Origin of the sequence: Pseudomonas brassicacearum (assembly GCF_003732225.1) — a bacterium.
Classification (GTDB): Bacteria; Pseudomonadota; Gammaproteobacteria; order Pseudomonadales; family Pseudomonadaceae; genus Aquipseudomonas; species Aquipseudomonas brassicacearum_E.
This window is the reverse complement of record NZ_MOBJ01000007.1, coordinates 382750-440420: the sequence shown is the minus strand read 5'-3', so window position 1 is coordinate 440420 and position 57671 is coordinate 382750. Positions and strand designations below refer to the sequence as shown.

Below are 57671 nucleotides of genomic sequence, written 5' to 3'. Positions count from 1 at the left end.
CTCCACTCCAATACCTGACCACGCAACAACTCTCGCAAATTGCCGCTGTGGTCAAACCCGTCGCCTATTTCCGGTTCTCCTGGCTGCTCATCCTCGTAAACGGCCAGGCTGCGATTACTGTGAACCGATGTGAACATTCTCCGGGTGTAATGGTTGCCGCCGACATGCACCAGCGTGCGTAAATTACCGGCGTCGTCATAGTCATAATCTTCACGATAATTGGCGACCTGTCCGGGGTCATGGAGCGGAGTAAACAGCGCTTGGGGATCGCCTGTGCCCTTGGTTCTGATTGCTTCGAAACCTGTACTCCGAATCAACTGATAGAGCGAGTCATAGCTGTAGGTGCAGCGGTGTTCGACCCTTTGATTTCGAAAGTAAACCGGTTCGGCTGCCTCGTCGTTGATTGCGACCACATTACCAACCGGATCGTACTCATAACGCAGACTTTGCAAAGGCCGTTGGCCGCCATCCGCACAATGTAGGCCAGCAAGCCGCCCATCCCTGTCATCGTATTCGAAGCTGGATATGACTCCATTGCCCGCTTCTTCTCGTTCGATCCGGTTCAACACGTTGTAGGTAATATCCCGAATTACGGTTTTTTCATCTGCGCCTTTGACCTGCAGATAAGCTCGCTTCAGATTGCCTGCCACGTCATAAACACTGCGCTGAGTATTTTTTCGGGCGTCGACTTGTCGGAGGGTTTCGCCTAAGGCGCTGAAGTCCCAACAAGTAGTGGCTTGCTGCTGTTCAAGCAACGTATCCCGTGAGTCCTCATCCAAGGGCCAGTCCGATACGGCCAAAGCTTTGGTGAAGCGCCGTGCTTGCTCAAGTGGTGAGCCAAGCAGTCCATAGCCTGAGGTGAAAACGGTACCCACGGTGTCGTCATGCCGGATCAGTCGCCCGGATTGATTATGCGCGGCCATCTCGGTGTCCGAAGCGCCGTAATGCAAGCGCTCGACAACCGCAGCAGGTTGATCTGGAGTGTTTTCGATCACAGCGACAAGCCTGTTCAGCGCATCATATTGCTGCTGTCGAAATTGCCCTCGACCGTCCCAGGAACACACCGAATTCCCGGTTTGTGCCAACAGACTCAAGCGCCACCCCGAATCAACGCTGTTAGAAAAAAGCGTTGCTCCGGACAAACTGAACGTGTTCGAAAGATTATCCGGTACCGCTGGATCCGACTCGGCCAACGAGCCCAGCCTCGGATCTATCGACGCGCTCAATCGTCCGTGCAAATCATACTTCTGGCGAGTGACTCTCGCTCGTGCGGGCGTATCCACCTGGGCTCGATGGTAGTTGATCACTCTAACCGCCAAGCCGCGAGGATCTACCGCAGTCACGGCTGGAGTGAAGGCATCGAGCGAGGTACGTGCGGTATCCAACATGAGCGATTTCAATCCATGAACAAGTGTAGAAATGCATCACAAGCAAAGAACGCCACCTCGCGTTTGATTACGCCAAAGGACAAAGGAGAACTACTGTCAGAGTTGACAGTAGTGACGGACGGTCATCGCATCCTTGCCCTCCTTGCCACCTGAGCAAGTCAGCCAGGCCGCGATCGACGAGTTGCTCAAACTCGGTGTGGTCGAGAAAGGCGACTGGGTCATCCTGACCAAGGGCGACAGCTACCACACCATCGGTGGCACCAACGGCATGAAGATCCTGCACGTTGGCGACAAAATGGTCTGAGTGATCGGTTGCTGACAAACGAAAGCCCCGCCATGTGAATGGCGGGGCTTTTTGGTTTCTGACCCTAAACATGTGTCGCCCGCTCTGCCGCCATCGCGAGCAAGCTCGCTCCCACATTGGCCAGAGGTGTTCACACATTATGTGTCCACCACAATACCCTGTGGGAGCGAGCTTGCTCGCGATGAGGCCCAAGCATTCACTACAGACTCAGTGTTTTCGGACAAATGCCGACAACGCCGCAATCGCTTCCGGCGAGCGCAGCCGTTGAGTAAACAGGTTGCCCTCCTCCTCGATCACTTTGCGCAGCTGTTCACGGTCAGGAGTTTTCATCAGCTGTTTGCTGATGCGCACCGCTTCCGGCGCCAGTGTTTCGAAGCGCAGCGCCATCTCTCGCGCCTTGGCCAACGCGGCCTCGCCAGTGGGCAACGCGGCGGTGGCGATGCCCCAGGCGGCGGCTTGTTCACCATTGAAACCTGCACCCAGCAGCAACAGTTCGGCGGCTTTGGCCTGCCCGAGCAAGCGCGGCAGGATCAGGCTCGAACCAAACTCCGGGCACAGCCCGAGGTTAACGAACGGCATGCGCAACTTCGCATCCGCGCTGATGTACACCAGATCGCAATGCAGCAGCAGGGTCGTGCCGATGCCCACAGCAGCGCCGGCCACGCCGGCGATCACCGGTTTGCGGCATTCAAGCAGGCTGCGCATGAACTGGAACACCGGACTTGCGAGGTCACTCGGCGGCTCTTCGAGAAAATCGGCGATGTCGTTGCCGGCGGTGAAGCAATCGCTACTGCCAGTGATCAATATGGCGTTGATCTCTGGGTCAGTGTCGGCCTGTTGCAAGGCGTCCGCCAGCTGGCTGTACATGGCGCGGGTCAGGGCGTTTTTCTTGTCCGGGCGGTTCAGGCGCAAGGTCAGCAGCCCGCGCTCACGTTCCAGCAGGATGGCGTTCGTCATGGTGAGTCTCGTGAAAGTGATTTCGCGTTCAACCGCGAGGCACGAAGACATCGGCCAACAGTTGATTGCGCGGCAGCCCCGCCAGGTACAGGCGTCGGGCAAAGGCGTCGACACTGTCGGGGTGCCCGCAGAGTAAAGCCAGGGTTTGCCGGGAAACAAGGCGCAATTGCGCCAAAGCCGCTGTCAGCTCTGCCGCCGTCAGCAACTCGATACTCAGGTTGGGACGGTTCGCCGCCAGCGCCGCCAAGGGTTTGGCCAGGTAATGCTCGCTGGCATCATGGGCCAGGTGAATGACGCGGATCTCACCCTGATGATCCTGACGCAGCGCTTCACGCAACACGCCGAACAATGGCCCCAAGCCGGTGCCGGCCGCCAGCAGCCACAGCGGCCGGGTTTGCCAATCGGGGTCGTAATGCAATGCGCCGCCACGCAATTCGCCCAGGCGGATTGGGTCGCCGATGTTCAACTGGCGCGCCGCATCGCTGAATTCGCCGGGCAAGCGGCAGTCGAGGTGAAACTCCAGAAAACGATCTTCCTGCGGCAGGCTGGCCAGTGAGTACGGCCGCGCCACGTTGCCGGCCCACAGCACCAGATGCTGACCGGCCTGATAGCGCAAGGGGCGTTCAGGCCGCAAACGCAGGCGTAAGACACTGGGGCTCAACCAATCGGCAGCCTCGACAGTGGCCGGTAAACCGTCGCGCAGTGGATCGAACACCGCCACTTGCAGGTCGTCGACGACTTCACACTGACAGGCCAGGCGCCAACCTTGTTGACGCTGTTCGGCGCTGAGCGCATCGGGGCGTCGGTCGCTGACTTCGCCTTTAAGGCAATGCACCAGGCACGCATGGCAACTGCCGGCGCGACAGCTGTAGGGCACGTGCATACCGTTCTGGTTCAAGGCATCGAGCAGGTTGCTGCCCTCCGCCACCGACCACTGACGATCGCCAACGCGTAATTCAGGCATCGGCGTTTTCCCAGGCCGCGGCGCAGCGATTGCGACCGTCACGCTTGGCGCGGTAAAGCGCCTGATCGGCACGCTGCAAGGCGTCATCCAGATTGTCACCCGGTTCCAGCAAGGTCATGCCCGCGGACAAACTCAGGTCGCGCACATTCAGGCCGATCAGTTCGACATCGGTAAAGGCAATGCGCAGCCGCTCGCAACAGGAGGTCAGGCGCTCGGGATCGCAATCGGGTAGCAACAACACAAATTCCTCGCCGCCGTAGCGCGCCAGTACATCGTCTTCGCGCAGGCAGGCCGTGGCGACGGCGGCGAACGCTTGCAAAACCTGGTCGCCGGCTGCGTGGCCATGCCGATCATTGATGCGTTTGAAATGGTCGAGGTCAACCAGCGCCAGGCCATGCACCACGCCCTCTTCCATGCTGCGCAGTTCGCGCGAGGCCAGGCGTAGAAAATGCCGGCGGTTGAACAGCCCGGTGAGCTCGTCGGTGGCCACCAGGTCTTCGAGCTGGCGCATCATCCCGCGCAACGTTACCTGGTGCGCCTGCAAGGCAAACCGTCGCTGGCGCATGCGTTGCCGCGAGGTCTGAACGTAGTTGGCATACAGCGCCAGCCAGACCAGCACGATGAACAACACGCAGACTTGCAGCGCCGCCAGCGCCGGATCAGCCAGTTCGAAGTGATAGCCTTCCCAAAGGTTGAGGCTCGCAAAGCTGATAAAAACCAATACCGCACATCGGACAAAGCCCCGGCGCGGTAGATGGAACAGGCCGAATAACAGAATCAACAGGTAAAACACCAGAAAGGCGCCACGGGCCGAGTCCAGGTGAGCGATCAGCCAGGTCTGCCAGCCAAGCCCCAGCAGCACCTGAACTTCGGTCAGGCTGGGGTCGGCAAAACGCAGATTGCGCCCGGTGAAAAACACCGCGAACAACACCGACTGGCTGAGCATCACCAGCACTGTACCGATCAGCGCGCCGCGCACCGGCCCTTGGTAATGTCCACTGAGTATCGCCAGCCACAGCAGCAATAACGCCAGCGCATAGGTGCCCGCCGCCAGAATAAAGCGCTTGAGCAACAGACTCTGGAGAGCGTTATGGGCCAATCGTTGACTCACCGTACAGAGGGGGCTGACAAGAGTGTCCTGCCCTGAAATTCCAGATGTAACTTTAGTGTTGCACCTCAAGAATGACCATTCAATTTTTGGGCAATAGATCGTACACCAGCGCCCCGTAGGAGCTGCCGAAGGCTGCGATCTTTTCGTTCGCCGCGCGAGAAGCAAGAGACGCAAGAGACGCAAGTGTGGCAAGAGAGATAGACGACCTTCGTTTGATCGCCAACGGATGTGCCGCAACCCGAGGCGCGTTATACTGCCGCGCCTTTTTAGCGTCGCGCCAGCAACCCCGGCGTGCCTTGAAAGGTGTTTGCAGCCGACCGATGCACCCCAACTGCAAGCACCTTATTGAATGTTCCCGTCTTTTAGAGGAGCGCGACTCATGACCGTGATCAAGCAAGACGACCTGATTCAGAGCGTTGCCGACGCCCTGCAGTTCATTTCCTACTACCACCCCGTGGATTTCATCCAGGCGATGCACGAGGCCTACCTGCGTGAAGAGTCGCCGGCAGCCCGCGACTCGATGGCGCAGATCCTGATCAACTCGCGCATGTGCGCCACCGGCCACCGTCCGATCTGCCAGGACACCGGCATCGTCACCGTGTTCGTCCGCGTGGGCATGGACGTGCGCTGGGATGGCGCGACCATGGGCCTGGACGACATGATCAACGAAGGCGTGCGTCGCGCCTACAACCTGCCGGAAAACGTCCTGCGGGCTTCGATCCTCGCCGACCCGGCGGGCGCTCGCAAGAACACCAAGGACAACACCCCGGCGGTGATCCACTATTCGATCGTTCCGGGTAACACCGTCGAAGTCGACGTGGCAGCCAAGGGCGGCGGTTCCGAGAACAAGTCGAAAATGGCCATGCTCAACCCGTCCGACTCGATCGTTGACTGGGTGCTGAAAACCGTTCCGGAAATGGGCGCTGGCTGGTGCCCACCGGGCATGCTCGGCATCGGCATCGGCGGCACCGCCGAGAAAGCCGCAGTGATGGCCAAGGAAGTGTTGATGGAATCCATCGACATCCACGAGCTGAAAAAGCGCGGCCCGTCCAACCGTATCGAAGAGATGCGCCTGGAGCTGTTCGAGAAGGTCAACCAACTGGGCATCGGCGCCCAGGGCCTGGGTGGCCTGACCACCGTGCTCGACGTGAAGATCATGGATTACCCGACCCACGCCGCTTCGTTGCCGGTGTGCATGATCCCCAACTGCGCCGCCACCCGTCACGCGCACTTCGTGCTCGACGGTTCCGGCCCGGCGTCGCTGGAAGCGCCACCGCTGGACGCCTACCCGGAAATCGTCTGGGAAGCCGGCCCATCGGCTCGCCGTGTCAACCTCGACACCCTGACGCCTGAAGACGTGCAGAGCTGGAAGCCGGGCGAAACCGTCCTGCTGAACGGCAAGATGCTCACCGGTCGCGACGCCGCGCACAAGCGCATGGTCGAGATGCTGAACAAGGGTGAAACCCTGCCGGTGGACCTCAAGGGTCGCTTCATCTACTACGTCGGCCCGGTTGATCCGGTGCGCGAAGAAGTGGTTGGCCCGGCTGGCCCGACCACGGCCACGCGGATGGACAAGTTCACGCGCCAGATTCTTGAGCAAACCGGCCTGTTGGGCATGATCGGCAAATCCGAACGCGGCCCGACCGCGATCGAGGCGATCAAGGACCACAAGGCGGTTTACCTGATGGCAGTGGGCGGCGCGGCTTATCTGGTGGCGCAAGCGATCAAGAAGTCTCGCGTGGTGGCTTTCGCCGAGCTGGGCATGGAAGCGATCTACGAGTTCGACGTCAAGGACATGCCGGTGACCGTTGCGGTCGACAGCAAGGGCGAGTCGGTGCACATCACCGGCCCGGCCATCTGGCAGAAGAAGATCAGTGAAAGCCTGGCGGTAGAAGTGCAGTAAGCCTTTAACCGCTGGAACAGAAAGCCGCACTGTTTGCAAAAACAGCGCGGCTTTTTTTCGCCTGTCATCCGCCCGAGGCGATACGCACGGATGGCAATAAAAAGCTCCATGGTTAAGCTTATTTGTTCTAGAAAAACCCTGCCTACCTGTCAGGTATGACAGGTTACGTCGCGGGCCCAACTTGGTAGCGTGAGTCATCCGTATCCCCGCTCGCCAGGCTGGAACAGAATCAAACCATGGAAGATCAAGCCTCCCAAAGCATCACACCGCCTTCCATTGCCAAGAGTGCCGCGATTACCACCATTGGCAAAAGCTTGGGTGCCATTGGCGCCAGCGGCAAGGCTTTCTTCGAGCTGCCCTTGCCGATCTCACCGGGACGCGGCTTTGATCCGGCACTGGGGTTGAGTTACGACAGCCAGGCAGGCAACGGCCCGTTCGGCTTCGGCTGGCGCCTGACCATCAATGCCATCACTCGCCAGACCAGCAAAGGCGTACCGCGCTACCACAAAGACGACGTCATCGTTGGCCCCAGTGGTGATGAATGGATGCCCGAGCGCGATAAGGATGGGCACATCCAGTCCCGTCTCGAAGATCACTACAACGGCGAGCCCGTCGGCAAGCATTTGGTGGTCCGTTACTGGCCTCGGGTCGAAGGCGCCTTCGATCTGATCGAGCTCTGGCAAACGAGCACCCGGCTTAACGAGCCACCTTTTTGGCTGGTGCACGGGGCCGACGGCAGTCTGCACATTTACGGCAAGACCGAGGCTTCGCGATGCGCCGATCCGCACGACGGGTTACGGGTCGGGGTCTGGCTATTGCTCGAAAGCATGAACGCCCATGGCGAACACATCGTCTACGAGTACAAACCTGAAGACCCGCTCGATGATCAACCCCACGATTATCGTGCCCAGCGTTATCTGCGGCGGGTGTGTTACGGCAACTTCAGCGCCAGCGAACATTTATACGCCTGGACCGTGGACAACCCGGCCACGCTGGATTGGCACTTTCATCTGCTGTTCGACTACGGTGAACGCACGCTCGACTGGAGTGAAAAACCCGTTTATGGGGAACCGTTTCCAGAACAGGACGACAACATCGGCGAATGGCTGACTCGCCGCGATCCGTTCTTTTCCTACGGTTACGGCTTCGAATTGAGCACCCGGCGCCTGTGCCGACAGGTTTTGATGTTTCACCACTTCCCCGCTGAACTGGGACCAAACCCTGCGCTGGTCAAACGTCTGCTGCTGGAGTATCACCCGCACCCGGCGTTCTACAGCCAACTGCGCGCCGCGCACTATCAGGCCTACGACGCCAGTGGTGCGGTGGAAAACATGCCGCCCATGGAGTTCGACTATTCGCCGTTCGAGATCAACCCACAGTCGACAGCGTTCTTCCCCTTTGAACACATGCCCGGTATCCAGGACGGGCAACAGCATCATTGCCTCGACCTGTATGGCGAGGGTGTACCGGGCTTCCTCTGCCAATACGACCAGAGCTGGTATTACCGTGAGCCACTGCGAGGGCTGAACTACCCCGATGAAATAAGCTACGGCCCGTGGCAAGTATTGCCGACCATCCCGGTCGCCGATGGCAGCAAGCCGGTGAAGCAGTCGCTCAACGACCTGACCGGTGATGGCCGTTTCGACTGGATTTTTGCACAACCGGCCTTCAGTGGTTTCTATGCGCTCAAGCCTGACCGTAGCTGGTCGCCGTTCAGCCTCTTCAGCGCCTTCCCTCTGGAGTTTTTCAACACACTGGCGCAGTTCGGCGACCTGACAGGAAACGGTCTCAGTTCACTGGCGCTGATTGGCCCCAAAAGCGTGCGGCTGTACGCCAACCTTCGCGAAGACGGTTTTGCACCCGGGCAGGATGTACCTCACGAGCCCGACGACGACAGCCTGCCGCTGTTCAGCTCATTACGCAGCGAACTGGTGTTTCTGGGCCATATGCTCGGCAGCGATCTGCCAGATCTGTGTCGCATTCGCCACGACGAGATCAAATGCTGGCCGAACCTGGGTCATGGACGCTTTGGCAAAGGCTTCGTCATGGGGGCGCTGCCCTTTGAGTACGGGCAGTTCGATGCGGCGCGGATGCGCATCGCCGACCTCGACGGCAGCGGTGCACCGTCGTTGATCTATCTGAATTCGGATCACTTCGATATCTACCTCAATCGCGGTGGAAACCGGCTTGAACAGACACCGATCAGCGTGGCCTGGCCCGAGGGCGTGCGCTACGACACCCTGAGCCAGGTCAACTTCGCCGACCTGCAAGGGCTCGGTTGCGCCAGTTTGATCCTCACGGTGCCGCACCCATCGCCACGACACTGGCGTTACGATTTTGTCAGCGTGCGGCCGTACGCGCTGGTGGCGACCCATAACAACATGGGTTGCAGTGGAACCGTGCGCTATCGCAGTTCTGCACAAGAGTGGCTGGATGAAAAACAGCAATGGCCGGATGCCGACAAGCCACTGCCCTGCTACCTGCCGTTCCCGGTTCAGGTGGTCAGCCGGCAGAGCCAACTCGATGAGATTACCGGCAACTGCCTGAAGCAGTTTTTCAACTATTTCCATGGCTATTACGACAGCCATGACCGCGAGTTTCGCGGCTTTGGCCTACTGCATCAGACCGACAGCGAAACCAGCCCGGAGGAAGGTGAGAGCGGTTTTACCGCGCCAATATTGACCCGTACCTGGTTCCATACCGGGCGCGAGGTGGATATGCCTCGCGAGGGATATTTCAATGGCGACCACCAGGCCCATCCGTTGGGTGACACGCTGATCAGTCGCTTCCACGAGAACGACGGTATCGATGAACTCATCGAGCCCACCGACGAGGACACACTGCACGAAATCGCCCGAAGCCTGAGCGGCTCGGTGTTACGTGTGGAAGTCTTCGCCGCGCTGGATGACCTCAAGACCGGCGTTCCCTATTCGGTGGAACAGTCACGTTATCTGGTGCGTGAACTGCGGCCCAAGGCCCTGCATCATCCCCATGCGATTGTCCTGCCATTGCTGCTCGAAAAGATCAGCTATCAGTACGAACGCCACGCCGATGATCCGCTGTGTCGGCATGAAATCACCCTGCAATGGGATCGTTTCGGCACGCCTGTTCACGCCTTGACCGTGAGCTATGCACGGCGCAAAACCGAACGGGACGAACCGCCCTTTACCGATCCCGATGAGGCTCAATGGTGGCTGGATGCCCACGATGAAGCTCAACAACGTTATTACCTGAGCGAATCACGCGCTGAGTTCATTCACCTGGACGGGTTTGAAGATTGGCGACTGGGTCTACCGTGGCGCCAGCGCCTCAATGTGCTGGAGCTGCCCAAAGGATCGCTCCCTACAGGACTCAAACCCGATGAGGTTTCGTATCAATGCTTGAGCCAATCCCATACCTGGGAAGAGTGGAAAGCGTTGCGATTGTTGAGCCAGTTGTCGCGGCAAAGTTATCTAGCCGCCGACGGTAGCCTGTTGCCCGACGGCGCAGCCGACTTCCAGGCGTTGGCTGGCCCGCTGGAGCTGGCGGCGCTGGACAAGACCGCGTTGACGGCCTACGACAGCTTGCCCCCACCGTTCAACATCAGAGAGGAACTGAAAAAAATCGGCTTCCTGCCCATGGAGCTGTTTCTCGACGATGACGAAGATGAGGACAAGCAGGAAAACCTGTGGTCGGGACTGAACGGTTTTTCCCGGTACGCCGATCTCGATGGTTTCTACAAAGTGCTGCAATTCAATGCGACCGCCAGTCATGGGGTGACTCACGTCAGCCATGACGACTACCACCTGCTGACAACCCGCGTCGAACTGCCGGATGGCTGCACAACCCGCGCCGAATACGACTACCACGTACTCCAACCCAAATGCGTCATCGATGCCAACGAGAATAGTCAGGAGGCCCAGTACGAACCCTCCGGACAACCGCTGGCAACCAGTTTTTTTGGCACTGAAAATGGCGCGGACGTCGGTTTCGATCCCCTCGATCAACACCCGCCCCCCGAAGACTCCAGCCCAGGTGAAGCGATTCAGAACCCGGTTGCAGCCCTGCGAAGAGCCGCCAGCGTATTGCGCAAGGACTTGCGCAGCTGGATGAGCACGTTGCCCGATACTGCGCGCCGGCTCCCCGATCAGTTAGCCCAGTGGATCGCACAGGGTTACATTCTGCCGTCCCTGCACATTCGCGCCGGCGCACGCGCGCGGCTTGCCCGGCTCAAGGCCCGAACAGCGGACGAACAGGCACTGCTGGAGCTGATCCGCAGCACTCCCCGGGAACCCGTGCACAGTCTGGTACTGACCGCTGACGACTATCCAGACGCCGAAACGGGACAGCAAATCCAGATGCAGCTGACCTGTGTCGATGGCTTTGGCCGGACCTTGCAAACCAAGCAATTGGTGGAGCCGGGAATGGCCTATGTCGTCAATGCACACGGCGAACTGGAACTCGACCCGCAAACCGGAAAACCATTGGAACGTCACGCCGACCTACGCTGGCGCGTCAGCGAACGCGTGGAATACAACAACAAGGGCTTGGCCGTGCGGGTTTATCGACCCTACTTTGCCAACGCCTGGCGCTACATCAACGACGCATCGTTTCGCCGGTTCGGCTATCACGACCAGCAGTTCTATGACCCGCTGGGCCGGCCGGTCAAAGTCATCAGTGCCAAAGGTTATGAGTCACGCGTGACCGTCCACCCCTGGTATCAGACTGATGAAGACTTCAACGACACCGATGACTCGCCGCCCGTCGAACCTCAGAGCCGGGGTACGCGATGAGCTTTCAGGTACACCACCATACGCCGACCCTGCAGGTCAACGACGGCCGTGGCCTGCCTATAAGACAGGTGGCCTACCTGCGCAAGGTCGCCGATGGGGCACTGGACACACTGATCACCCGACAACGCCATGACACTCTCGGGAGACTGATAGAGCAATGGGACCCGCGACTGTCCAGACCCAACCTGACCTCTGTCTATCGGCTGTCAGGCGAAGCGCTCAGGGTCGACAGTGTCGATGCCGGTTGGCGCTTGAGTCTGGCGGGGGTCGCCGGTGAAATCCTTCAGCACTGGGATCAGCGCGCCAGTCACTGGCGAACCACTTACGATCGTCAATTGCGTGTGATAGCCGTCGAGGAAAACGCTCAACCGAACGTCGAGACCCTCACCTATGCCGACGCCTTCGCCGTCCCTGGACTCAACCTGCGTGGTCATCTGATCAAGCAGACCGATCCCTCAGGCTCGCTTGAGTTTCGCAGCTTCAACCTGCGGGGCCTCCCCTTTGAGGAAACCCGCACGTTCCTGGACGACAAGGCTTACACCACGACATGGCAGTACGGCGCGAGCGGCCAACCCCTCAGCCAGTCCGATGCCGCGGGTCATCAGCAACACTCGCGCTACGACATCGCCGGGCAACTCAAGCAGGCGATGCTTCAGGTCACCGCTGTCGATCCGCAGCAGGACGTCTTCAAAGACGCCCAGTACAACGCCGCCGGCCAGATCATCACACAGCTCGCTGGCAACGATGTGCTCAGCACCTGGACCTACGATCCCGCCAATGGGCGTTTATGCCGACTGATGGCGCAAAAAAACCTGGAGCCACCGTTACAGGAGTTTGAGTATTTTTACGACCGCATGGGCAACGTGACCCGCATCGATGACCTTGCCTTTACGCCGAGCCATTTCGCCAACCAGCGCATCGACGGTCACCGTGAATTCACCTATGACTCGCTGTACCGACTGACCAACGCCACCGGCTACGACGACGCCCCACCTTCCGACAACCCGGGCCGGCCAGGACCAACCGATCCCAAGGACCGACGCAACTACACCCAGACGTATACCTACGATACTGGCGGCAACCTGATCAAGCTCAACCATGTGCGCGACGGGGCCAGTGATACCCGCGAGATGTTCATCGACCCGAACAGCAACCGCGGGGTGCGCTGGGGGAAAGACGACCCGCCACCCGTTTTTGACGACCTCTTCGACCGCCACGGCAACCTCCGGGCACTACAACCTGGCCAGCCCCTGTACTGGAACAGCCGTGACCAACTGGAGTCGGTGACCCTGGTCACTCGCGAAAACGACTCCAACGATGAAGAGCGCTATCGCTACAGCCAGGGCGTGCGGGTCTACAAGCGCCACGAAACCCATACCGCCTCGACCACCCACTTCCACGAAGTGCGCTACCTGCCGGGACTGGAGATCCGCACTCGCGATACGGGCGAAGAGCTGCATGTGATCACCCTGCCGGGCGGGCGCGGCGCGGTGCGCTGCCTGCATTGGGTCAGCGGAAAACCCGCTGGTATCGAGGCTGACCAGTTGCGCTACAGCCTCGACGATCACCTGGGCTCAAGCCTGATGGAACTCGACCAACAGGCCCGCCTGATCAGCCACGAAGGTTATTACCCCTTCGGCGAAACCGCCTGGCTGACGGCGAACTCGGAACTTGAGGTCAGTTACAAAACCATCCGTTACTCGGGCAAGGAGATGGATGTCAGTGGACTCTATTACTATGGCGCCCGGTATTACGCACCGTGGTTGCAACGCTGGGTGAGTGCCGACCCGGTAGGGGATGTGGATGGGCTGAATCTGTATGGGTTTGTGGGGAATAATCCGCTTGGCTACATCGATCATGAAGGGGGCATGAAAATACCCTTTGCAATCATTGAACAAACCAAAGCTTCATTTGCCAACGGTGACGAGAGCAAAAAGTTTGACCTGCAGATCTACCGGCATCTGGAAATACTGAGCGAAATCACGATGGGCGTACGCGATGTCACCCAGCAAATACTCAATCATCGATCAGCCACAGAGCATGCTTTGTCCTCGGCCAAGCGAACGGGGAGTTTCCTGATGTCAAAAGGTACATCCACGGCTGTCGGAGCCGGCGTTGGTGCATTGCTGGGAACACCTGGAGGTCCCCCCCTCATGCTATTGACAGGAGCGGCCGGGGCGCTTGTCGGCGTTGGCGCCGGTAAAACGATGGAGTACATCGGCAAAAAAACCGGACTGAACACGTCGGTCAGCCTGAAATCGGGCCGCCTCAATCTGGAGAGGATCAGAACCGAAGTCTATTCCAAAACTTCCGATCGCTATATCGGTAACACTTTGGCCAAATACTCGCCAGCTACTAAAAGCGGACTCATAGAACTGGCAAGCGCTGCGGTACCGGCGGCAATGGGGTTAATTCCGTATGTCGGAAAGGGTTTGAGCGCCATTCCCAAAACAATCGACATACTCAAAGAAGTTGACGCCGCCGGCGGCGACCTCACACCCGAACAGATCAACGAGTTGGATACCGATATCGAGAATACGATCGGTGGCCTGGAGCGAGGAAAAAGCCGATTGATGGAAAAGGCAGAAAAATTCAACAGGCAGGAAATCCTTGGCTATACACCGCAAAGAATCGCAGAGAAAACAGACAAGAGGATCAAAAGCCTGAACGACCTGCGGACGATACTCCACTCTCGTTCCTCGAAATTCACAAGCGTGTAGCCTGAATCATGCCCAAGCTCAGAATCTACGTGACATCGCATGTTATCGTGCGCGCCCGTATTGCTGACTGCCGCTTACGCCATGCTTGCAATCCCTCGTCCATTACGCCTGACGCTTTACACCTGCCTGATCCTCGCTGGCGCCGCCCTCACCGCCACCCTGGCCATGCGTCACGCCGAACGCCAGGCCCAGGTAGACGATGCCGCCCGCGCCAATCAGCAACTGGCGCTGTACGCCAATTCCCTGCACACCCTGATCGAACGCTACCGCGCCCTGCCCGCCGTGCTGGCGCTGGACCCGGAACTGCGCTCGGCGCTCGATGGCCCGGTGAGCCCGGAACAGCAAGACGCGTTGAACCGCAAACTGGAGAAGATCAACGGTGCGGCGCAGTCGTCCACCCTGGAACTGCTGAATCACACAGGGCTGGCCGTGGCCGCCAGTAACTGGCGTTTGCCCAGCAGTTACGTTGGCCACAACTACGGCTTCCGCCCTTACTTCAGCCAGACCCGCAGTCAGGGCACCGGGCGCTTTTATGCAGTGGGCGTGACCAGTGGGATTCCCGGCTATTTTCTGTCCAGTGCGGTAACCGCTGACAACGGCGAGTTTCTCGGCGCCATGGTGGTGAAACTCGAGTTTCCGGAACTGGAGCGCGAATGGCGTCAGGGCAGCGATACCCTGCTGGTCAGCGATGCGCGGGGCATTGTGTTCATCGCCAATCAACCAGGGTGGCGTTATCGGCTGCTGGGCACGCTGTCAGACACTGATCGCGCCGAGCTTAAAACCACGCGCCAATACGACAAGCAACCGCTGACCCCGCTCGATCATCAACCGATCCGGCGCTTTGACCAGAACAGTTATCTGGCCCGCGTCGACGGCCCCGATGGCGCGGAGGATTACCTGTGGGAATCGCTACCCCTGAGCGCCGAAGGCTGGACCCTTCATCTGTTACGGCGCCCGCAGATAGCCTTCGAAGATTTGCGTAACGCCGGGCTGGCCGCCGCCGGGGGGTGGTTGACACTGGTGTTCTTGCTGCTGTTCCTCAACCAGCGTTGGCGTCTGGCCAGGTTGCGCCAGCGCAGCCGCGAAGAGCTCGAACGCCTGGTCGAGGAACGCACTCGCGATCTGCGCACCGCGCAGGACGGTCTGGTGCAATCGGCCAAACTCGCGGCGCTGGGGCAGATGTCGGCGGCGCTGGCCCATGAAATCAACCAGCCACTCACGGCCCAGCGCATGCAGCTGGCGACCTTGCGCCTGTTGCTCGATCACGGTCGGGTCGACGATGCTTATAAAGCGCTGAAACCGTTGGATGAGATGCTGACGCGCATGGCGGCGATCACTGGCCACCTGAAAACCTTCGCACGTAAAAGCCCCAGCGGTTTGCGCGAGCGTCTGGACCTGGCATCGGTGGTTGATCAATCGCTGCAGTTGCTCGACGCTCGGCTGCGCGATGAACAGATCGACTGCGTATTGCACCTGAGTCGCCCGGCCTGGGTTCGTGGCGATGCGATTCGCCTGGAACAGGTGCTGATCAATCTGCTGCGCAACGCCCTCGACGCGATGCGTGAAAAACCGCTCAAGCGCCTGGAAATCCGCCTTGAAGCCGATGAGCAGTTATGGCGCCTGACGGTGGCCGACAACGGCGGCGGTATTGCGCCGCAGGACCTGCCGAATGTCTTCGACCCGTTCTTCACCACCAAACCGGTAGGTGATGGCCTGGGCCTTGGGCTGGCGGTATCGTTCGCCATCGTGCATGAACTCGGCGGCCGCCTGAGTGCCGACAATCACGGCGACGGCGCCGTCTTCACCCTCACCTTGCCCATTGATCTGGAGGCGCACATTCAATGTTGAACGCGGTGATCGTGGTCGATGACGAACGCAGTATTCGTGATGCCGTCGAACAGTGGCTGAGCCTCTCGGGGTTCGAGGTGCAACTGTTCAGCCGCGCCGATGAATGCCTGACGCAGCTGTCGGCGAATTTTCCCGGAGTGATCCTCAGTGACGTGCGGATGCCCGGTATGACCGGTCTGGAACTCTTGGCTCGGTTGCAGCAGGTAGACGCCGATTTGCCAGTGATTCTGCTAACGGGTCACGGCGATGTGCCGATGGCCGTCGAAGCGATGCGCGATGGTGCCTACGACTTCCTCGAGAAACCCTTCAGCCCCGAGACTTTACTCAGCAGCCTGCGCCGGGCGCTGGACAAACGTCGGCTGGTGCTGGAAAACCGCGCCTTGCACGAGCAGGCCGATAACCGCAGCAAACTCGACGCCAGCCTGCTCGGCGTCTCCCGGGGTTTGCAGACCCTGCGCCGGCAAGTGCTGGACCTTGCGGCGCTGCCGGTGAACGTGTTGATCCGTGGTGAAACCGGCAGTGGCAAAGAGCTGGTCGCCCGCTGCCTGCATGACTTTGGTCCGCGCGCCGACAAACCATTCGTGGCGTTGAACTGTGCGGCGATCCCCGAGCAGTTGTTCGAAGCCGAGTTGTTCGGTCATGAAAGCGGCGCCTTCACCGGCGCTCAGGGCAAGCGTATCGGCAAGCTGGAATACGCCGATGGCGGCACCTTGTTCCTCGATGAAATCGAAAGCATGCCGCTGGCTCAGCAGGTCAAATTGCTCCGCGTGTTGCAGGAGCAAAAGCTCGAACGGCTGGGCTCCAACCAGAGCATTCACGTGGACCTGCGGATCATCGCCGCGACCAAACCCGACCTGTTGGATGAAGCCCGCGCCGGGCGTTTTCGCGAAGACCTGGCGTATCGGCTGAATGTCGCGGAACTGCGTTTGCCGCCGTTGCGCGAACGGCGTGAGGACATTCCATTGTTGTTCGAACACTTCGCTCATGCCGCCGCGCAGCGGCTGGGACGCAGCTTTCCACCGCTCAGTGGCCCACAGTTGAGTCGGTTGCTGAGCCACGACTGGCCCGGCAACGTCCGCGAATTGGCGAACGTTGCGGAGCGTCAAGTGCTGGGCCTGGGTGAGCCGGAACCGGTCGGCATCGAACCTGGCCAATCCCTCGCCGCCCAGCAGGAAGCCTTCGAAGCACACTGCCTGCGGGCCGCACTGACCCGGCACAAAGGCGATATCAAAGCCGTGCTGGAAGAACTGCAACTGCCGCGCCGGACCTTCAATGAAAAGATGCAGCGGCATGGGTTGAGCCGAGAGATGTTTTTGTAAGAAAGCTGATTTTTTGTGGTGTCTGTACTGGCCTCATCGCGAGCAAGCTCGCTCCCACATTGGTCCTATGTGAAGCACAAATAGTGCACACACCGAAAATCTACTGTGGGAGCGAGCTTGCTCGCGATGAGGCAGGCACAGACAACGCAAGTTAATGAACTGAATAAGCGGATTTTCGCTCACACCCCTTTCAAAATAAGCGGATTTCCGCTCACCAAAACCTTACACCCCCTCTAAACCGCCCCTCTCCCCCTTGGCACAGCTCCTGCTATAGCCCTCGCAGGCTGCGTTTACGCGCGCTCCACAAAAACAATTAAATGAAGGATCCGTCATGGATAACTCACAAGCCCTGCCTCTTGGGTCGGCAGCTACGCCTGCCAAAGAAAGGACCACCGCCAGCCGCATCAAATCGATCTTCAGCGGCTCTGTCGGCAACATGGTCGAGTGGTACGACTGGTACGTCTACGCCGCCTTCTCGCTGTACTTCGCCAAAGCCTTTTTCCCCAAGGGCGATACCACTGCACAACTGCTGAACACCGCTGCGATTTTCGCCGTGGGCTTCCTGATGCGCCCGATCGGCGGCTGGCTGATGGGCCTGTATGCCGACCGCGCTGGCCGTAAAGCCGCGTTGATGGCGTCGGTGTATCTGATGTGCTTCGGCTCGCTGATCATCGCGTTGAGCCCGGGTTATGAAACCATCGGCGTCGGCGCACCGATCCTGTTGGTATTCGCCCGTTTGCTGCAGGGCCTGTCGGTCGGTGGCGAATACGGCACCTCGGCAACGTACCTGAGCGAAATGGCAACCAAGGAGCGTCGCGGTTTCTTCTCGAGCTTCCAGTACGTCACGCTGATCTCCGGCCAGCTCATCGCCCTGGGCGTGCTGATCGTGCTGCAACAAACCCTGACCACCGAACAACTGTACGACTGGGGCTGGCGCATTCCGTTTGGCATCGGCGCACTGTGTGCAGTGGTCGCGCTGTACCTGCGTCGCGGGATGGAAGAAACCGAGTCGTTCACCAAGAAAGAAAAGTCCAAAGAAAGCGCCATGCGCACCCTGATGCGTCATCCCAAGGAACTGATGACCGTGGTCGGCCTGACCATGGGCGGCACCCTGGCCTTCTACACCTACACCACCTACATGCAGAAGTACCTGGTGAACACGGTCGGCATGAGCATCTCCGACTCCACCACCATTTCGGCGGCCACGCTGTTCCTGTTCATGTGCCTGCAACCGATCATCGGCGGCTTGTCGGATAAAGTCGGGCGGCGGCCGATCCTGATTGCCTTCGGCATTCTGGGTACTCTGTTCACCGTGCCGATCCTCACCACACTGCACACCATCCAGACCTGGTGGGGCGCATTCTTCCTGATCATGGCGGCGCTGATCATCGTCAGCGGCTACACCTCGATCAACGCGGTGGTCAAAGCCGAATTGTTCCCCACCGAAATCCGCGCACTGGGCGTGGGCCTGCCGTATGCACTGACCGTATCGATCTTCGGTGGTACGGCTGAATACATTGCCCTGTGGTTCAAGAGCATCGGCATGGAGACCGGTTACTACTGGTATGTCACGGCCTGCATCGCCGTGTCGTTGCTGGTGTACGTGACCATGAAAGATACCCGCAAACACTCGCGGATCGAGACTGACTAAACGCGTTTGGCGGTCACTGCAACGGTGACTGCCATGGCCCTATCGCGAGCAAGCTCGCTCCCACATTGGATCTCCAGCGTTCACGAATTAAGTGTTCACCGCAGATTAAATGTGGGAGCGAGCTTGCTCGCGATGGCCTCGACTCGGTTCGATTAATGATCCGTTAATGCCCTGACGACACTCTTGCTCTGTCGCCGTTTGAATCCATATCGACATCTCGTGCGTATACAGAATGCAGGCCTCAAAGCAGCGTCTGAAAATACTCTGCCACGGCCTTAACATCGAATTAATCGATTATTTTTAGCATTTATTTGCGCTTTTTAATCAAATTTACATGCGTAGTATGAGCTCCATACCCAACGCACAAAACGCAAACAAACCTGGAGTACACATCATGAAAACCCAACTGATCCTCGCTCTGACCCTTTCCGTACTGGCCGCCAACACCTTCGCCGCCGACGGTTATGACCGTACCGGTTCTGCCGCTTTCACGTCTGAAAGTTCCGCCGCTGTTGCAGCTGATGGTTACGATCACACGGGCTCAGCCTCTTTCGCTGCTGACGGCTTTGATCACACCGGTACCGCTGGCGCTATCGCCGCCGATGGTTTTGATCGCACCGGTACTGCCGCCGCCATCAGCTAACACCTTGGGCAGACTTCACAGCCCGGCTTCGGCCGGGCTTAGTTGTTTCTGGGGGGACAAGAAATGTCTAAGGCCAACACAATCCCTGTGGGAGCGAGCTTGCTCGCGATAGCGGTCTGTCAGTCACATCAATGCTGGATGTGCCGCCATCATCGCGAGCAAGCTCGCTCCCACAGGAACGCTCATTGTTTTGATGCACCATGACAACTGGAAATAAGCCACCAGCCCTTGCACTATGGCCTTCAACCTTCCAAGTCTTGTATTCAGGAACCCATGCAATGCCCGACGACATCCACTACTACGAACCTGCCCTGGGCCACGGCCTGCCCCACGACCCGTTCAATGCCATCGTCGGCCCACGCCCCATCGGCTGGATTTCTTCGCAAGACGCCGAAGGTCGGCTGAACCTGGCGCCGTACAGCTTTTTCAACGCGTTCAACTACATCCCGCCGATCATCGGGTTCGCAAGCGTTGGCCGTAAAGACAGCCTGAACAACATCGAACAAACCGGCGAATTCGCCTGGAACCTGGCCACCCGTCCGCTGGCCGAGCAGATGAACCAGAGCTGCGCGATGGTCCCGGCCGACATCAACGAATTCGAACTGGCCGGGCTGACGCCAGCGGCGTCGAAAATCATTCAGGTGCCACGGGTCGCTGAAAGCCCGGTGTCCTTCGAATGCAAGGTTACGCAGATCATTCAGTTGCAACGCGCGAACAAGGAAGTGGTGCCGAGCTGGCTGATCCTCGGCGAAGTGGTCGCCGTGCATATCGCCAAGTGGCTGCTCAAGGATGGGGTGTACGACACCGCCGCGGCAGAACCGATTCTGCGCGGCGGTGGGCCGGCGGATTATTTCCAGTTGGGGCCTGAGGCCTTGTTCAAGATGTACCGCCCAGGGGCGACCAAGGCATAAGCCCGGTGGCTACCAGACCAGATCACCGTCTTCAGCGACGTCGGTCAACTGCTCAAGCTTCTGCTCGGCAGCCTGATCGGCTTCGAAGGCGGTCTTGAACTTCTGCTCATCGAGGATTTTGTGAAAACGCGGGGCGCCTGAGCCACCCAGGGCTTTGACGGCAATGGCGGCGCTATAACCTCCTTCACCCGGTACTACGGCGGAAACTGCTTCGAACTGTGCAAACTCTTTACGTGCCATGTCGCGGATCCTGGCCAATGGAAAGTCGGCCATTCTAAACCCTCAACTGGCCAACTGCTGCAATGGCGCTGTGTTCAACTGCGGATATTCACCGCGAGCCTGAGCCGCCGACACTTCGCTGAAGGTGTGAAAATCCAGGCTGTTGACCACCAGTTCCTGCACCAACTCGGCAAATATCTGCATGGCCGGGGTGCCGAAGTAGGCGGTCATGGCCTGCTGGTCGACCCAGAAACCGGACACCAGCCACAGTTCGGGATCGCACAACGAATGTTGCAAGGCAAAGTGCAGGCAACCGCTGGCCTGTCGCGACGGTTCGATCAGGCTGCTCAAACGCGCGCCCAACTCCATCGAGCGGCCAGCACGGGCACGAACAAAAGCCATATGGCTGACGGGGATCTGCGTGGACATGTTCGACTCTCCCTGGATGTAAACGATCAGTAGCGGTAAACGATCGGCAGCCTGAGAGAGGCTGCGACAGGAACAGAGATTAAGCGACGGGCTCAAGGCCCGTTAGTCGATTTCTGCCGGCTTGTTGCACAATCCTGCACGCGAACAGCGTTATTGCCGCGCCATGGCAAGATCTGATCCTGAAATGTGACAAAGGGGTTTCAAGCAAGTTTTCCCGCGTTCCGTTCAGGTTCTTTATGCTGAACCTGACCATGCAGCAGGATCAGGCAAGTTTTGCGCAGGATTCGCCTACCACCTGGACTTGCACAAATTTAAGCTGTGCTCATCCCATCTCCTTGCCGAGGATGTTTCACATGTCGCCTCTGGATTCCACCCACGCCCCGCTGGACGCCAACATGGAAAAACAGCGGGTGGAGCTCGCGGCAATCATCCGCCGCAATACCGGTGAAGACGGCAGCTACGCGACCGCCATCGGCTCGTTGTTTTTGTCGCGTCACAGCCAGTCCCACGACTTCGCCCCGGTGCTCGCGCAACCGGCCCTGTGCATCATGGCCCAGGGCCGCAAGGAAGTTCGGCTGGCCGACGACGTCTTCAACTACGACCCACTCAACTATCTGGTGGTCTCGGTCTCGATGCCACTCAGCGGACGGGTGGTCGATGTCTCGCCAGATAAGCCGATCCTCGCCTTGCGCCTGGATATCGACCCGGCGGAAATCACCGCATTGATCGCCGACGCCGGCCCCATCGGCGTGCCAACCCGCCCTGCCGGCCGCGGCCTGTATGTCGAACAACTGGATCAGCCGATGCTCGACGCCGTGCTGCGTCTGACGCGCTTGCTCGATACCCCGAAAGACATCGCCATGCTCGCGCCGCTGATTCGTCGGGAGATTCTCTATCGCTTGTTGCGCAGCCAACAGGGCCATCGGCTGTATGAGATCGCGGTCGCCAACAGCCAGAGCCATCGCATCAGTCAGGCGATCAAATGGCTCAACGGCAACTACGAGCAACCGTTGCGCATTGATGAGTTGGCCAGGGAAGTGAACCTGAGCGTGTCGACCCTGCACCATCGCTTCAAGGCGATGACGGCCATGAGTCCACTGCAATATCAGAAGCAACTGCGCTTGCAAGAGGCGCGGCGCCTGATGCTCGCCGAAGGCATAGACGCCTCGGCGGCGGGTTACCGCGTGGGCTATGAAAGCCCCTCGCAGTTCAGCCGCGAGTACAGCCGGCTGTTTGGCGCGCCGCCGTTGCGGGATTTGGCGCGGTTGCGGATGACTGTCTGATCAGAGTTTTTGGCCGACTATGCCGCCCTCATCGCGAGCAAGCTCGCTCCCACAGTGGATCTACTGTGAATACAGAATGTGTGAACACAACAGATCACCTGTGGGAGCAGCCGGTCGACGCTCGATTGCTCGCGATGGGGCCAGTACAGACAACTCACCTCTAAAGTCAGGCGCCGAGCACGCGGCAGGCTTCGGACGGAATAGTCACCGACACCGGGTTGCCGATGCTCAGGCCGATGCCCTGGCACGGCGTGCTCAAGGCTGTCAGCGTCACGCCGGAGCACTCGACCGTGGTTTCGATGGTCGCACCGATATCGCGCACGAACGTCACTCTACCCAGCAGCCGATTACCCGCGGTCGCCTGTGGGTGCGACAGTTGCAGGTCCTCGGGACGCACGAGCATCTTGAGCTTCTCGCCGACCACGATGCTGCTGCAAATCGGCACTTGAAGCGCATCACCGCCGGGCAAACCGACTTTGCCATCGCCCAATGCCGTGGCCGGGAAAATGTTCCCGGTGCCGATAAAGTCGGCGACAAATTCATTGGCCGGATGGCGGTAGATCTCGATCGGCGTGCCGACCTGCTGCACCCGATTCTCGCCCAACACCACCACGATATCGGCCATGGTCATGGCTTCGCGCTGATCGTGGGTGACCATGATGGTGGTGATGTTCAAGCGCTGCTGCAGCTGACGAATCTCTACCTGCATCGACTCGCGCAGCTTGGCGTCGAGTGCCGACAGCGGTTCGTCGAGCAGGAGAATTTTCGGGTGCGTGGCAATCGCCCGGGCAATCGCCACGCGCTGACGCTGCCCCCCGGAGAGTTTCGACACCGGACGATCAATCATCTCTTGCAGCTGAATCAGTTGCAGCAATTCGACAACCCGCGCCTGCTGATCGGCCTTGCTCACGCCACGCAGTTTCAGTGGGTAGGCGATGTTCTCGCCGACCGTCATGTGCGGGAACAGCGCCAGCGATTGAAACACCATGCCGAAGTTGCGCAGGTGCGCCGGCGTGTTGCCGATGTCTTCGCCATCCAGACGAATCTCGCCGCCGGACAGGGTTTCCAGACCGGCGATCATCCGCAGCAAAGTGGTTTTGCCACAGCCCGAAGGGCCGAGAAAACACACCAGTTTGCCCTCGGGCAGGTGCAGATTGACGTCCTTGACCGCGCATGCGGTGCCGTAGCGTTTCTCGACGTTTTCCAGAATTAAACCAGTCATGCTTCACCTCAAGAATCAGAACGAGACGCCACCTTCACCGACTAGCTTCTCCAACGCCCAGATCAGGACGAAGTCGATCAGCACGATCAGCACGGCAAACGAGAATACGGTTGGGTCCAGCGACGACACGGTGCGGCTGAACATCCAGATAGGCACCGTCATGACATCGATGGTGTAGAGGAAGTAAGTCACGGTGAATTCGTTGAACGAGACGATGAACGCCAGCAGCATCCCGGCAAGGATCCCCGACTTCATCAACGGCACCACCACATCGACAATCGCCCGCAGCGGCGAAGCGCCGAGCATTTGCGCGGCCTCTTCGACTTCGCTGCCGATGGAGAGCATCGCCGCCGTGCAGTTCTTCACCACAAACGGCAAGGCCAGAATGACGTGGGCAATCACCAGTCGCGAAACCGTCATCTGAAACGGCAGGCTGTCGAACACCAGCAGCAACGCCAGGCCCAGCACCACCATCGGGAACACCAACGGCAGCGACATCAATTGCAGAGCAACGGCTTTGCCACGAAACTCCAGACGGGTCAGCGCATAAGCCGCCGGCACCGCAACGAGGGTGGCGAAGATCATGGCCATGAACGACACCATCAGACTGGTGGTCATGGCTTTGCCCAGACTCAGCACATCGCTGGCGTCCGGGGACGCGAAGGTGTGCCAGGCCGCCTTGTACCATTGCAGGCTGTAGCTGCTTGGCGGGAAGTCGAGGTTTGAAGATCCACTGAACGACATGACAATCATGGTCAGGATCGGCAACACCGCCAGAAACAGGATGACACCCGAGAGGATCCCGGCAAATTTGCCGGTGTCGCCTGGCAGCAGCGACAGGCGCTTCTTGATCAACGTGCTCATTGCGAAGCCTCCAGCATGCGCCGACGACGGCCAGTGATGTATTCGGACAAAGTCATGATGGCCAGTGTGGTCACGATCAGTACCACACCGGCAGCGGAAGCCGCAGGCCAGTTCATCAATGGAGCGATCTGGTCATGCACCATCACCGCAAGCATCGGCACACGCCGGCCACCGAGCAGCAAAGGCACCACGAAGCTGCTGGCGTTGTAGGCAAACACCAGGGTCGCGCCGGTGATGATGCCTGGCATGCTCATCGGCAGCACAACCTGGCGAAACACCTGCATGCGGCTGGCGCCGAGGGTCGCTGCGGCTTCTTCGTAGGTCCGCGCGACACCGCGCATGGCGCTGGCAATCGGCAGCACGGCCAATGGGAAAGCGGTTTGTACCAGGCCCATCAGTACGCCATTCTGGTTGTACAGCAGCATGATCGGACGCTTGATCAAACCGAGGCCCATCAATGCCTGGTTGAGCATCCCGCCTGGGCCGAGAATCACCAGCCAGCCGTAGCTTTGCAGCAACAGGTTGACCAGCAACGGCAACAGCACTGCGGCCAGAAAAACCCGGCGCAACAATGGAGAGGTGAGGCGCGACATGGTATACGCCACCGGAATCGCCAGCAGCACCGCAATCACCGCGCTGATCAATGCCAGACGCAAAGTCAGCAGCAGGGATTTGAGGTAATAGGGTTCCAGCAACTGGGCATAACTGGCCAGGCTGAACCCGCTCCATTCCGCCCCTTTGGTGCCCACGCTCATGCGCAACACCAGCAGGCTGGCGGCAATCAGCACACCGAGAAACAGCATCGATGGCGAAAGAAATAACCAGGCGCGCGTCGTCGGCGAAATGCCAAGGCTCGGGCGTACGGCAACGGGGCTGACCGATTGGGTCAGAGGTTGGTGTTCCATAGCAATGGTCTCGTCAATGGAAAGCAACTGAGTGAACACAGGTCTTCAAACCAGCGCATTTCCCATGTGGGAGCGAGCTTGCTCGCGATAGCGGACTGTCAGTCGATATCAATGTCGACTGATGAGCAGTCATCGCGAGCAAGCTCGCTCCCACAGGGGTTTTGTGGTGTTTTAAAGACGTGTGTTCGACACTCGATCAGGAAGAGAAGATTTCCGTGTAACGACGAATCCATTGGTCATGCACCGTCGCCAGGAAGGCGTTGTCGTGCATGATCGCCTTCTCGGCAATCTGCTCTGGCGTCAGGATGAACGGATTCTTGCGCGCTTCGGCAGAGATGATCGCCTTGGCGTTGACCGGGCCGTTGTAGATGTCTTCGGCCATCTTGCCCTGCACCAGTGGGTCGAGTGAGTGGTTGATGAAGGCATAGGCCAGGTCGGTATCGCCCGGACGGTTTTTCGGCATGACCGACTGCATCAGGTCAGTGTAGAAACCTTCCTTCATGCCAAAGGTTGCACTCAGGCCGTAGGCCGGATCGCGGATCTGTTTCGGGAAAAACGCTGGAGCGTACAACCCCCCCATATCCAGGGAACCGGTACGGAACAGTTCGGCGATCTGGTTCGGGTTTTCGCCCAGGGTCACCACACGGCTCTTGAGCTCGGCGAGTTTCTTGAAGCCGGGTTCGATGTTGTGTTCGTCACCACCGGCCAGTTTGGCGGCGATGATGATCAGGTCCATGGCCTCGGTCCAGTTCGGCGGCGGCAGGAAAATGTTCGGCGCCAAGTCCGCGTCCCACAGGGCCGCGTAGCTGTCCGGGGCTTCTTTCTGAGTGCGGGTGCTATAGACGAGGCTGTTGCACCAGAGCAGGTAACCGATGCCGTGACCGTTGGCGCCGGTGCGGTATTTCTCAGGCACGTCGACCAGGTTGGGAATGCGGTTCAGGTCAGGCTTTTCCAGCAGCCCGGCGGCGGCCAGGCCTTCAGCGCCGACACCGGCCAGGGTAATGACGTCATATTGCGGGCGATCACCACCGGCCTTGAGCTTGGCGACCATTTCCGAAGTACTGCCGGTGCGGTCCGCGATGACCTTGGCGCCGGTTTTGGCTTCAAAGGTCGCGGCGATATTGCGCAGTGCGGCAAGCCCGGTGTCATCGGACCAGGTCAACAGCCGCAGGGTCTTGCCCTGAAAGCGCGTATCGCTGGCGTTGGCGCGGATGAACGGCATGCTCATCGCGGCCGCGGCAACCGATGCAACACCTACGGTCTTGATGAATTGTCTTCTGTTCAGATCATGATCGCCCATGAAGGACTCCGTTTATTGTTGTAGGTATGAGGTGGGGCATCCCTTGCGCCCGCGCTGTTCGATCCACTGCAAGCCCCCGTATTACGGGGGCTGTAGCGAGGTCTGCGGGTTCATCCTGAGGTCACGCAAAACGCGCAACAATCGAAAAAAAATCATTGGAGCCATGTCCCGGACGCATGCCTCGTTTCGAGGCATGCGCGGGCCGTTTTCGTGCCTTCAGACGGCGCGAATCACGTGCTTTATTTCTTGAAACGCCTGCAGGCCCCACGGCCCCAATTCGCGGCCGATGCTGCTCTGCTTGTAGCCGCCCCAGGCGGTCTGCGGGAAAATCACCTGCGGCGCGTTGATCCACACCAGCCCGGCCTGCAAGGCGTTGGCGACCCGTTCAGCGGTCACTGCATCGCGGTTGACCACACTGGCCACCAGACCGAACTGGCTGTCGTTGGCCAACTCGATTGCCTCTTGCTCCGTGGCAAAACTGCGCACGCAGAGCACCGGGCCAAAAATCTCTTCACACCACAGCGCACTGTCGAGGGGCACTTCGGTGAAGATCGTCGGCCGCAAAAAATAACCGCGTGGCAGATCGGCCGGGCGCTCGCCGCCGCAAACCAACCGGGCACCCGCGCTCAAACCGCGATCAATGTGCCCCAGCACCCGCTGGTATTGCGCCTGATTGACCAGTGCGCCCATTTCAACCTCGGGGTCAAACGGGTCAGCCACGCGAATCGCTTCGGCCCGCGCCGTCAGACGCAGCAGGAATTCATCCGCCAGCTCATCGGCGACCAACACCCGGCTGGTGGCCGAACACATCTGCCCGGCGTTGAAGAAACCACCGCCACAGGCCAGCTCCACGGCCAGCTCGAGATCGGCATCGGCCAGCACCAGCAGCGAGGATTTACCGCCCAGTTCCAGGCTCACGCCTTTGACGGTTTCCGCCGCACGTTGCATGACCTGAACGCCGACTGCATTACTGCCGGTGAAGGAAATTTTCGCCACGCGCGGATCAGCCGACAGCGGCGCACCGACCGCCAGCCCCGTACCGCAGACCAGGTTGAACACACCGTGGGGCAAGCCGCTTTCGGCGATGATTGCCGCCAGTTCCAGCTCCGGCAGCGGCGTGACTTCGGAAGGCTTGAGCACCACGCAGCAACCCGCCGCCAGGGCTGGCGCGAGCTTCCAGGCGGTGGTGACCATCGGGAAGTTCCACGGCACGATCAACCCCACCACGCCGCACGCTTCACGGCGCACACGGGCGGCGAAGTCTTCGCTCGGCAGGTCCACGACACGGTCCTGGCCGGCGTCCAGTGCTTCGGCGAGACCGGCGTAATACTCGAACGTGGCGATCACGTCATCGACATCGATGCCCGCTTCGAACTGTGGCTTGCCGTTGTTGCTCGACTGCAAATACATCAAGCGCTCACGGCGTGCCTGCACACCGTTGGCAATCTTGCGCAGGATCGCGCCACGCTCGGCGCCGGTGGTTTTCGACCACTGGGCAAATGCCGCGCTGGCTGCGGTGACTGCTTGATCAACCGAGCGCTCATCGCCACCTTTGACGGTGGTCAGCAGGGCTTCGGTCGCCGGATTGATGACCCGCAAGTGCTCGTCGCCGGCCGACCATCGACCATTGATGTACAGACCGTCCAGAGTGATTGGGAAACTCATGCCGACACCGCCTTCATCCACTGGGTCTGGTCGATTTCGATCAGGGTCGGGCCCTGGCGATCGGTGGCCGCACGCAGTGCCGCGCGCAGCTCTTCGACACCGTTGACGGCGTGAGCCGCACAGCCCAGGCCTTTGGCCACGGCGATGAAATCCGGGGTGTAGATGTCGACGCCAACCGGTTCGATGTCGCGGTTGACCATGTATTTCTTGATCTCTTCGTAGCCCTGGTTGTTCCACAGCAGGACGATGACCGGGGTCCGTGCTTCCACCGCGCTGGCCAGTTCCGGCAAGGTGAATTGCAGGCCGCCATCGCCGATCAGGCACACCACCGGCGGACGCGTGTTGCGCTCCTGACCACCACCGAGCCAAGCGCCGATGGCCGCCGGCAAGGCATAGCCGAGGGTGCCGTAACCGGTCGACGAGTTGAACCAGCGACGCGGGCGCTCCGGGTTGAATGTGAGGTTGCCGGTGTACACCGGTTGGGTCGAGTCGCCGACGAATACCGCTTCCGGCAACTCATCCAGAACGGTGTGCAGAAACAGCGTCTGTGCACGGGTTGGCGCGTCCCACGTGGTTTCAAGCTCGGCACGCAAACTGGCGGCGCGAGCCTGGCCCCAATCGCTACAACGCTCGGCCAGCGAATGTTTGGCCACGCCGTCGAGCAAGGCCTGGGCCGCGCTTTGTGCGTCGGACACCAACGCCACTTTCGGTGGGTAGTTGCGCACGGTCTGGTCTGGATCGATGTCGACGCGCAGCAAGGTGCCCGGAATGTCGAAGCCACCGGCGAAGGTCACGTCGTAGTCGGTCTCGGCCAGTTCAGTGCCGATTGCCAGCACCACATCGGCGTCAGCCACCAGTGCACGGGTGGCCACCAGGGTCTGGGTCGAACCGATCAGCAACGGGTGAGCCGACGGCAGCATGCCTTTGGCGTTGATGGTCAGTGCCACCGGAGCGTCAAGCAATTCGGCGAGCCGGGTCAGCTCGGCCGCCGCGTCAATCGAACCGCCACCGGCGAGGATCAACGGGCGTTTGGCGTTGGCCAGCAGTTCGCTCATCCGGGCCACGGCCGACGGCGCCGCACCGGCGCGAGTAATGCTCACCGGTTGGCTGGCAAGCAAGGCATCGGCGTCTTCGACCAGCACGTCGAGCGGAATTTCGATGTGCACCGGACGCGGACGTCCGGCCTGGAACAAAGCGAAGGCACGGGCCAACACGCCCGGCAGTTCCGCTGCGGACATCAGCGTATGGGAGAACGCCGCAACGCCGGCCACCAGTGCGCCCTGGTTCGGCAGCTCATGCAGCTTGCCGCGCCCACCGCCCAACTGGCTGCGCGATTGCACGCTGGAGATCACCAGCATCGGGATCGAATCCGCGTAGGCCTGGCCCATGGCCGTGGTGATGTTGGTCATGCCGGGACCGGTGATGATGAAGCACACACCCGGTTTACCGCTGGTGCGTGCATAACCGTCTGCCATGAAACCGGCACCTTGCTCGTGACGCGGAGTAACGTGGTTGATGCTCGAACGGGCCAGCCCGCGATACAGCTCAACGGTATGCACGCCGGGAATGCCGAACACCTGCTCGACCCCGTAACCTTCGAGTAACTTGACCAATACTTCGCCGCACGTCGCCATATCTTTGCCCTTCTTGTTCGTTGAGACGCTGGCCCCGTGCGGCATTTGTAGGTGCGCAGCGGTGCTCAGTCATGGCGTTATTGGAACGGTCAGCGGGTAGCCGCAACAATCGATAAAAAGTCATACTCGCCATGTCCTCACCTCATGCCTTGGCGTCCCATGAAACGACTTCCCCCCCTTCCCGCGCTGCACACATTCCTGATCACCGCCCAGTGCTGCAATTTCACGCGGGCGGCCGAGCAGTTGCACATCACCCAGGGCGCGGTGAGCCGGCAGATCGCCGGGCTGGAAGAACATTTGGGCTACACGCTGTTTCACCGCCAGGCGCGCGGTTTGAGCCTGACGGCCGAGGGGCTGGAGTGGCTGCCACGGATCCAGCAGGTATTCGGCTTGATCGATGAGGCGGTGGAACAGGTCGGCGCGCACCGTGAAACCCTGCAGCTCAAAGCCCCGACCTGCGTCATGCGCTGGCTGCTGCCGCGTTTGCTGCAATGGCAAAAGGAACGCCCGGACGTGCCGGTGGAACTGACCACCACGGTGCAACATGGTGTGGATTTTCATCGCGAACAGTTCGACGCCGCCGTCATGTACGGCGCACCGCCGGACAGTTCACTGGCGTCACTGCACCTGTTTGACGAACAACTGACGCCGGTCTGTTCCGGACCGCTGCTTGACGGCCCGGTGCCATTGGATAGTCCGTCGGACCTGGATAAACATTTGCTGCTGCACCCAACGCGTGATCAACGCGATTGGAAAAACTGGCTCAACGCCGCAGGCGTCCAGCTGGGCAACAGTGCCCGTGGACAGCAGTTCGAAACACTGGACCTGGCCATGTCGATGGCGTCTCAGGGGATGGGCGTGGCGATTGGGGATTGGTCGTTGATCGGTGAAGACCTGAGCGCCGGACGGCTGGTCATGCCCTTTGATTTGAAGGTGAAAACGGGGCTGGGGTATTACCTGGTGTTCCCGCAGAAACCGGGACCGTCGCCGCAGTTGCGTGAATTGATGGAGTGGCTGGTGGTGCAGGCCAATAGGGACCAAGGCACGCAGGCCCCGTAAGCCGCCCATGCCCAAGGCATGAAAGCGCTCCGTCTTCAGCACGGAGCGCTTTCACCCACACCTGACTCGATCAGGCTTTTTTAATCGCTTTCAGATAGCCCAGCATGGCGCCATAACGTGCTGCCATCTCTTTGATCGACACTGCATCGCGAAACATTTCCGGTTGGGTCGTCGTCAGGAAATGCTCATAGGCCCTGGAGACCTTTTGTGCCTCTTGCAACCAGCTCAGCCTGGATTGGTCGAGGGCGCCGATCTCATTGAGTTTGTTCAATGTTCGGCTCAACTCAAGCAGCTCTTTTTCAACGTCCTTGACCTCAACCCGTAGCCCATCAATACGCTTGTGAATAGCGTCTCGCGCCTCCACGAAATTCACGTATTGACGCCCTTGCTCGATGCCATCGAGATTGCCGTTGAGCCTTTTCAATGCAAGTTCCAGGAACTCACGATCAGGCTTTTTGGTGCTGACCAGCTTGAGCGCTGCCTCGATTTCCTGGGCAGTTGGGATCATGCCCTTAAAGATGTCGATCCAGGTGGGGGACTTGAACTGTTGCAGCGCCTCGTCGACCCTGCGTTTCTCTTCTGCAAGTTCGTTGAGATCAGAATTGAGCAGCAGGCGCCTGCGCTCTTGCGCCTCACGCCTTGCCTCGTAGGGATGGCCCCACTGCGCGCCCTCCTGAACCAACGTGATGCTGCCAATTTCTGATAGCTCTCGGGATAGATGGTCTTGGGCCGCAAGCACCGGCGCCAGCGAACTGGTGATCCGCTGCCCGCAATACGTCACCAGTTCCTCGACTTTTTTGGCACGCGTTTCGGCGGTGGCCAGCGAGTTCCCTTCGATCTCCGCGATACGCGCCAGAGTACTCTCAAAACTTACATTGCCCAGGGTGGTCTGCACCCTCTTGATGTGTTCAAACAGTTGATGGTCTGCGTCGTTGATCTGTGTACGCAGGTATCCAAGTTTTTCCTGTACCGCTGGAGCGAATGCGTAGGTGTTATCAGCCACTTTCAAGTCAAACTGGCTTTTAGCCTGTTTCATTACCGCGGCATCAGGCACGGCATAAATGAACAGACCCTTAAACTCATGAACGGTCATAAAATTCTTCCTTGAACTCAATTTATTTACAACTTAATCCACAACCGAATTAAAAACACGAGACAAATTGGCGGCATGACCCTTGATGGTTTCCCACGGTGCCACCACCGCCTGAATATCCATAACCAGCAAGCTCAGGTCAAATGCGTTATCCACTTCGAATAGCCGCTCTCGAGACTCCTCGACGTTCATCCAGATAATGGCCCAGACGTCCTCCAGATTTTTCGCCCCCTGTTCGGCATCGATCATCTGCGACTTCATATTTTCCAGCCGTATGCGCAGTTCCATCAATAGCTTGGACAAGCGCGCCTTATCCATTGTCTTGAGCAAGTTATCCCGCGTCTCGATCAAGCTGTTTTTCTCTGCCCTGGTCGCTTCTGCCTTCGAACCAAAAATACCGCCGGTGATAGCAACGCCAATGGGGCCAAATACCAATCCGGTAAAGGCATACCCCACCAGACTGTCGTACTCCTTGAGTTTCTCGGCAATACGCTCATCCAGTTCTTTTATTTCGACTCTCAGTTGCTCTTCCTCTGCGACCTGATCAACACCGGCTCGCTCCACATCGCTGAGCTTTGCTTCGACGAGAGGCAACAGGTCTTCGGTGATCTTGCGGGAGAACTCCGTCGCCAGTGCCTTTACCGCGCTGATCCTGCGACAGAAACTCTCGATATCGCTTTTCATCCGAGTGAAGTATTTGTCCAGGTTCTCGACTTTTTCAGTGGCCGAGCTCCCCAGCGGGATTGCGGCCATCTCAGCCCGCTCGCCCTCCGTCAACGTGTCAATCGTACCGGTCAGATCCTTGTACCCCTGAAAGCGTTTAAGATGATCCACAATCAGGTTTCCGGTATTGATAAACCCGCGGGAAAATAGATCCAGCCGCCCTCCAAGATCCTTGGTATCACGCTCAAGGGTTCCCCAGGACAGTGCATGCTGGTGAATTTTCTGATGAAGGCTCTGTATGTCTGCCGGTTCCAATCCCTCTCTACCTGATCTGATGTAACCCAACTGACGCTCAATGAGAGTCAGGTCGACCGGTAATGCCAAGGCGGCTTTTACATAACGTTTGATGGCCACAATATTGTGTTTCTGAACAACAAATGTTCCGTCCTTATAAGAATCTCCATTTTTGCCCGCCATGACACCAAAGTATTGAACCGGCACGTACTTCGCCGCATCACTTATATTGTCTATACCTTCCAGATCGGTAACGGCTTGAATGGCTGTCGACCTCAGCCTTTCCTGAAGTTCCTTCTGAAGTCTCTTCTGAAGCTCTTCCTTTGTTTCTACAATCATTTATCACCTCCATATAGTGAGGGCAAACCGCCTCAAACAACCTCCTTTTTTACAAGTCTTGGTCGCGTGCCTCACCACCAAAACCAGAACACAACACTAATAGCGCACACGCGAAGCCACAAGTTCGCCGCCCGCTCCACACCTCGTAGGAATAAACCCGTCATGACACGAAGCACTAACAATGAAAACATCTAGAAAAACAACACACTGACCAATACACCCCCGCGCCATCCAAAGCCTCTAGATGTGCACACTCGAAGTAAAATAAAATTAATACCTGACAATTCCCAAAAAACAAAACGCAACAAAACCCATTACTCGCCATCTTTTTTTCAACATTAAACTTCACTAACAACAACAAAAACTTTAATCGCCCCCATGCCGAGCAGTATTAATTGAGCATTAATAAACAGCAAAAAGCACGGACCTCCCGTGGGATAGTCCGTGCTTTGGCGACAGATCAGTAACCGACAGTAAACCGCTGACGGCTATGCACTGGCTTCTCAACTTCATCGAGCATCGCAATCGCGTAGTCGGCGAAGGTGATCCAGCTCTTGCCTTCGGCGCTCACCAGCAGGTCATCCTTGCCCACACGGAAGGTGCCGGTACGCTCGCCTTCGACGAACAGCGCCGACGGTGAAAGGAAGGTCCAGTCCAGATCCTTTTCCTGACGCAAGGTGTCGAGGTAGACGCCACCGGCAGAGGCCTCGGCCTTGTACTCTTCAGGGAAGTTCGGGGATTCGATGACTTTGCTGCCATCCGGCACCAACAGCGAACCGGCACCGCCGACCACCAGCAGACGCTTCACGCCAGCCTTTTTGACCGGCTCGATAATCGCCTTGGCCGGGATCGTCGAAAAGTGCGCCGCGCTGATCACCACATCAACACCTGCAACAGCCGCTTGCAATGCTGCGCCGTCGGCAACGTCCACATCCTTGGTCACCACACCGGCACGCTTGCCGATTTTTGATGCATTGCGGGCGATAGCGGTGACGCTGTGACCACGACGCAGGGCTTCTTCCAGCAGTTGGCTACCGGCACGGCCGGTAGCGCCAATGATTGCGATCTTGCTCATGACATTCTCCAATGGTTGGGATCTATCTGTGGCGATTGGGTTTGTGCTTTACCACTTCATCTCGCCTTTGGCGACTTTGGCGCTCAGCTCAAGCGAGCTTTCTTCGCCGAGGTTCGGGTAACGCTTTTTCATCGCGGCGATCAGCTCGGCCGAGTCTTTGGCCTTGGCGGTTTCTTCATCGAACGCCTTGATATAGTCGGCGGTGAAGTGCACGGCGGCCAGCGAACGTGCGCTGTCACCCAGGTAATGACCTGGAACGATGGTGTTCGGTTTCAGGCTTTCGATGGTCTTCAGGGTAGTCAACCAATCGGCGTGGGACTGTGCAGTTTGGGTATCGGCCATCCACACGTGGATGTTTTCCGCCACTACCACACCACCGACCACGGCTTTGATCGACGGGATCCAGACGAAGGTTCGATCCGGTTGTTTGCCGTCCAGGCCGATGATGTCGAGCTTCTTGCCTTCCAGGGTCAGGCTGTGGCCCTTGAGCACGCCCGGCACGATGGTTTTGGCCGGTACATCGGCGCCCATTTTCGGCCCCCAGAACGCGACTTTGCCTTCAACGGTGGCCTTGATGTGATCAACCGTCGGCTGCGAAGCCAACACTTTGGCTTTAGGGAAAGCGGCGGTAATAGTGTCCAGGCCGAAGTAGTAATCCGGGTCACCGTGGCTGATGTAGATGGTGGTCAGTTGCTTGCCGCTGGCGCGGATTTTTTCCACCACCTGCTCGGCCTGGGATTTGCCGAATTGCGCGTCCACCAGAATCGCTTCTTTCTCGCCGCTGACCAGTACCGAGGTCACCGGGAAGATCGCTGCCGTACCTGGGTTGTAGACGTCCAGGGTCAGTGCCGGGGTGGCGGCGGCCGCATGAGCGGCAAAACCCAGGGTGGCGCTGGCGAGTAACAGACGCTTGAGAGAAGTGAAGCCGATCATGGTGCTGCTCCGTTATGCATAAGCCGTGTTTGGCGATGGGACAGAGCTTAGTTGCCTGAGTCAGTACAAAAAATGCGATGCTTGAACATAGTTTGTTTCTGAAAGCGGGCAAATCATGGATCGTCTTCAAGCAATGCGGGTGTTCGTCACCGTCGTCGACCTCGGCAGCCAGTCAGCCGCGGCCGATCATCTGGACCTGTCGCGCCCGGTGGTGTCGCGCTATCTGGCCGAACTGGAGGACTGGGTCGGGGCGCGCTTGATGCACCGCACCACGCGCAAACTCAGCCTGACCGCCGCCGGCACCGAGATCCTTCCGCGCTGCCGACAGATGCTCGATTTGTCGAGCGACATGCAGGCCGCCGTCAGCGAACCGGACGACGCGCCACGCGGCTTGCTGCGCATCAGCGTCAGCACCTCGTTCGGCCAGGCGCAACTGGCCGACGCCATGGCGGCGTACGTCAAACGCTTTCCCGGGGTCTGCATCGACCTGCAAATGCTCGATCGCACAGTGAACCTGGTGGACGAGCGTATCGACCTCGCGATCCGCACCAGCAACGACCTGGACCCGAACCTGATCGCCCGGCGGCTGACCGTCTGCCGTTCGGTGATCTGCGCCTCCCCCGCCTACCTGCGTGAACACCCGACGCCGCAACGGGTGGAAGACTTGAGCCAGCACAATTGCCTGACCCACTCCTACTTCGGCAAAAGCCTCTGGCATTTCGAACAGGACGGCGAGCAGGTTTCGGTGCCGGTGCAGGGCAACATCAGCGCCAACGAGGCCAGCACTCTGTTGCGCGCAGCAATGGCCGGTGCCGGCGTAGCGATGCTGCCCAGCTACCAGGCCGGCGTGCATATCCACAGCGGTGAACTGGTGCGGCTGCTGCCTGACGCCGAACCCCGGCAGATGAACATGTACGCGGTGTACGCCTCACGCAAACACATGCCGGCCGCATTGCGCAGCATGCTGGATTTTCTGGTGTTGAGGTTTCCCGAAGAACCTGCGTGGGATGTGGGGCTTTAAGATCAAAAGATCGCAGGCTTCGCCAGCTCCTACAAAGGCTAGGCATACACCTCGTAGGAGCTGCCGCAGGCTTCAATCTGACCTATGCTGATATCAGTACCCCTTGAAAAACAAGGGGTATGGGTTCAGAGGTCAGCGCCATGAACGTCAAAACCAGAAGGTATCTCGCGATCTTTATCACCTGCACCGCCGCGCTGGCGTTGTATGGCACTGCGGCCTACCGCGTTGAACAGGCCCGGCAGTTGCCGCGCGACTACGCCAGCTGCAACTTCGAGCGCTGCATTCCACACACCGCGACCCTGAACCTCAAGTGACGAGGGTTCTTAACCCTCGCTGTCCTGATCGGCTTTCAAGCGATCGCGAAACGCCTTCGGTGAGATCCCGACGCGGCGCCGAAACAGCCGCGTGAAATTGGTCGGGTCGGAGAACCCCAACACATCGGACATCTCGTAAATCGTCATGCTGGTGTAGGTCAGCAGTCGCTTGGCCTCCAGCAACTGACGCTCGTGCATGATCTGCAACGCCGGTTGTCCCGCCAGTTCGCGGCAGGTGCCGTTGAGGTGGGACACGGAAATCCCCAACCGGTGTGCCAGATCCTCGACCTTCACATGCTGGCGATAATTCTCTTCCACCAGTTGAATAAACCCGTTGAGGTATTCCCGTGCACGCTGGGGTCGCTGACTGGCGGTGCGGCGCTGGATCACCTGACGACTGACCCACACCATGATCACGCTGACCAGCGAGTGCATGAGCATTTCGCGTGCGGGCTGGTGCCCGACGTATTCATTCTGCAGGGCTGAAAACAGGCTGTTGAGGTAGTCCGCGTCGCTACCTGCCGAGTAGCTCTCCGCCAGCGCCAGGGCATTCACCGAATTGCCCAGCTGCGCTTGAAGATGAGCCACCAGCGGTGCAGCCAGCGTCACCACAAACCCTTCTACATCTTCGGAAAAACGAAAACCGTGTACCGACAGCGGTGGCAGGATCTGGATCGCGGCGTCGCTCAGCTGCGTTCGCTGGCCCTCGATCTCAAGCTCCGCCTGGCCTTTGTACACAAACAGTAATTGGCATAAATCGGCATGCCGATGGGGTTTGATTTCCCATTGGTGTTCGCGGCTGCGTTTGGAAATGGTTTCGCAATGCAACAAGTCAGGGGTCGGCCAGTCCAGGCTCTCGCCATAGAGTTTGAATACAGGAATCGAAGGAAGGGCAGGCTTGTTCATAACTTCAGTCCAGGCCTCAGCGTAACGGGCGATAATCGCCCCGATTGGCGAAATGTACAGGTATCGGCTCAGTTTTCACCTTCAATTGACCGACTCACAAGAGAAAAATGCAAGCACTCGATTCATAAAAACCATTCACCGACTTTGTCCGCGTGAAGCTTGCGAGCCATAACAACAATGAAAACCCTCAAAACCCAAGTTGCCATTATCGGCGCCGGCCCCTCTGGCCTGCTGCTCGGCCAGTTGTTGCACAACGCCGGCATCGCCACGGTCATTGTCGAACGGCAGACGCCTGAATATGTACTGGGGCGAATCCGCGCCGGGGTCCTGGAACAGGGCATGGTCGATCTGTTGCGCCAGGCCGGGGTCAGCCAGCGCATGGACACTGAGGGTCTGGTGCATGGCGGCTTCCAGCTAGCCCTCGGTGGACGCCAGGTGCACATCGACCTGCACGCGCTGACCGAAGGCAAAACCGTGATGATCTACGGCCAGACGGAAGTGACCCGTGACTTGATGGCCGCCCGTGAGTTGTCCGGGGCATCGACCCTCTACGAAGCCAGCAACGTGGTGCCCCACGGGATGAAATCCGCTGAGCCGTTCCTGACCTTTGAAAAGGACGGCGAAACCTGGCGTCTGGACTGCGACTACATCGCCGGTTGCGACGGGTTTCATGGCGTGGCGCGGCAGTCGATTCCCGCCGACACACTGAAGGTATTCGAGCGGGTCTACCCGTTTGGCTGGCTCGGCATTCTCGCCGACACCCCGCCGGTCCACGATGAACTGGTGTACGCGCGGCATGCCCGTGGCTTTGCGTTGTGCAGCATGCGTTCGACCACGCGTACCCGTTATTACCTGCAGGTGCCCGCTGATGAAAAGGTCGAGGACTGGTCCGATCAGCGTTTCTGGGATGAGCTGAAATCGCGTCTGCCACAGGTCCTCGCCGATAACCTGGTCAGCGGGCCGTCGATCGAAAAAAGCATCGCGCCGCTGCGCAGTTTTGTGGTCGAGCCAATGCAGTACGGACGGATGTTCCTGGTCGGCGATGCCGCGCATATCGTCCCGCCCACAGGCGCAAAAGGCCTGAACCTGGCCGCCAGCGATGTCAGCACCTTGTTCAACATTCTGCTCAAGGTCTACCGCGACGGTCGCACCGAGTTGCTGGAGAAGTACTCCGAAATCTGTCTGCGCCGGGTCTGGAAGGCCGAACGGTTTTCCTGGTGGATGACCTCGATGCTGCACACCTTCGAAGGCAACGATGCCTTCAGCCAACGCATCAGCGAGTCGGAACTCGAGTACTTCGTCGACTCCGAAGCCGGGCGAAAAACCATTGCAGAAAATTACGTCGGCCTTCCGTACGAGGCTATCGAATAGCTTCCTACCGACTTACACTGGTGAGCATCCCCGCTCGCCCTTTTCCTTGCGGGTCAATCAGCGCCCGCAGGTTTACCCGTGACCAATCTGAACCAGCCTGACTCCACCAAACCGGCCATCCGCAGCGTGCTGATCGCCCTGATGCTGGCGATCTTTCTCGGGGCGCTGGATCAAACCATCGTGGCCGTGTCGATGCCGGCGATTTCCGCACAGTTCAAGGATGTCAGCCTGCTGGCCTGGGTGATTTCCGGCTACATGGTGGCGATGACCGTGGCGGTGCCGATCTATGGCAAGCTCGGTGACCTTTATGGCCGTCGGCGGCTGATGCTGTTCGGCATGGGGTTGTTCACGTTGGCCTCGGTGTTTTGCGGCATGGCCCAGAGCATGGACCAGCTTGTCCTCGCCAGGATCTTTCAGGGCATCGGCGCCGGCGGGATGATTTCGGTCAGTCAGGCGATCATCGGCGACATCGTGCCGCCCCGTGAACGCGGACGTTATCAGGGTTATTTCAGCAGCATGTACGCGATGGCCAGCGTGGCCGGGCCGGTGCTCGGCGGTTACATGACCGAGTACCTGTCGTGGCGCTGGGTGTTTCTGATCAACCTGCCGCTGGGCCTGGGTGCCTGGCTGGTGGCCAACCGCACGCTGGTGGGTTTGCCGGTGCCGCAGCGCAAGCCGATTATCGACTACCTCGGCACATTGCTGATGATCATCGGCCTCACCGCGTTGCTGCTGGGCATCACTGAGATCGGCCAGGGGCATTCGTGGCGCAGCAGCGAAGTGCTCGAGTTGCTGGCGTGTGCGCTGCTGACCCTGGCGCTGTTCGTCTGGCATGAACGTCGGGCGCGCGAGCCATTGCTGCCGATGCACCTGTTCGCCAATCGCAACGCGATCCTCTGCTGGTGCACGATTTTCTTCACCAGTTTCCAGGCGATTTCACTGATCGTGCTGATGCCGCTGCGCTTCCAGAGCGTCACCGGGGCCGGGGCCGACAGTGCGGCGCTGCACCTGTTGCCGCTGGCGATGGGGTTACCGATGGGCGCCTACTTCGCCGGTCGCCGGACCTCGGTGACCGGTCGCTACAAACCGATGATCCTGACGGGCGCCCTGCTCACCCCGATCGCAATTCTCGGCATGGCGTTCAGCCCGCCGCAAGCGATGATCAGCAGCAGTTGCTTCATGTTGCTCTGCGGCATCGCCGCCGGCATGCAGTTCCCGACGTCATTGGTCGGTACGCAAAACTCGGTGGAACAACGGGACATCGGCGTCGCCACCAGCACCACCAACCTGTTTCGCGCACTCGGCGGCGCGGTGGGGGTAGCGTTGATGTCGGCGTTGTTGCTGGCGTTGTTGCAGGATTCGAGCTTCGCCCATTTGACCGGCTCAGCGCTGATCGCCGAGGGCCGCTCCGGGAACGTGCTGCTCGACGGTTTGAACGCCGCACCGGGCGACGCGCAAAACGCCTTGCGCGCCCAACTGCTGCTGACCTTCCGGCATTTGCTGATGGTCAGCGCGGCGGTGTCGTTGCTGGGTTTGGCGGCGGCGATTGCGATGCCGAACATGTTGCTGCGTGGGCGGGAAGACAAGGTTCGATAGATAGACCGCGTCGCCTTCATTCGCGAGCAAGCTCGCTCCCACACTGGATCGTCTCTGTTCGCCAAATCTCGGGCGAATGCTGATCTAATGTGGGAGCGAGCTTGCTCGCGAATGTGGTGGGTCAGAGATCACAATATCAAGGCCGAGCGTTGATCTGCTGCTGCAGATTCTGAATCTGGCTCTGCAAGGTGGTGATGTTGCGCGTGACCTGGCCGCGAAAGGCGTCGAATTCGGCGACGTTGGCGCTACTGCCTTGAGAGGCGGCCGGGCGGTTGTCCTGTTGGCTTTTGATCACCACCAGCTCTTGCTCCAGACGCTCGATGGCCGCGCTCGGGTTGCCCTGCTTCTTCAACGCGACGATATCGGCGCCGAGGCTTTTCAGCTGGGCGTCGAATTTGCTGGTGTCGGTCGGGGTGTTTTTCAGGGCTGTCAGTTCAGCGCTCAGGGCTTTCAGGTCGGTTTGCAACTGAGTGTTGACGGTATGTTGCTCGACGCTTTGCGCAGCGATTTGTGCCAGGCGCTTGTCCAGGTCAGACGCCTGACCGACCACGCCCTGCTGCTGTTGGTTCTGCTCCAGCAGCCTGGTTTCCAGTTGCTTGATTTGCAGTTTCAGCGCTTCGCTGTCGCTGGTGACGTTCGACTGACTGGCGACCACTTTGCCGGAAATGTCCTGCAAGCGCCCCGCAGCTTCCTCGCTGATGCGGGCGAAGCTTTCCTGAGTCGCGACCAATTGCTGTTCCATCAACGAGATCTGCTGAAAGCTCCACCAGGCAAGGCCGGCGAAGGCAAAAACCAATGCGCCGACCAAGGCCCACAGCGGCCCGGTGCTCGGGACTTTGGCCTTGGGCGCCGTCCGCGCATGCACGCCGGTATGTTCACGGGGTTTGGCGGTGATCGGAAAATCGTCGTCATCAAGGGTGTCGGCACGCAGGCTCGGTACATCATCGAAGTCGTCGTTGGCATCGTTACGCATGGACATGAGGCAACCTTTCTGAACCACAGTGATGGCTAAATGCGGCGAGTATAAACCCTGAACTCGCCGCCTTGATCGACCTTGATCCGCGAGCTCGGTTCAGTGTTTATTTTGCGCCCGGGTCCTGGGCTTTCCACCAGCCGCAAAATTCATCGAGCGCCGTCCACAGACTGACCTTGGGATCGTAGTCCAGATAATGCCGGGCGCGGCTGATATCGAGGGTGAAGTTTTTGTTCATTACCTGCATGCCCAAGCGTGACAGAGTCGGTTCTGGACGCCCCGGCCAAAGTGCGCAAAAGCCCTCGTTCAGCGCCGCAACGCTGTAGGCCAATCCATAGGAACGGTGGCGAGTCACCTGTGGGACGTCCATTTGACGCATCACGTAATTGACCACATCCCACAGCGGCACCGGCGCACCGTTGCTGATGTTGTAGGCCTTGCCAAGCGCGGAGCCCGTCGCCAGCAAACAGCTGAGCATGGCCTCGTTGAGGTTCTGCATGCTGGTGAAATCGACCTTGTTCAGGCCGTTGCCGATGATCGCCAAACGCCCTTTGCGCTGCATGTTCAGCAGACGCGGGAAGATGCTCATGTCACCCGCTCCGGTGACAAAACGCGGGCGCAGGGCCAACACTTCGAGACCGAACTCCTGAGCACCGAAGACCTTTTGCTCAGCCAGGTATTTGGTCGCCGCATAAGGATGCTTGAAACGCTTGGGCACTTGCTCTTCGGTCAGCCCCAGGTGATCGCGGCCATCGAAATAGATCGAGGGTGACGACAAGTGCACCAGCCGCCGGACGTTTTGCTTCAGGCAGGCTTCGACGACATTTTCGGTGACCAGCACGTTGCCCTGATGAAAGTCCTGATAACGCCCCCAAAGCCCGACGGCGCCAGCGCAATGCACCACGGCTTCGACGTCCGCGCACAGCTCGCGAACCCGTTCCGGATCAGTCAAGTCGCCCTGGACGAACTCTGCACCCCGCCGTACCAGATGTTCGACGCCTTCGGCCCGACGGCCGTTGACCCGTACGTCCAGCCCCTGCTCCAGGGCGAATCGCGCAAAGCGCCCGCCAATGAAGCCGCTTGCGCCGGTGACCAGAATTTTCATGACTTGCTCCGATGTGTTTCGTTTTTCATACGTGTCGCATTACAAATTTCGTGAGGTCTTGACGCTGCTCGTCAGTCCAACGGCACCAGCCACTGTTTAGATAAACGCACCAGATGCTCGGTGAGTAACCCCAGCAACTGGCCACCATTGCGCCAATGATGCCAGTACAACGGCACATCGATCGGTTTATCTGGCAATAACTCCACCAGTACACCGCGCTCCAGCTGTTCGCGCACTTGCAACTCCGGCACTAGCCCCCAGCCTAGACCGGCTTCAGTCAGGCGGATGAAGCCTTCGGATGACGGGCACAAATGATGTTCGAAACCACCGTCCACACCCAATGACGCCAGGTAGCGGTGCTGCAAAAAATCATCCGGGCCGAACACCAGCGCCGGCGTGCGGGCCAACTGATCGGCCCTCACGCCTTGGGGAAAATGTCGGGCAATAAATGCCGGGCTGGCCAGGGCACGGTAACGCATGGCACCCAGCAACACGCTACGGGCACCCGCCACCGGGCGTTCGCTGGCACACACGCACGCCGCCACTTCACCGGCGCGCATGCGTTTGAGGCCGACGGTCTGGTCCTCCACCACCAGGTCGAGCAATAGATGTTGCTCGGCACAGAAATCGCCCACCGCCTCGGCCCACCACGTGGCCAGGCTGTCGGCGTTGAGGGCGATACGCAGGCGTTCCGGCAAGCCTTCTTCGTCCAGCGCCGGCACCTGGCTTTGCAGGTCACGCTCCAGCAAACGCACTTGCTGTACATGGTTGAGCAGGCGCCGGCCAATCTCGGTCGGCGCTGGCGGCGTGGCCCGCACCAGCACTGGCTGGCCGATGCGCGCTTCGAGCAACTTGATGCGCTGGGAGATCGCCGATTGCGACAACCCCAACACCTGAGCGGCGCGCTCGAACCCGGCCTGCTCAACCACCGCAGCAAGGGCGGACAGCAATTTATAGTCGAACATCAGTTTTCCTAATGAGCGATCAGCAATATTGGTTTTTCTTATACAGCCTGGAGCAGGAGAATGACCAGCAAGAACTACTCAACAAGGATCACGACATGGCTGGCGAAACCTCACTGAACACCCTGCTGCGCAGCATGAGCCCGCAGCTCAACGACGGCGAATACGTGTTCTGCACGATTCGCGACGGCCAGCTGCCCAAAGACTGCGAGATCATCGGCAGCTTCCGCGAACAAGAAGGCCTGACGGTGATCCTGGAGCGCTCGCAAGCCGAGAAGGCCGGGTTGAGCTTCGACTACCTGGCGGCGTGGATCACCCTCAACGTGCATTCGGCCCTCGAAGCCGTTGGCCTGACCGCCGCATTCGCCACAGCCCTCGGCCAGGCCGGTATCAGTTGCAACGTGATTGCCGGCTATTACCACGACCATTTGTTTGTCGGCCAGGCCGACGCCAAGCGTGCGATGTCGGTGCTGCGGCAACTGGCGGCAAACGCGGAGTAAACCTTATGTGGCAAAGCTATGTGAACGGCCTGTTGGTCGCTGCGGGACTGATCATGGCGATCGGTACGCAAAATGCGTTCGTGCTGGCGCAAAGTTTGCGCCGCGAACATCACCTGCCGGTGGCCGCGCTCTGCGTGACCTGCGATGCGTTGCTGGTGGCCGCCGGGGTGTTCGGGCTGGCGACGGTGCTGGCGCAAAACCCGACGTTGCTGGCTATCGCCCGTTGGGGTGGTGCAGCGTTTCTGCTGTGGTATGGCAGCCTGGCACTGCGTCGGGCCTGCTCGAAGCAAAGCCTGCAACAGGGCGAAAATCAGACCGTGCGTTCATTGCGAGCGGTATTGCTCAGTGCACTGGCGGTGACGCTGCTCAATCCTCACGTGTATCTGGACACCGTATTGCTGATCGGTTCTCTCGGGGCACAACAGACAGTACCGGGCGCTTATGTGGTGGGCGCGGCCAGTGCGTCATTGCTGTGGTTTTTCACCCTGGCGCTGGGTGCCGCGTGGCTGGCACCGTGGCTGGCACGCCCGAGCACCTGGCGGATTCTCGACCTGCTGGTGGCGGTGATGATGTTTACCGTGGCCTTTCAACTGATCACTGCGGCCTGATTATTCCAAACAGCTCTGGAGCCTCTATTCCACACAGTTGTTGCGTGGTTAAGCCGCACCCCCGGTGCTATGATCCGACACCTGCGCCGCCAAAGAGTACAAACTCCCCGGCGCTTGTCTGGCCGCCCGTGATCGGCCTTGCGCTCACCGCAACTGACCTGATTAGGAGAATCACCATGGCTTTCGAATTGCCGCCACTGCCTTACGCACACGATGCACTGCAGCCGCACATTTCCAAGGAAACGCTGGAATATCACCACGACAAGCACCACAACACCTACGTCGTGAACCTGAACAACCTGGTGCCAGGCACCGAGTTCGAAGGCAAGACCCTGGAACAAATCGTCAAGACTTCTTCGGGTGGCATCTTCAACAACGCCGCTCAGGTCTGGAACCACACTTTCTACTGGAACTGCCTGGCGCCAAACGCCGGCGGTCAACCAACCGGCGCACTGGCTGAGGCCATCAACGCGGCTTTCGGTTCGTTCGACAAGTTCAAAGAAGAGTTCACCAAGACTTCGGTCGGCACCTTCGGTTCCGGTTGGGGCTGGCTGGTGAAAAAAGCTGACGGTTCCCTGGCCCTGGCCAGCACCATCGGCGCCGGCAACCCGCTGACCAGCGGCGACACCCCGCTGCTGACCTGCGACGTCTGGGAACACGCTTACTACATCGACTACCGCAACCTGCGTCCGAAGTACGTTGAAGCGTTCTGGAACCTGGTCAACTGGAAGTTCGTGGCTGAGCAGTTCGAAGGCAAAACCTTCACCGCTTAAGTCTGCTTGCAGTCAAAAAAACCCGGCATTGCCGGGTTTTTTTATGCCTGTGCCACGTGAAAGTCACCTGCAACACCCAGAAAACAAGCACTCCCTTGCCCCAACGCCACAGCCGTCTACCATCAACCAGACACAAATATTCTCCCCTGCCCCTCAAGTTGCAGGAGCTGCCTACCGAAACACTACTAATGGGCTCTAATTGTCAGTACCCCGGCAATGCGGCCAAGCCTGCAGACAAAATCTACACGGCTTGATTGTCCCTTTGACTGCCATCACGGGATTGCCAATACTCATGGCAACTTGACGTTACCCGCACGGAACAAGGAATAACCCTTTGAAGCTGGAACTCAAAAACAGCTTGTCGGTGAAGTTGCTCCGGGTCGTGCTCCTGTCGGCATTGATCGTCGGTGTGGTTTTGAGCTGCGCGCAGATCGTTTTCGATGCTTATAAAACACGCCAGGCCGTGGCCAGTGATGCCCAGCGCATCCTCGACATGTTTCGCGACCCCTCGACCCAGGCGGTGTACAGCCTCGATCGGGAAATGGGTATGCAGGTTATCGAAGGCCTGTTCCAGGACGACGCCGTGCGCATGGCTTCCATCGGCCATCCCAACGAAACCATGCTTGCGGAAAAGTCTCGTGAATTGCAGCACTCTCACAGCCGCTGGCTGACTGATCTCATTCTGGGCCAGGAACGCACGTTCACCACACAACTGGTGGGCCGTGGCCCCTACAGCGAATATTACGGCGACCTCAGCATCACCCTCGACACCGCCACCTACGGTCAGGGCTTTATTGTCAGCTCGGTGATCATTTTCATCTCCGGCGTGCTGCGGGCCATGGCCATGGGCCTGGTGCTGTACCTGGTTTATCACTGGCTGCTGACCAAACCACTGTCGCGGATTATCGAACACCTGACCAACGTCAATCCCGACCGCCCCAGCGAACACAAGATCCCGCAGCTCAAGGGCCACGAAAAAAACGAGCTGGGGATCTGGATCAACACTGCCAATCAGTTGCTTGAGTCCATCGAGCGCAATACCCACCTGCGCCATGAAGCCGAAAACAGTCTGCTGCGCATGGCTCAATATGATTTCCTCACGGGTCTGCCGAACCGTCAGCAATTGCAGCAGCAACTGGACAAGATTCTGGTCGACGCCGGTCGCCTGCAACGCCGGGTCGCCGTGTTGTGTGTGGGCCTGGACGATTTCAAAGGCATCAACGAGCAGTTCAGCTACCAGACCGGCGACCAATTGCTGCTGGCCCTGGCCGACCGTCTGCGTGCCCACAGCGGTCGTCTCGGCGCACTCGCCCGCCTGGGGGGCGATCAGTTCGCATTGGTTCAGGCCGACATCGAACAACCCTACGAAGCCGCCGAACTGGCGCAAAGCATCCTCGATGATCTGGAAGCGGCGTTTGCCCTCGATCATCAGGAAATCCGCCTGCGCGCAACCATCGGCATCACCCTGTTCCCGGAAGATGGCGACAGCACCGAGAAGCTGTTGCAGAAAGCCGAACAGACCATGACCCTGGCCAAAACCCGTTCGCGCAACCGTTATCAGTTCTACATCGCCAGCGTCGACAGCGAAATGCGCCGTCGCCGCGAACTGGAAAAAGACCTGCGCGACGCCCTCACCCGCGATCAGTTCTATCTGGTTTACCAACCGCAGATCAGCTATCGCGATCACCGGGTGGTCGGGGTCGAGGCGCTGATTCGCTGGCAACATCCGGAACACGGACTGGTGCCGCCGGATCTGTTCATTCCACTGGCCGAGCAGAACGGCACGATCATCGCCATCGGCGAATGGGTGCTGGACCACGCCTGCCGACAGCTGCGCGAATGGCACGACCAGGGGTTCAGCGACTTGCGCATGGCGGTCAACCTGTCCACCGTGCAACTGCACCACGCCGAGCTGCCGCGGGTGGTCAACAACCTGCTGCAAATGTATCGCCTGCCGCCGCGCAGCCTGGAGCTGGAAGTCACCGAGACCGGCCTGATGGAAGACATCAGCACCGCCGCGCAGCACTTGCTCAGCCTGCGCCGTTCGGGGGCATTGATCGCAATCGACGACTTCGGGACCGGATACTCATCGCTGAGTTATCTGAAAAGCCTGCCGCTGGACAAGATCAAGATCGACAAGAGCTTCGTTCAGGACCTGCTCGATGACGACGACGATGCGACCATCGTTCGCGCGATCATCCAGCTCGGCAAAAGCCTGGGCATGCAGGTGATCGCCGAGGGTGTGGAAACGGTCGAACAAGAGACTTACATCATCTCTGAAGGCTGTCACGAAGGTCAGGGCTATCTCTACAGCAAACCGCTGCCAGCGCGGGAGCTGAGTGCTTATCTGAAACAGGCCCAGCGCAGTAATGCGTTGATCTTGTGACCTGACTCTGTCCCGTAGCAGCTGGCGCAGCCTGCGTTCGGCTGCGAAGCAGCCGTAAATCCTGACGCCGCGATTAGCCTGACACAACGCATTGCCTGGTTTCACGACTGCTGCGCAGCCGAACGCAGGCTGCGCCAGCTGCTACAAGGTCATGTACAGGCGCCCCCCTCCCGTAAACAAGACATATTTCCAATCGCGGCCCTTTACACATAATGCGAAAGATTTGCATTATGTCGCAGTTTTGCGCACCCCCGCGCCTGTCCATTATTTACCGAAGCAGGATGTTCGCCATGATTCGTATGCCTCTGGCTACCGCCAGTTTGCTGGCCATCGCTATTTCCCTCGCCGGTTGCGGCGAAGGCAAAGACAAGGCGGCTCCTCAAGCGCCTACTCCGGCCGCCAGCACCGCAGCACCTGCTGCGCCTGCTGACGCTGGCAAAGTCGATGAGGCCGCAGCCAAAGCCGTTGTCGCGCACTACGCCGACATGGTTTTTGCGGTCTTCAGCGATGCCGAATCCACCGCGAAAACCCTGCAAACCGCCATCGACGCCTTCCTCGCCAAGCCGAATGCCGAAACCCTGAAAGCTGCTCGTGCAGCCTGGGTCGCCGCGCGCGTACCGTACCTGCAGAGTGAAGTGTTCCGCTTCGGCAACACCATCATTGATGATTGGGAAGGTCAGGTTAACGCCTGGCCGCTCGACGAAGGCCTGATCGACTACGTCGACAAGAGCTACGAGCACGCACTGGGTAACCCGGGCGCCAACGCCAACATCATCGCCAATCCGATCATCCAGATTGGCGAAGACAAGATCGACGTGACCGACATCACTCCGGAAAAACTTGCCAGCCTGAACGAGCTGGGCGGTTCCGAAGCGAACGTCGCGACGGGTTACCACGCCATCGAATTCCTGCTCTGGGGTCAAGACCTGAACGGCACCGGCCCTGGTGCCGGCAACCGCCCGGCTTCGGACTATCTGGAAGGCGCCGGCGCTACCGGTGGCCACAACGATCGTCGTCGCGCTTACCTGAAAGCCGTGACCCAGTTGCTGGTCAGCGACCTGGAAGAAATGGTCGGCAACTGGAAGCCGAACGTGCCCGATAACTACCGCGCCGAACTGGAAGAAGAACCGGCTGAAAGCGGTCTGCGCAAAATGTTCTTCGGCATGGGCAGCCTCTCGCTGGGCGAACTGGCGGGCGAGCGCATGAAGGTTTCCCTGGAAGCCAACTCCCCTGAAGACGAGCAGGACTGCTTCAGCGACAACACCCACAACTCGCACTTCTACGATGCCAAGGGCATTCGTAACGTGTACCTGGGCGAATACACCCGTACAGACGGCACCAAGATGACCGGTGCCAGCCTGTCCTCGTTGGTGGCCAAGGCCGACCCGGCTGCCGACGCTGCACTCAAGGCTGACCTGGCCGCCACCGAAGCCAAGATCCAGGTCATGGTTGATCACGCCAACAAGGGTGAGCACTACGACCAACTGATCGCTGCCGGCAACACCGCGGGCAACCAGATTGTCCGTGATGCCATTGCGGCGCTGGTCAAGCAGACCACCTCGATCGAACAGGCCGCCGGCAAACTGGGCATCAGTGACCTGAACCCGGATAACGCCGATCACGAGTTCTGATCAACGCTGACCGAGCGAATGACAAAGGCGACCTCCGGGTCGCCTTTTTTATACCCGCCTGAATGCAATTCCTGTGGGAGCGAGCTTGCTCGCGATGGGGCCATCATTGCCAACATTGATTTTGAATGTACGACCGCTATCGCGAGCAAGCTCGCTCCCGCAGGGAATCGCGGTCAACCTGTGAGAGCAAACGATAATTCCTCTTATTCAAACTCCCCTGCCCTGTTAGACTTTGCGCCCTTGTTTTGCTCGTCTTTCAGGATGTCTGATGCCCTCGCTGCCTCTTCGCTTGTCTGCACTGATTCTGGCCCTGGGCCTGAGTGCCTGCGATGACGCCCCGCGCTTTACCAAGGCCGAACCCGGTGAAGCTCGCTCCGGCGGCGCGGCGACCGTCAGAAAAACCGACCGGAACGCATTTTCCCTGCCTTCAGCCAACCTCTCGCCGACCCGTCGGCTGGACTTTAGCGTCGGCAACAGTTTCTTCCGCAGCCCTTGGGTGATCGCCCCGTCGACCACCACTGCCCGCGATGGCCTTGGCCCGCTGTTCAACACCAACGCCTGCCAGAACTGCCATATCAAGGACGGGCGCGGTCATCCACCGACGGCCGATTCCGATAACGCCGTGTCGATGCTGGTGCGTCTGTCGATCCCCAACGATCCGGCCTATGCCAAGGTCATCGAGCAAATGGGTGTGGTGCCTGAGCCGGTCTACGGCGGGCAACTTCAGGACATGGCCGTGCCCGGCGTCGCCCCCGAAGGCAAGGTTCGCGTCGACTACGACCCGGTCCCGGTACGCTTTAGGGACGGCACCGAAGTCGAGCTGCGCAAACCCAAGCTGCTGATCACCCAACTGGGCTACGGCCCGATGCATCCCGACACGCTTTTTTCCGCGCGAATCGCCCCGCCAATGATCGGCCTCGGGCTGCTCGAAGCCATCTCCGACGCGGATATCCTGGCCAACGCCGATGCGCAGGCTAACGACAAGAACGGCATCGCCGGACGTCCGAACCGGGTCTGGGATGACGCGCAACAAAAGACCGTTTTGGGCCGTTTTGGCTGGAAAGCCGGGCAACCGAATCTCAATCAGCAAAACGTTCACGCGTTTTCCGGTGATATGGGCCTCACGACCAGCCTGAGACCCTTTGATGACTGCACCCAGGCCCAGACTGCCTGCCTGCAGGCGCCCAACGGCAATGGCCCGAATGGCGAACCGGAAGTCAGCGACAACATCTTGCGCCTGGTGCTGTTCTACAGCCGTAACCTGGCTGTTCCTGCCCGCCGTGACGTCAACGGCTCGCAAGTCCTGGCCGGTAAAAACCTGTTCTATCAGGCCGGTTGCCAGTCCTGCCACACGCCGAAATTCACCACCGCCGCGAATGCCGCAGAACCTGAACTGGCCAATCAAGTGATTCGCCCCTACAGCGATCTGTTGCTGCATGACATGGGCGAAGGCCTGGCCGATAACCGTAGCGAATTCCAGGCCTCTGGCCGCGACTGGCGCACACCGCCGTTGTGGGGCATTGGCCTGACGCAGACGGTCAGTGGCCACACTCAATTCTTGCATGACGGTCGCGCCCGCAATCTGCTCGAAGCCGTGCTCTGGCACGGCGGTGAAGCGACGGCCGCGCAGCAACAGGTTTTAGCGTTCAATGCCGAGCAGCGCGCTGCATTGCTGGCCTTTTTGAATTCTCTTTAATGCGTTTCCCATAAGCTTTCGCTCATACTCTTTTGCCCATAAAAAAGGGAGCCCGACATGTTCCGCCCCAAGCTGTTGTTCACCAGCCTTGCCGCACTCGCCCTGGGCGCCTGTTCGCCCCAGGATCCTCAAGCCGTCACGTCGGCAGCCATCGCCAAGCAAGTGATCCTGCCGACCTACAGCCGCTGGGTTGAAGCTGACCGCCAATTGGCCGTCAGTGCGCTGGCCTACTGCGAAGGCAAGGCCGACCTTGCGACCGCTCGCGCCGATTTCCTCCATGCACAAAAAGCCTGGGCACAATTGCAACCGTTGCTGATTGGTCCGCTGGCAGAGGGCAATCGCTCCTGGCAGGTGCAGTTCTGGCCGGACAAGAAAAACCTGGTCGGCCGTCAGGTCGAGCAACTGGTCACCGCGCAACCGCAGATCGACGCCGCTGCGCTGGCTAAATCCAGCGTCGTCGTGCAGGGCCTCTCAGCCTATGAGTACATTCTGTTCGACGACAAGACCAACGTTGCCGACGCCGCGCAAAAAGCCCGTTACTGCCCACTGCTGACCGCTATCGGCGAACGTCAGAAACAGCTGGCCGAAGAGATTCTGACCAGTTGGAACAGCACTGACGGCATGCTCGCGCAACTGAGCAAATTCCCGAACCAGCGTTACGCCGACTCTCACGAAGCCATCGCTGATCTGCTGCGCGCGCAAGTGACGGCACTGGATACCCTGAAGAAAAAACTCGGCACGCCGATGGGTCGTCAGACCAAGGGCATTCCACAGCCGTTCCAGGCGGACGCATGGCGCAGTCATACGTCGCTGCAAAGCATGGAAGCGAGCCTGGCTGCCGCCCGAACTGTCTGGGTGGGTGTCGACAACAAGGGCCTGCGTGGTCTGTTGCCGGCCGAACAGAAGCCGCTGGCCGACAAGATCGATGCCGCCTACGCCGCGTCACTGAAACTGTTCGAAAGCAACCAGCGCTCGCTGACCGAAATGCTCACCGACGATGCCGGTCGCCAGCAACTGAACGACCTCTTCGACAGCCTCAACGTCGTCCATCGCCTGCACGAAAGTGATCTGGCCAAGGCGCTGGGTATCCAACTGGGCTTCAACGCCAACGACGGTGACTGATGAGGGTTAGCTCCATGCTGCGACGCCAGGCTCTGACTTTAGGCAGTTTGTTGCTGGGCGCCGTAACGCTGGGCGGCTGGAAGCTGTTCAAGCAAAAGGACCACGGTCCTTTGCTGCTTTCGGCGCGCGACGACAGCGACGGCAAACATTACGCTGTCGGCTATCGGCTGGATGGCACTCGGGTGTTCGCCACCGAAGTCGGCCAACGCTGCCACGACATCATCAACCACCCGACGTTGCCGATTGCGCTGTTCGTCGCCCGTCGTCCGGGCACCGAGAGCTATCTGGTCGATCTGCGTGACGGCACGCTGCTGCAAACCGTGGTGTCGCAACCGAACCGACACTTCTACGGTCACGCGGTCATTCACAATAGCGGTGACTGGCTGTATGCAACCGAAAACGACACCACCGACCCAGGTCGCGGCCTGCTCGGGGTGTACCGTTTCGAGGGTGAGCGGTGGGTGCACAGCGGTGAGATTTCCACCCACGGTATCGGCCCGCATCAGGTGTCGTGGATGCCCGACGGTGAAACCCTGGTGGTGGCCAACGGCGGGATTCGTACCGAAGCCGAGAGCCGGGTCGAGATGAACCTCAATGCCATGGAGCCGAGCCTGGTACTGATGCAGCGTGACGGCACTCTGCTGAGCAAGGAAACCCTGGCCCAGCCGATGAACAGCGTCCGTCACATGGGGATCGCCAGCGATGGCACCATTGTCACCGGCCAGCAGTTCATGGGGGCCGCGCACGAATCATCCGAGCTGTTGGCGATCAAGCGTCCCGGTCAGCCCTTTGTCGCGTTCCCGGTCGCCGAGCACCAGTTGCAGGCCATGGGGCACTACACCGCGAGCGTCGCGGTGCACAGTGACTTGCGTCTGGTGGCACTCACCGCACCGCGCGGCAACCGCTTTTTCATCTGGGACATGGACAGCGGTGAAGTGCGCCTCGATGCACCGTTGCCCGACTGCGCCGGTGTCGGTGCAGTGGCCGATGGTTTTGTCGTGACCTCGGGGCAAGGGCGTTGCCGTTTCTATGATTGTCGCCAGACACCGCTGCTGGCCAAACCCCTCGAACTCCCCGCCGGGCTCTGGGATAACCACCTGCATCTGGTCTGAAATCTGCGCTGCCAAATTGATCGTTCCCACTCTGCGTGGGAACGATCAATCTGGTCTGATACACCCCCCCGTAGCAACTGGCGCAGCCTGCGTTCGGCTGCGCAGCAGTCGTAAAATCATACGCCGCGGTGTGGCAGGCTAACCGTGGCAGCAGGATTTACATAAAGGGCAAAATCAAAAGATCGCAGCCTTCGGCAGCTCCTACGCACCAGGCGTGATCGTCGAAAAAATGCTGTCTGGAATCACCGACACACACGGAGTAATGTTCGGCCTGTCTGACCAGATTTTTTCCAAGGAAGTGGAATATGCTGCGTCGCCGCATGCTGATCATGTTGGGTGTTGTCCTGTTGATCATCCTGATGCTGGGAGGCTACAAAGCCTTCTCCATCTACAAGATGATCCAGACCTTCGCGGTCCCAAGACCAGCGGTGAGCGTTGCCGTGGCCACGGCCACCGAACGGCCCTGGCAATCGCGCTTGCCCACGGTCGGGACCCTCAAGGCGCTGCAAGGGGTCAACCTGAGTCTGGAGATCGCCGGCACGGTCAAGGACGTGCAGTTCGAGTCAGGGCAAAAGGTCAAGGCCGGCCAGCCGCTCGTGCAGCTCGACAGTGCCGTCGAAAGTGCCCTGCTGGAAACCGCCCAGGCCGACCTTGGCCTGGCGCAACTGGATTACGGCCGTGGCAGCCAACTGGTCGGTAGTCGGGCCATCTCCAAGGGTGAATTCGATCGGCTCACCGCGGTGCTCGCAAAGAGCAAGGCCACGGTCAATCAGCTCAAGGCGGCACTGGCGAAGAAACACATCGTCGCGCCTTTCAGCGGCACCATCGGCATTCGTCAGGTGGACGTCGGCGACTTCCTGCCCAGCGGCACTGTCATCGCCACACTCCAGGACCTGAGCAGCCTGTACGTCGACTTCTACGTACCGGAACAATCGGTACCGAAAATCGCTATCGGCCAACCGGTACAGGTCACAGTCTCGGCCTACCCGACGCAAAACTTTCCCGGTGTCATCAGCGCGATCAACCCCAAAGTCGAAAACAGCACGCGCAACATACTGGTGCGCGCCACCCTCGCCAACCCGGACGGCAAACTGCTGCCAGGCATGTTCGCCAGCCTGCTGGTCATGCTGCCGGACCCACAACCGAAAATCGTGGTACCGGAAAGCGCGATCACCTACACCCTCTATGGCAACTCGCTCTACGTGGTCGCCCAGAAGAAGGACGCGGACGGCAACGTCGAGAAAGACGACAAGGGCCAGCCGGTCCTGATCGCCGAGCGGCGCTTCATCGAAACCGGCGAGCGTCGCGACGGCATGGTGCTGATCAACAAAGGACTGCAGAACGGCGAACAAGTGGTCAGCGCCGGCCAGATCAAACTCGACAACGGCACACACATTGTCGTCAGCCCCGACAAGAATCTGCCAGCCGAACAGACCAGCCCACCGCGCACGAACTGATCAAGGAAATCCCTCATGGCTTTTACCGATCCGTTCATCCGCCGCCCGGTGCTCGCCACTGTCGTCAGCCTGCTGATTGTGCTGCTGGGCTTCCAGGCCTGGAGCAAACTGCCGCTGCGCCAGTATCCGCAAATGGAGAACGCGCTGATCACGGTGACCACCGCCTACCCCGGCGCCAACGCCGAAACCATTCAGGGCTACATCACCCAACCCTTGCAACAAAGCCTGGCGAGTGCCGAAGGCATTGACTACATGACCTCGGTCAGCCGCCAGAACTTCTCGGTCATTTCGATCTATGCACGTATCGGCTCCAACAGCGACCGGTTGTTCACCGAATTGCTGGCCAAGGCCAACGAGGTCAAGAACAAGCTGCCCAAAGACGCTGAAGACCCGGTGCTGAGCAAGGAGGCAGCCGGCGCCTCGGCGCTGATGTACATGAGTTTTTTCAGCGAGGAACTGAACAACCCGCAGATCACCGACTACCTGTCGCGGGTGATCCAGCCCAAGCTGGCCACCCTTCCCGGCATGGCTGAAGCTGCCATTCTCGGCAACCAGGTGTTTGCCATGCGTCTGTGGCTCGACCCGGTGAAACTCGCCGGTTTTGGCCTGAGCGCCAGTGACGTCACCAACGCCGTGCGCCAGTACAACTTTTTGTCCGCCGCCGGTGAAGTCAAAGGCGAGTACGTCGTCACCAGCATCAACGCCAACACTGACTTGAAGACCGCCGAAGCCTTCGCCGCGATTCCGCTGAAAGTCGACGGCGACAGTCGGGTCCTGCTCAGCGACGTGGCACGCGTGGAGATGGGCGCCGAGAACTACAACACCGTCAGTTCCTTCGGCGGTACACCGTCGGTGTACATCGGGATCAAGGCCACACCGGCCGCCAATCCGCTGGACGTGATCAAGGAAGTGCGCAAGCTCATGCCGGAACTGGAATCCCAGCTGCCACCCACCCTCAAGGCCGAAATCGCCTACGACGCCACGCTGTTCATTCAGGCCTCGATCAACGAAGTGGTGAAAACCCTTTTCGAAGCGGTGCTGATCGTGATTGTCGTGGTGTTCCTGTTCCTTGGCGCGCTGCGCTCGGTGCTGATCCCGGTGGTGACCATTCCGCTGTCGATGATCGGCGTGATGTTCTTCATGCAACTGATGGGCTACTCGATCAATCTGCTGACCTTGCTGGCAATGGTGTTGGCGATCGGCCTGGTGGTGGACGACGCCATCGTGGTGGTGGAAAACATTCACCGCCACATCGAAGAAGGTAAAACGCCGCTGGACGCGGCCCTCGAAGGCGCGCAGGAAATCGCCATGCCAGTGGTCTCGATGACCATCACCCTGGCGGCGGTCTATGCGCCCATCGGCTTTCTGACGGGCCTGACCGGCGCCCTGTTCAAGGAGTTCGCCCTGACCCTGGCCGGTGCCGTGGTGATCTCCGGGATCGTCGCCCTGACGCTGTCGCCGATGATGTGCGCCCTGCTCTTGCGCCACGATGAAAACCCGTCAGGCCTGGCCCATCGCCTCGACCTGATTTTCGAAGGACTCAAGCGTCGTTATCAAAACCTTCTGCACGGCACACTCAACACCCGACCGGTAGTGCTGGTATTTGCCGTGATCGTGTTGTGCCTGATTCCGGTGCTGCTCAAGTTCACCAAGTCGGAACTGGCACCGGATGAGGATCAGGGCATCATTTTCATGATGGCCAACGCTCCGCAACCGGCCAACCTGGACTACCTGAATACCTACACCGACGAATTCCTCGCGATCTTCAAGGCGTTTCCCGAGTACTACTCGTCCTTCCAGATCAACGGATTCAACGGCGTGCAGTCAGGTATTGGCGGTTTCCTGCTCAAACCCTGGAATGAGCGCAAACGCACCCAGATGCAGCTTCTGCCAATAGTGCAAAGCAAGCTTTCGAGCATCACCGGTCTGCAAATCTTTGGCTTCAACCTGCCCTCTCTGCCGGGCACTGGCGAAGGGCTGCCGTTCCAGTTCGTGATCAATACCGCCAATGACTACGCGTCGCTGCTGGAGGTGGTCAATCGAGTGAAAAAGCGTGCACTGGAGTCTGGCAAGTTCGCGTTCGCCGACATCGACCTGGCCTTCGACAAGCCCGAAGTGGTGGTTGATATCGACCGCGCCAAGGCAGCGCAGATGGGCGTCTCGATGGAAGATCTGGGGGTGACCCTGGCGACGTTGCTGGCAGAAGCCGAGATCAATCGTTTCACCATCGAGGGGCGCAGCTACAAGGTCATCGCCCAGGTCGAACGGCCCTACCGGGACAACCCCGATTGGCTGAGCAACTACTACGTCAAAAACACCAAAGGTGAACTGCTGCCCTTGTCGACCCTGATCACCGTCAGTGACCGGGCACGACCGCGGCAGTTGAACCAGTTCCAGCAACTCAACTCGGCGATCCTCTCGGGTGTTTCGACGGTCAGCATGGGCGAGGCGATTGATACCGTGCGCCAGATCGCCCAGGAAGAAGCACCGCCGGGTTATGCCTTCGATTATGGCGGCACCTCGCGGCAGTACGTTCAGGAAGGCAGCGCCTTGTGGGTGACTTTTGCCTTGGCGCTGGCGATCATTTTCCTGGTGCTGGCGGCGCAGTTCGAAAGCTTCCGCGATCCACTGGTGATTCTGGTGACCGTGCCGCTGTCGATTTGCGGCGCG

General features: G+C 59.4%; 44 protein-coding genes and 1 pseudogene (2 of these 45 only partly in view). 25 read left to right on the top strand and 20 right to left on the bottom strand.

The genetic code is table 11. The annotated features are described in order from the left end of the window. On the bottom strand, positions 1 to 1388 hold the beginning of the coding sequence (locus BK659_RS11920) for an RHS repeat domain-containing protein (protein ID WP_123425249.1). 1429 nt of this gene lie to the left of the window's left edge; the window shows 1388 of its 2817 coding nt (coding positions 1-1388); it begins with the start codon at positions 1386 to 1388; its stop codon lies off the left edge, out of view. Between the two features lie 139 nt (positions 1389 to 1527). Between BK659_RS11920 and BK659_RS11915 the strand changes: the two are divergent. Then, a pseudogene (locus tag BK659_RS11915) lies at positions 1528 to 1692 on the top strand (pyruvate kinase alpha/beta domain-containing protein); the annotation flags it as partial. Positions 1693 to 1899: 207 nt separating this feature from the next. Here BK659_RS11915 and BK659_RS11910 read toward each other — a convergent pair. The 3 genes from BK659_RS11910 to BK659_RS11900 are packed head-to-tail and all read right to left on the bottom strand — an operon-like array spanning position 1900 to position 4712. Further along, on the bottom strand, positions 1900 to 2649 hold the full coding sequence (locus tag BK659_RS11910) for an enoyl-CoA hydratase-related protein (protein WP_123425248.1): 750 nt from the start codon (positions 2647 to 2649) through the stop codon (positions 1900 to 1902). Positions 2650 to 2677: 28 nt separating this feature from the next. Then, a complete protein-coding gene (locus tag BK659_RS11905) occupies positions 2678 to 3613 on the bottom strand; it encodes an iron-sulfur-binding ferredoxin reductase (RefSeq protein WP_123425247.1) in 936 nt (311 codons plus the stop codon). Next, positions 3606 to 4712: a GGDEF domain-containing protein gene (locus BK659_RS11900; protein ID WP_123425246.1), complete on the bottom strand. Its 1107-nt coding sequence runs from the start codon at positions 4710 to 4712 to the stop codon at positions 3606 to 3608. Before BK659_RS11900 ends, BK659_RS11905 begins: the two co-directional genes overlap by 8 nt. Before the next feature lie 391 nt (positions 4713 to 5103). On the opposite strand from BK659_RS11900, the gene BK659_RS11895 reads away from it, so the two are divergent. The 8 genes from BK659_RS11895 (at position 5104) to BK659_RS11860 (ending at position 20491) form a co-directional block, all read left to right on the top strand. Continuing rightward, a complete protein-coding gene (locus BK659_RS11895) occupies positions 5104 to 6627 on the top strand; it encodes a fumarate hydratase (protein WP_008156025.1) in 1524 nt (507 codons plus the stop codon). Positions 6628 to 6863: 236 nt separating this feature from the next. Further along, complete coding sequence (locus BK659_RS11890) at positions 6864 to 11399, top strand: SpvB/TcaC N-terminal domain-containing protein (RefSeq protein WP_123425245.1); 4536 nt, start codon at positions 6864 to 6866, stop codon at positions 11397 to 11399. Positions 11400 to 11467: 68 nt separating this feature from the next. Continuing rightward, positions 11468 to 14119 (top strand): RHS repeat-associated core domain-containing protein, encoded by a 2652-nt coding sequence (locus BK659_RS11885; protein WP_311196683.1) that lies wholly within the window; start codon positions 11468 to 11470, stop codon positions 14117 to 14119. 81 nt (positions 14120 to 14200) lie between these two features. Further along, positions 14201 to 15967, top strand: coding sequence for a sensor histidine kinase (locus BK659_RS11880; RefSeq protein WP_123425303.1), 1767 nt, complete (start codon positions 14201 to 14203; stop codon positions 15965 to 15967). Further along, positions 15961 to 17286, top strand: coding sequence for a sigma-54-dependent transcriptional regulator (locus BK659_RS11875; protein ID WP_123425243.1), 1326 nt, complete (start codon positions 15961 to 15963; stop codon positions 17284 to 17286). The genes BK659_RS11880 and BK659_RS11875 overlap by 7 nt, the downstream gene beginning before the upstream one ends. A 331-nt stretch (positions 17287 to 17617) precedes the next feature. After that, a complete protein-coding gene (locus BK659_RS11870; protein ID WP_123425242.1) occupies positions 17618 to 18937 on the top strand; it encodes an MFS transporter in 1320 nt (439 codons plus the stop codon). Positions 18938 to 19331: 394 nt separating this feature from the next. Continuing rightward, complete coding sequence (locus BK659_RS11865; protein WP_123425241.1) at positions 19332 to 19580, top strand: hypothetical protein; 249 nt, start codon at positions 19332 to 19334, stop codon at positions 19578 to 19580. 278 nt (positions 19581 to 19858) lie between these two features. Next, a complete protein-coding gene (locus tag BK659_RS11860) occupies positions 19859 to 20491 on the top strand; it encodes a flavin reductase family protein (RefSeq protein ID WP_123425240.1) in 633 nt (210 codons plus the stop codon). A gap of 9 nt (positions 20492 to 20500) precedes the next feature. Here BK659_RS11860 and BK659_RS11855 read toward each other — a convergent pair whose 3' ends face one another. Together BK659_RS11855 and BK659_RS11850 are read right to left on the bottom strand one after the other, a co-directional pair. After that, positions 20501 to 20764 (bottom strand): hypothetical protein, encoded by a 264-nt coding sequence (locus tag BK659_RS11855; protein ID WP_123425239.1) that lies wholly within the window; start codon positions 20762 to 20764, stop codon positions 20501 to 20503. Positions 20765 to 20773: 9 nt separating this feature from the next. Beyond that, positions 20774 to 21139: a putative quinol monooxygenase gene (locus tag BK659_RS11850; protein WP_123425238.1), complete on the bottom strand. Its 366-nt coding sequence runs from the start codon at positions 21137 to 21139 to the stop codon at positions 20774 to 20776. 353 nt (positions 21140 to 21492) lie between these two features. Here BK659_RS11850 and BK659_RS11845 point away from each other — a divergent pair, with 353 nt between their 5' ends. After that, positions 21493 to 22422 (top strand): AraC family transcriptional regulator, encoded by a 930-nt coding sequence (locus tag BK659_RS11845; RefSeq protein WP_123425237.1) that lies wholly within the window; start codon positions 21493 to 21495, stop codon positions 22420 to 22422. A 166-nt stretch (positions 22423 to 22588) separates the two neighbouring features. On the opposite strand, the gene BK659_RS11840 is transcribed toward BK659_RS11845, so the two are convergent. The 6 genes from BK659_RS11840 to BK659_RS11815 form a co-directional block, all read right to left on the bottom strand. After that, positions 22589 to 23644, bottom strand: a complete 1056-nt coding sequence (locus BK659_RS11840) for an ABC transporter ATP-binding protein (RefSeq protein WP_123425236.1) — start codon at positions 23642 to 23644, stop codon at positions 22589 to 22591. A 15-nt stretch (positions 23645 to 23659) separates the two neighbouring features. Next, positions 23660 to 24508: an ABC transporter permease gene (locus tag BK659_RS11835; protein WP_123425235.1), complete on the bottom strand. Its 849-nt coding sequence runs from the start codon at positions 24506 to 24508 to the stop codon at positions 23660 to 23662. Beyond that, positions 24505 to 25413 carry an ABC transporter permease gene (locus tag BK659_RS11830; protein ID WP_123425234.1) on the bottom strand — a complete coding sequence of 303 codons (909 nt, stop codon included), beginning with the start codon at positions 25411 to 25413 and terminating at the stop codon, positions 24505 to 24507. The genes BK659_RS11835 and BK659_RS11830 overlap by 4 nt, the downstream gene beginning before the upstream one ends. A 196-nt stretch (positions 25414 to 25609) precedes the next feature. Further along, positions 25610 to 26713 carry an ABC transporter substrate-binding protein gene (locus tag BK659_RS11825; protein ID WP_123425233.1) on the bottom strand — a complete coding sequence of 368 codons (1104 nt, stop codon included), beginning with the start codon at positions 26711 to 26713 and terminating at the stop codon, positions 25610 to 25612. A gap of 216 nt (positions 26714 to 26929) precedes the next feature. Beyond that, positions 26930 to 28378 carry an aldehyde dehydrogenase family protein gene (locus BK659_RS11820; RefSeq protein WP_123425232.1) on the bottom strand — a complete coding sequence of 483 codons (1449 nt, stop codon included), beginning with the start codon at positions 28376 to 28378 and terminating at the stop codon, positions 26930 to 26932. Next, positions 28375 to 30012, bottom strand: coding sequence for a 5-guanidino-2-oxopentanoate decarboxylase (locus BK659_RS11815; protein WP_123425231.1), 1638 nt, complete (start codon positions 30010 to 30012; stop codon positions 28375 to 28377). Before BK659_RS11815 ends, BK659_RS11820 begins: the two co-directional genes overlap by 4 nt. Positions 30013 to 30171: 159 nt before the next feature. Here BK659_RS11815 and BK659_RS11810 point away from each other — a divergent pair, with 159 nt between their 5' ends. Continuing rightward, positions 30172 to 31071 (top strand): LysR substrate-binding domain-containing protein, encoded by a 900-nt coding sequence (locus BK659_RS11810; protein WP_123425230.1) that lies wholly within the window; start codon positions 30172 to 30174, stop codon positions 31069 to 31071. A 70-nt stretch (positions 31072 to 31141) separates the two neighbouring features. Here the strand turns inward: BK659_RS11810 and BK659_RS11805 are convergent, their stop codons facing one another. From BK659_RS11805 to BK659_RS11790, 4 genes are all read right to left on the bottom strand, one after another. Beyond that, positions 31142 to 32164, bottom strand: coding sequence for an alpha-xenorhabdolysin family binary toxin subunit B (locus tag BK659_RS11805; RefSeq protein WP_123425229.1), 1023 nt, complete (start codon positions 32162 to 32164; stop codon positions 31142 to 31144). 33 nt (positions 32165 to 32197) lie between these two features. Further along, entirely contained in the window at positions 32198 to 33460 is a 1263-nt protein-coding gene (locus BK659_RS11800; RefSeq protein ID WP_123425228.1) for an alpha-xenorhabdolysin family binary toxin subunit A, read from the bottom strand. A gap of 460 nt (positions 33461 to 33920) precedes the next feature. Beyond that, positions 33921 to 34535 (bottom strand): NAD(P)-dependent oxidoreductase, encoded by a 615-nt coding sequence (locus BK659_RS11795; RefSeq protein WP_123425227.1) that lies wholly within the window; start codon positions 34533 to 34535, stop codon positions 33921 to 33923. Positions 34536 to 34583: 48 nt separating this feature from the next. Next, the gene (locus BK659_RS11790; protein WP_123425226.1) at positions 34584 to 35468 is read right to left on the bottom strand and encodes an MBL fold metallo-hydrolase; all 885 of its coding nucleotides are present in this window, start codon (positions 35466 to 35468) and stop codon (positions 34584 to 34586) included. Between the two features lie 115 nt (positions 35469 to 35583). Between BK659_RS11790 and BK659_RS11785 the strand changes: the two genes are divergently transcribed. Both BK659_RS11785 and BK659_RS27740 read left to right on the top strand, forming a co-directional pair. Further along, entirely contained in the window at positions 35584 to 36489 is a 906-nt protein-coding gene (locus BK659_RS11785) for a LysR family transcriptional regulator (RefSeq protein WP_123425225.1), read from the top strand. Between the two features lie 140 nt (positions 36490 to 36629). Further along, positions 36630 to 36803: a hypothetical protein gene (locus BK659_RS27740; RefSeq protein WP_185015334.1), complete on the top strand. Its 174-nt coding sequence runs from the start codon at positions 36630 to 36632 to the stop codon at positions 36801 to 36803. A gap of 9 nt (positions 36804 to 36812) precedes the next feature. On the opposite strand, the gene BK659_RS11775 is transcribed toward BK659_RS27740, so the two are convergent. Further along, complete coding sequence (locus BK659_RS11775) at positions 36813 to 37709, bottom strand: helix-turn-helix domain-containing protein (protein ID WP_123425223.1); 897 nt, start codon at positions 37707 to 37709, stop codon at positions 36813 to 36815. 177 nt (positions 37710 to 37886) lie between these two features. Between BK659_RS11775 and pobA the strand changes: the two genes are divergently transcribed. Further along, positions 37887 to 39080, top strand: coding sequence for a 4-hydroxybenzoate 3-monooxygenase (pobA, locus tag BK659_RS11770; protein ID WP_123425222.1), 1194 nt, complete (start codon positions 37887 to 37889; stop codon positions 39078 to 39080). A gap of 78 nt (positions 39081 to 39158) precedes the next feature. Further along, positions 39159 to 40676, top strand: a complete 1518-nt coding sequence (locus BK659_RS11765) for an MDR family MFS transporter (protein WP_123425221.1) — start codon at positions 39159 to 39161, stop codon at positions 40674 to 40676. Between the two features lie 136 nt (positions 40677 to 40812). Here BK659_RS11765 and BK659_RS11760 read toward each other — a convergent pair whose 3' ends face one another. The 3 genes from BK659_RS11760 to BK659_RS11750 form a co-directional block, all read right to left on the bottom strand. Next, a complete protein-coding gene (locus BK659_RS11760) occupies positions 40813 to 41655 on the bottom strand; it encodes an ATPase (protein WP_185015333.1) in 843 nt (280 codons plus the stop codon). 100 nt (positions 41656 to 41755) lie between these two features. Further along, positions 41756 to 42754 carry an NAD-dependent epimerase/dehydratase family protein gene (locus tag BK659_RS11755; RefSeq protein ID WP_123425220.1) on the bottom strand — a complete coding sequence of 333 codons (999 nt, stop codon included), beginning with the start codon at positions 42752 to 42754 and terminating at the stop codon, positions 41756 to 41758. Between the two features lie 71 nt (positions 42755 to 42825). Beyond that, on the bottom strand, positions 42826 to 43719 hold the full coding sequence (locus BK659_RS11750) for a LysR family transcriptional regulator ArgP (protein WP_123425219.1): 894 nt from the start codon (positions 43717 to 43719) through the stop codon (positions 42826 to 42828). Between the two features lie 95 nt (positions 43720 to 43814). Between BK659_RS11750 and BK659_RS11745 the strand changes: the two genes are divergently transcribed. From BK659_RS11745 to BK659_RS11700, 10 genes are all read left to right on the top strand, one after another. After that, complete coding sequence (locus BK659_RS11745; protein ID WP_123425301.1) at positions 43815 to 44216, top strand: ACT domain-containing protein; 402 nt, start codon at positions 43815 to 43817, stop codon at positions 44214 to 44216. Between the two features lie 5 nt (positions 44217 to 44221). Then, positions 44222 to 44824: a LysE/ArgO family amino acid transporter gene (locus BK659_RS11740; RefSeq protein ID WP_123425218.1), complete on the top strand. Its 603-nt coding sequence runs from the start codon at positions 44222 to 44224 to the stop codon at positions 44822 to 44824. A 176-nt stretch (positions 44825 to 45000) separates the two neighbouring features. Then, complete coding sequence (locus tag BK659_RS11735) at positions 45001 to 45597, top strand: superoxide dismutase (protein ID WP_071553613.1); 597 nt, start codon at positions 45001 to 45003, stop codon at positions 45595 to 45597. A gap of 334 nt (positions 45598 to 45931) precedes the next feature. Beyond that, positions 45932 to 47983: a putative bifunctional diguanylate cyclase/phosphodiesterase gene (locus BK659_RS11730; RefSeq protein ID WP_123425217.1), complete on the top strand. Its 2052-nt coding sequence runs from the start codon at positions 45932 to 45934 to the stop codon at positions 47981 to 47983. A gap of 290 nt (positions 47984 to 48273) precedes the next feature. Then, entirely contained in the window at positions 48274 to 49614 is a 1341-nt protein-coding gene (locus BK659_RS11725; RefSeq protein ID WP_123425216.1) for an imelysin family protein, read from the top strand. A gap of 268 nt (positions 49615 to 49882) precedes the next feature. After that, positions 49883 to 51310 (top strand): di-heme oxidoreductase family protein, encoded by a 1428-nt coding sequence (locus BK659_RS11720; protein ID WP_123425215.1) that lies wholly within the window; start codon positions 49883 to 49885, stop codon positions 51308 to 51310. A 57-nt stretch (positions 51311 to 51367) separates the two neighbouring features. After that, complete coding sequence (locus BK659_RS11715) at positions 51368 to 52432, top strand: imelysin family protein (protein ID WP_123425214.1); 1065 nt, start codon at positions 51368 to 51370, stop codon at positions 52430 to 52432. Between the two features lie 14 nt (positions 52433 to 52446). Further along, the gene (locus BK659_RS11710; RefSeq protein WP_123425213.1) at positions 52447 to 53544 is read left to right on the top strand and encodes a DUF1513 domain-containing protein; all 1098 of its coding nucleotides are present in this window, start codon (positions 52447 to 52449) and stop codon (positions 53542 to 53544) included. Between the two features lie 305 nt (positions 53545 to 53849). Next, a complete protein-coding gene (locus BK659_RS11705; protein WP_123425212.1) occupies positions 53850 to 55001 on the top strand; it encodes an efflux RND transporter periplasmic adaptor subunit in 1152 nt (383 codons plus the stop codon). A 15-nt stretch (positions 55002 to 55016) separates the two neighbouring features. Continuing rightward, positions 55017 to 57671, top strand: partial view of a multidrug efflux RND transporter permease subunit gene (locus BK659_RS11700; RefSeq protein ID WP_123425211.1) — the 5' portion only. It continues 372 nt past the right edge of the window; the window shows 2655 of its 3027 coding nt (coding positions 1-2655); the start codon lies at positions 55017 to 55019; its stop codon lies beyond the right edge, outside the window.

Bases quoted from the DNA above. Each gene is read 5' to 3' on its own strand.
- BK659_RS11910 (WP_123425248.1), bottom strand. From the start codon at position 2,649: ATGACGAACGCCATCCTGCTGGAACGTGAGCGCGGGCTGCTGACCTTG.
- BK659_RS11905 (WP_123425247.1), bottom strand. From the start codon at position 3,613: ATGCCTGAATTACGCGTTGGCGATCGTCAGTGGTCGGTGGCGGAGGGC.
- BK659_RS11895 (WP_008156025.1), top strand. From the start codon at position 5,104: ATGACCGTGATCAAGCAAGACGACCTGATTCAGAGCGTTGCCGACGCC.
- BK659_RS11890 (WP_123425245.1), top strand. From the start codon at position 6,864: ATGGAAGATCAAGCCTCCCAAAGCATCACACCGCCTTCCATTGCCAAG.
- BK659_RS11880 (WP_123425303.1), top strand. From the start codon at position 14,201: ATGCTTGCAATCCCTCGTCCATTACGCCTGACGCTTTACACCTGCCTG.
- BK659_RS11875 (WP_123425243.1), top strand. From the start codon at position 15,961: ATGTTGAACGCGGTGATCGTGGTCGATGACGAACGCAGTATTCGTGAT.
- BK659_RS11870 (WP_123425242.1), top strand. From the start codon at position 17,618: ATGGATAACTCACAAGCCCTGCCTCTTGGGTCGGCAGCTACGCCTGCC.
- BK659_RS11865 (WP_123425241.1), top strand. From the start codon at position 19,332: ATGAAAACCCAACTGATCCTCGCTCTGACCCTTTCCGTACTGGCCGCC.
- BK659_RS11860 (WP_123425240.1), top strand. From the start codon at position 19,859: ATGCCCGACGACATCCACTACTACGAACCTGCCCTGGGCCACGGCCTG.
- BK659_RS11855 (WP_123425239.1), bottom strand. From the start codon at position 20,764: ATGGCCGACTTTCCATTGGCCAGGATCCGCGACATGGCACGTAAAGAG.
- BK659_RS11850 (WP_123425238.1), bottom strand. From the start codon at position 21,139: ATGTCCACGCAGATCCCCGTCAGCCATATGGCTTTTGTTCGTGCCCGT.
- BK659_RS11845 (WP_123425237.1), top strand. From the start codon at position 21,493: ATGTCGCCTCTGGATTCCACCCACGCCCCGCTGGACGCCAACATGGAA.
- BK659_RS11840 (WP_123425236.1), bottom strand. From the start codon at position 23,644: ATGACTGGTTTAATTCTGGAAAACGTCGAGAAACGCTACGGCACCGCA.
- BK659_RS11835 (WP_123425235.1), bottom strand. From the start codon at position 24,508: ATGAGCACGTTGATCAAGAAGCGCCTGTCGCTGCTGCCAGGCGACACC.
- BK659_RS11830 (WP_123425234.1), bottom strand. From the start codon at position 25,413: ATGGAACACCAACCTCTGACCCAATCGGTCAGCCCCGTTGCCGTACGC.
- BK659_RS11825 (WP_123425233.1), bottom strand. From the start codon at position 26,713: ATGGGCGATCATGATCTGAACAGAAGACAATTCATCAAGACCGTAGGT.
- BK659_RS11820 (WP_123425232.1), bottom strand. From the start codon at position 28,378: ATGAGTTTCCCAATCACTCTGGACGGTCTGTACATCAATGGTCGATGG.
- BK659_RS11815 (WP_123425231.1), bottom strand. From the start codon at position 30,012: ATGGCGACGTGCGGCGAAGTATTGGTCAAGTTACTCGAAGGTTACGGG.
- BK659_RS11810 (WP_123425230.1), top strand. From the start codon at position 30,172: ATGAAACGACTTCCCCCCCTTCCCGCGCTGCACACATTCCTGATCACC.
- BK659_RS11805 (WP_123425229.1), bottom strand. From the start codon at position 32,164: ATGACCGTTCATGAGTTTAAGGGTCTGTTCATTTATGCCGTGCCTGAT.
- BK659_RS11800 (WP_123425228.1), bottom strand. From the start codon at position 33,460: ATGATTGTAGAAACAAAGGAAGAGCTTCAGAAGAGACTTCAGAAGGAA.
- BK659_RS11795 (WP_123425227.1), bottom strand. From the start codon at position 34,535: ATGAGCAAGATCGCAATCATTGGCGCTACCGGCCGTGCCGGTAGCCAA.
- BK659_RS11790 (WP_123425226.1), bottom strand. From the start codon at position 35,468: ATGATCGGCTTCACTTCTCTCAAGCGTCTGTTACTCGCCAGCGCCACC.
- BK659_RS11785 (WP_123425225.1), top strand. From the start codon at position 35,584: ATGGATCGTCTTCAAGCAATGCGGGTGTTCGTCACCGTCGTCGACCTC.
- BK659_RS27740 (WP_185015334.1), top strand. From the start codon at position 36,630: ATGAACGTCAAAACCAGAAGGTATCTCGCGATCTTTATCACCTGCACC.
- BK659_RS11775 (WP_123425223.1), bottom strand. From the start codon at position 37,709: ATGAACAAGCCTGCCCTTCCTTCGATTCCTGTATTCAAACTCTATGGC.
- pobA (WP_123425222.1), top strand. From the start codon at position 37,887: ATGAAAACCCTCAAAACCCAAGTTGCCATTATCGGCGCCGGCCCCTCT.
- BK659_RS11760 (WP_185015333.1), bottom strand. From the start codon at position 41,655: ATGTCCATGCGTAACGATGCCAACGACGACTTCGATGATGTACCGAGC.
- BK659_RS11755 (WP_123425220.1), bottom strand. From the start codon at position 42,754: ATGAAAATTCTGGTCACCGGCGCAAGCGGCTTCATTGGCGGGCGCTTT.
- BK659_RS11750 (WP_123425219.1), bottom strand. From the start codon at position 43,719: ATGTTCGACTATAAATTGCTGTCCGCCCTTGCTGCGGTGGTTGAGCAG.
- BK659_RS11745 (WP_123425301.1), top strand. From the start codon at position 43,815: ATGGCTGGCGAAACCTCACTGAACACCCTGCTGCGCAGCATGAGCCCG.
- BK659_RS11740 (WP_123425218.1), top strand. From the start codon at position 44,222: ATGTGGCAAAGCTATGTGAACGGCCTGTTGGTCGCTGCGGGACTGATC.
- BK659_RS11735 (WP_071553613.1), top strand. From the start codon at position 45,001: ATGGCTTTCGAATTGCCGCCACTGCCTTACGCACACGATGCACTGCAG.
- BK659_RS11725 (WP_123425216.1), top strand. From the start codon at position 48,274: ATGATTCGTATGCCTCTGGCTACCGCCAGTTTGCTGGCCATCGCTATT.
- BK659_RS11720 (WP_123425215.1), top strand. From the start codon at position 49,883: ATGCCCTCGCTGCCTCTTCGCTTGTCTGCACTGATTCTGGCCCTGGGC.
- BK659_RS11715 (WP_123425214.1), top strand. From the start codon at position 51,368: ATGTTCCGCCCCAAGCTGTTGTTCACCAGCCTTGCCGCACTCGCCCTG.
- BK659_RS11710 (WP_123425213.1), top strand. From the start codon at position 52,447: ATGCTGCGACGCCAGGCTCTGACTTTAGGCAGTTTGTTGCTGGGCGCC.
- BK659_RS11705 (WP_123425212.1), top strand. From the start codon at position 53,850: ATGCTGCGTCGCCGCATGCTGATCATGTTGGGTGTTGTCCTGTTGATC.